This window comes from Micromonospora sp. NPDC048040, assembly GCF_055587185.1.
Genome location: NZ_JBVJGT010000013.1, coordinates 1 through 55375, shown reverse-complemented (window position 1 = coordinate 55375; position 55375 = coordinate 1). Strand labels below are relative to the sequence as shown.

Annotated in this window: 51 protein-coding genes, 2 tRNA genes, 1 other RNA gene and 1 pseudogene; 24 read left to right on the top strand and 31 right to left on the bottom strand. The window is 73.8% G+C overall.

The window, feature by feature from the left end; all coding sequences use genetic code 11:
• Positions 1-113 precede the first annotated feature (113 nt).
• Positions 114-1865: a 2-isopropylmalate synthase gene (gene leuA / locus ACZ6O2_RS15690; RefSeq protein WP_466023309.1), complete on the top strand. Its 1752-nt coding sequence runs from the start codon at positions 114-116 to the stop codon at positions 1863-1865.
• Between the two features lie 124 nt (positions 1866-1989).
• On the opposite strand, the gene ACZ6O2_RS15685 is transcribed toward leuA, so the two are convergent.
• On the bottom strand, positions 1990-2202 hold the full coding sequence (locus ACZ6O2_RS15685; protein ID WP_350709542.1) for a DUF1737 domain-containing protein: 213 nt from the start codon (positions 2200-2202) through the stop codon (positions 1990-1992).
• On the bottom strand, positions 2199-3662 hold the full coding sequence (locus tag ACZ6O2_RS15680; RefSeq protein ID WP_466023308.1) for an MFS transporter: 1464 nt from the start codon (positions 3660-3662) through the stop codon (positions 2199-2201). Before ACZ6O2_RS15680 ends, ACZ6O2_RS15685 begins: the two co-directional genes overlap by 4 nt.
• A gap of 108 nt (positions 3663-3770) precedes the next feature.
• Between ACZ6O2_RS15680 and ACZ6O2_RS15675 the strand changes: the two genes are divergently transcribed.
• The gene (locus ACZ6O2_RS15675; RefSeq protein WP_466023307.1) at positions 3771-4430 is read left to right on the top strand and encodes an HNH endonuclease family protein; all 660 of its coding nucleotides are present in this window, start codon (positions 3771-3773) and stop codon (positions 4428-4430) included.
• On the top strand, positions 4412-4867 hold the full coding sequence (locus ACZ6O2_RS15670; protein WP_466023306.1) for a hypothetical protein: 456 nt from the start codon (positions 4412-4414) through the stop codon (positions 4865-4867). The genes ACZ6O2_RS15675 and ACZ6O2_RS15670 overlap by 19 nt, the downstream gene beginning before the upstream one ends.
• Positions 4868-4914: 47 nt before the next feature.
• Here the strand turns inward: ACZ6O2_RS15670 and ACZ6O2_RS15665 are convergent, their stop codons facing one another.
• From ACZ6O2_RS15665 to ffs, 9 genes are all read right to left on the bottom strand, one after another.
• The gene (locus tag ACZ6O2_RS15665) at positions 4915-6018 is read right to left on the bottom strand and encodes an ABC transporter ATP-binding protein (RefSeq protein WP_466023305.1); all 1104 of its coding nucleotides are present in this window, start codon (positions 6016-6018) and stop codon (positions 4915-4917) included.
• Positions 6015-7097: an ABC transporter ATP-binding protein gene (locus ACZ6O2_RS15660; RefSeq protein WP_466023304.1), complete on the bottom strand. Its 1083-nt coding sequence runs from the start codon at positions 7095-7097 to the stop codon at positions 6015-6017. Before ACZ6O2_RS15660 ends, ACZ6O2_RS15665 begins: the two co-directional genes overlap by 4 nt.
• 110 nt (positions 7098-7207) lie before the next feature.
• Positions 7208-8176: an ABC transporter permease gene (locus ACZ6O2_RS15655; protein ID WP_350709554.1), complete on the bottom strand. Its 969-nt coding sequence runs from the start codon at positions 8174-8176 to the stop codon at positions 7208-7210.
• Positions 8173-9177 (bottom strand): ABC transporter permease, encoded by a 1005-nt coding sequence (locus ACZ6O2_RS15650; protein WP_350709556.1) that lies wholly within the window; start codon positions 9175-9177, stop codon positions 8173-8175. Before ACZ6O2_RS15650 ends, ACZ6O2_RS15655 begins: the two co-directional genes overlap by 4 nt.
• Positions 9178-9254: 77 nt before the next feature.
• Positions 9255-10919: an ABC transporter substrate-binding protein gene (locus ACZ6O2_RS15645; RefSeq protein WP_466023303.1), complete on the bottom strand. Its 1665-nt coding sequence runs from the start codon at positions 10917-10919 to the stop codon at positions 9255-9257.
• 310 nt (positions 10920-11229) lie between these two features.
• Positions 11230-11823 carry a recombination mediator RecR gene (gene recR, locus ACZ6O2_RS15640; protein WP_350683348.1) on the bottom strand — a complete coding sequence of 198 codons (594 nt, stop codon included), beginning with the start codon at positions 11821-11823 and terminating at the stop codon, positions 11230-11232.
• A gap of 7 nt (positions 11824-11830) precedes the next feature.
• Positions 11831-12139 carry a YbaB/EbfC family nucleoid-associated protein gene (locus tag ACZ6O2_RS15635; RefSeq protein ID WP_218106165.1) on the bottom strand — a complete coding sequence of 103 codons (309 nt, stop codon included), beginning with the start codon at positions 12137-12139 and terminating at the stop codon, positions 11831-11833.
• 246 nt (positions 12140-12385) lie between these two features.
• Positions 12386-15019, bottom strand: coding sequence for a DNA polymerase III subunit gamma and tau (locus ACZ6O2_RS15630; RefSeq protein ID WP_466023302.1), 2634 nt, complete (start codon positions 15017-15019; stop codon positions 12386-12388).
• Positions 15020-15127: 108 nt separating this feature from the next.
• Positions 15128-15218, bottom strand: an RNA gene (ffs, locus tag ACZ6O2_RS15625) — signal recognition particle sRNA small type.
• An 81-nt stretch (positions 15219-15299) separates the two neighbouring features.
• Here ffs and ACZ6O2_RS15620 point away from each other — a divergent pair.
• Positions 15300-15384, top strand: a tRNA-Ser gene (locus ACZ6O2_RS15620).
• A 61-nt stretch (positions 15385-15445) separates the two neighbouring features.
• On the opposite strand, the gene ACZ6O2_RS15615 is transcribed toward ACZ6O2_RS15620, so the two are convergent.
• Complete coding sequence (locus ACZ6O2_RS15615; RefSeq protein WP_350709562.1) at positions 15446-16618, bottom strand: glycosyl hydrolase family 28-related protein; 1173 nt, start codon at positions 16616-16618, stop codon at positions 15446-15448.
• 385 nt (positions 16619-17003) lie between these two features.
• Between ACZ6O2_RS15615 and ACZ6O2_RS15610 the strand changes: the two genes are divergently transcribed.
• Positions 17004-17798, top strand: coding sequence for a sulfite exporter TauE/SafE family protein (locus tag ACZ6O2_RS15610; protein WP_350709563.1), 795 nt, complete (start codon positions 17004-17006; stop codon positions 17796-17798).
• 29 nt (positions 17799-17827) lie between these two features.
• Here the strand turns inward: ACZ6O2_RS15610 and ACZ6O2_RS15605 are convergent, their stop codons facing one another.
• Together ACZ6O2_RS15605 and ACZ6O2_RS15600 are read right to left on the bottom strand one after the other, a co-directional pair.
• Entirely contained in the window at positions 17828-18076 is a 249-nt protein-coding gene (locus ACZ6O2_RS15605) for a flavin reductase (RefSeq protein WP_466023301.1), read from the bottom strand.
• Positions 18073-18429, bottom strand: coding sequence for a hypothetical protein (locus ACZ6O2_RS15600; protein WP_466023300.1), 357 nt, complete (start codon positions 18427-18429; stop codon positions 18073-18075). Before ACZ6O2_RS15600 ends, ACZ6O2_RS15605 begins: the two co-directional genes overlap by 4 nt.
• Before the next feature lie 404 nt (positions 18430-18833).
• Here ACZ6O2_RS15600 and ACZ6O2_RS15595 point away from each other — a divergent pair.
• Both ACZ6O2_RS15595 and ACZ6O2_RS15590 read left to right on the top strand, forming a co-directional pair.
• Positions 18834-19600 (top strand): annotated as a pseudogene (locus tag ACZ6O2_RS15595) (helix-turn-helix domain-containing protein).
• A complete protein-coding gene (locus ACZ6O2_RS15590) occupies positions 19591-19782 on the top strand; it encodes a DUF397 domain-containing protein (protein WP_357456327.1) in 192 nt (63 codons plus the stop codon). Before ACZ6O2_RS15595 ends, ACZ6O2_RS15590 begins: the two are co-directional and overlap by 10 nt.
• 93 nt (positions 19783-19875) lie before the next feature.
• On the opposite strand, the gene ACZ6O2_RS15585 is transcribed toward ACZ6O2_RS15590, so the two are convergent.
• Both ACZ6O2_RS15585 and ACZ6O2_RS15580 read right to left on the bottom strand, forming a co-directional pair.
• Entirely contained in the window at positions 19876-20124 is a 249-nt protein-coding gene (locus tag ACZ6O2_RS15585) for a YdeI/OmpD-associated family protein (protein WP_466023299.1), read from the bottom strand.
• A 5-nt stretch (positions 20125-20129) separates the two neighbouring features.
• Positions 20130-20540, bottom strand: a complete 411-nt coding sequence (locus ACZ6O2_RS15580; RefSeq protein ID WP_466023298.1) for a VOC family protein — start codon at positions 20538-20540, stop codon at positions 20130-20132.
• Positions 20541-20601: 61 nt separating this feature from the next.
• On the opposite strand from ACZ6O2_RS15580, the gene ACZ6O2_RS15575 reads away from it, so the two are divergent.
• From ACZ6O2_RS15575 to ACZ6O2_RS15560, 4 genes are all read left to right on the top strand, one after another.
• Positions 20602-21567: a helix-turn-helix transcriptional regulator gene (locus tag ACZ6O2_RS15575; RefSeq protein ID WP_466023297.1), complete on the top strand. Its 966-nt coding sequence runs from the start codon at positions 20602-20604 to the stop codon at positions 21565-21567.
• A 186-nt stretch (positions 21568-21753) separates the two neighbouring features.
• A complete protein-coding gene (locus tag ACZ6O2_RS15570; RefSeq protein ID WP_466023296.1) occupies positions 21754-22368 on the top strand; it encodes a hypothetical protein in 615 nt (204 codons plus the stop codon).
• A gap of 32 nt (positions 22369-22400) precedes the next feature.
• Entirely contained in the window at positions 22401-22895 is a 495-nt protein-coding gene (locus ACZ6O2_RS15565; RefSeq protein ID WP_466023358.1) for a hypothetical protein, read from the top strand.
• A 137-nt stretch (positions 22896-23032) separates the two neighbouring features.
• Positions 23033-23584, top strand: a complete 552-nt coding sequence (locus tag ACZ6O2_RS15560; protein ID WP_350709582.1) for a hypothetical protein — start codon at positions 23033-23035, stop codon at positions 23582-23584.
• Between the two features lie 109 nt (positions 23585-23693).
• Here ACZ6O2_RS15560 and ACZ6O2_RS15555 read toward each other — a convergent pair.
• Positions 23694-23780: transfer RNA gene (locus ACZ6O2_RS15555), tRNA-Ser, on the bottom strand.
• Between the two features lie 75 nt (positions 23781-23855).
• Between ACZ6O2_RS15555 and deoD the strand changes: the two genes are divergently transcribed.
• From deoD to ACZ6O2_RS15540, 3 genes are all read left to right on the top strand, one after another.
• The gene (gene deoD, locus ACZ6O2_RS15550; RefSeq protein ID WP_350709584.1) at positions 23856-24563 is read left to right on the top strand and encodes a purine-nucleoside phosphorylase; all 708 of its coding nucleotides are present in this window, start codon (positions 23856-23858) and stop codon (positions 24561-24563) included.
• A gap of 119 nt (positions 24564-24682) precedes the next feature.
• The gene (locus tag ACZ6O2_RS15545) at positions 24683-25321 is read left to right on the top strand and encodes a TetR/AcrR family transcriptional regulator (RefSeq protein WP_350709586.1); all 639 of its coding nucleotides are present in this window, start codon (positions 24683-24685) and stop codon (positions 25319-25321) included.
• Positions 25318-25785, top strand: coding sequence for an acyl-CoA thioesterase (locus ACZ6O2_RS15540; RefSeq protein ID WP_466023295.1), 468 nt, complete (start codon positions 25318-25320; stop codon positions 25783-25785). Before ACZ6O2_RS15545 ends, ACZ6O2_RS15540 begins: the two co-directional genes overlap by 4 nt.
• A 55-nt stretch (positions 25786-25840) precedes the next feature.
• On the opposite strand, the gene ACZ6O2_RS15535 is transcribed toward ACZ6O2_RS15540, so the two are convergent.
• From ACZ6O2_RS15535 to ACZ6O2_RS15520, 4 genes are read right to left on the bottom strand one after another with little or no spacing between them, the layout of a single operon-like run.
• Positions 25841-27085, bottom strand: a complete 1245-nt coding sequence (locus ACZ6O2_RS15535) for an ABC transporter permease (RefSeq protein ID WP_466023294.1) — start codon at positions 27083-27085, stop codon at positions 25841-25843.
• Positions 27085-27783: an ABC transporter ATP-binding protein gene (locus tag ACZ6O2_RS15530; RefSeq protein WP_357456299.1), complete on the bottom strand. Its 699-nt coding sequence runs from the start codon at positions 27781-27783 to the stop codon at positions 27085-27087. Before ACZ6O2_RS15530 ends, ACZ6O2_RS15535 begins: the two co-directional genes overlap by 1 nt.
• A complete protein-coding gene (locus tag ACZ6O2_RS15525; protein WP_466023293.1) occupies positions 27780-28862 on the bottom strand; it encodes an efflux RND transporter periplasmic adaptor subunit in 1083 nt (360 codons plus the stop codon). The genes ACZ6O2_RS15530 and ACZ6O2_RS15525 overlap by 4 nt, the downstream gene beginning before the upstream one ends.
• A complete protein-coding gene (locus ACZ6O2_RS15520) occupies positions 28859-29383 on the bottom strand; it encodes a hypothetical protein (protein WP_466023292.1) in 525 nt (174 codons plus the stop codon). The genes ACZ6O2_RS15525 and ACZ6O2_RS15520 overlap by 4 nt, the downstream gene beginning before the upstream one ends.
• Positions 29384-29542: 159 nt before the next feature.
• Here ACZ6O2_RS15520 and ACZ6O2_RS15515 point away from each other — a divergent pair, with 159 nt between their 5' ends.
• Together ACZ6O2_RS15515 and ACZ6O2_RS15510 are read left to right on the top strand one after the other, a co-directional pair.
• Positions 29543-30199 (top strand): response regulator transcription factor, encoded by a 657-nt coding sequence (locus tag ACZ6O2_RS15515; protein ID WP_350679041.1) that lies wholly within the window; start codon positions 29543-29545, stop codon positions 30197-30199.
• Entirely contained in the window at positions 30196-31359 is a 1164-nt protein-coding gene (locus ACZ6O2_RS15510) for a sensor histidine kinase (RefSeq protein ID WP_350709598.1), read from the top strand. The genes ACZ6O2_RS15515 and ACZ6O2_RS15510 overlap by 4 nt, the downstream gene beginning before the upstream one ends.
• Before the next feature lie 27 nt (positions 31360-31386).
• Here ACZ6O2_RS15510 and ACZ6O2_RS15505 read toward each other — a convergent pair whose 3' ends face one another.
• The 4 genes from ACZ6O2_RS15505 to ACZ6O2_RS15490 form a co-directional block, all read right to left on the bottom strand.
• On the bottom strand, positions 31387-31839 hold the full coding sequence (locus tag ACZ6O2_RS15505; RefSeq protein ID WP_350709639.1) for a nucleoside deaminase: 453 nt from the start codon (positions 31837-31839) through the stop codon (positions 31387-31389).
• A gap of 193 nt (positions 31840-32032) precedes the next feature.
• Positions 32033-32560: a tRNA adenosine deaminase-associated protein gene (locus tag ACZ6O2_RS15500; RefSeq protein ID WP_350709600.1), complete on the bottom strand. Its 528-nt coding sequence runs from the start codon at positions 32558-32560 to the stop codon at positions 32033-32035.
• 114 nt (positions 32561-32674) lie between these two features.
• Positions 32675-32842, bottom strand: a complete 168-nt coding sequence (locus tag ACZ6O2_RS15495; RefSeq protein ID WP_350709602.1) for a hypothetical protein — start codon at positions 32840-32842, stop codon at positions 32675-32677.
• A 112-nt stretch (positions 32843-32954) separates the two neighbouring features.
• Positions 32955-33341, bottom strand: coding sequence for a hypothetical protein (locus tag ACZ6O2_RS15490; RefSeq protein WP_393268567.1), 387 nt, complete (start codon positions 33339-33341; stop codon positions 32955-32957).
• A 61-nt stretch (positions 33342-33402) separates the two neighbouring features.
• Here ACZ6O2_RS15490 and ACZ6O2_RS15485 point away from each other — a divergent pair, with 61 nt between their 5' ends.
• Together ACZ6O2_RS15485 and ACZ6O2_RS15480 are read left to right on the top strand one after the other, a co-directional pair.
• Entirely contained in the window at positions 33403-34155 is a 753-nt protein-coding gene (locus tag ACZ6O2_RS15485) for a M23 family metallopeptidase (RefSeq protein WP_466023291.1), read from the top strand.
• A gap of 54 nt (positions 34156-34209) precedes the next feature.
• Positions 34210-35286 (top strand): PHP domain-containing protein, encoded by a 1077-nt coding sequence (locus ACZ6O2_RS15480; protein WP_466023290.1) that lies wholly within the window; start codon positions 34210-34212, stop codon positions 35284-35286.
• Positions 35287-35388: 102 nt separating this feature from the next.
• Here ACZ6O2_RS15480 and ACZ6O2_RS15475 read toward each other — a convergent pair whose 3' ends face one another.
• On the bottom strand, positions 35389-36357 hold the full coding sequence (locus ACZ6O2_RS15475; protein WP_350709608.1) for a DMT family transporter: 969 nt from the start codon (positions 36355-36357) through the stop codon (positions 35389-35391).
• A gap of 235 nt (positions 36358-36592) precedes the next feature.
• On the opposite strand from ACZ6O2_RS15475, the gene ACZ6O2_RS15470 reads away from it, so the two are divergent.
• On the top strand, positions 36593-38263 hold the full coding sequence (locus ACZ6O2_RS15470; RefSeq protein WP_350709610.1) for a DUF885 domain-containing protein: 1671 nt from the start codon (positions 36593-36595) through the stop codon (positions 38261-38263).
• Positions 38264-38356: 93 nt separating this feature from the next.
• On the opposite strand, the gene pgfA is transcribed toward ACZ6O2_RS15470, so the two are convergent.
• The gene (gene pgfA / locus ACZ6O2_RS15465) at positions 38357-39469 is read right to left on the bottom strand and encodes a cell envelope lipid trafficking protein PgfA (RefSeq protein ID WP_350709612.1); all 1113 of its coding nucleotides are present in this window, start codon (positions 39467-39469) and stop codon (positions 38357-38359) included.
• 111 nt (positions 39470-39580) lie between these two features.
• Between pgfA and ACZ6O2_RS15460 the strand changes: the two genes are divergently transcribed.
• Positions 39581-40780, top strand: a complete 1200-nt coding sequence (locus ACZ6O2_RS15460) for an acyltransferase family protein (RefSeq protein WP_466023289.1) — start codon at positions 39581-39583, stop codon at positions 40778-40780.
• On the opposite strand, the gene ACZ6O2_RS15455 is transcribed toward ACZ6O2_RS15460, so the two are convergent.
• Positions 40672-44964 (bottom strand): alpha-(1->3)-arabinofuranosyltransferase domain-containing protein, encoded by a 4293-nt coding sequence (locus ACZ6O2_RS15455; protein WP_466023288.1) that lies wholly within the window; start codon positions 44962-44964, stop codon positions 40672-40674. The genes ACZ6O2_RS15460 and ACZ6O2_RS15455 overlap by 109 nt on opposite strands.
• A gap of 85 nt (positions 44965-45049) precedes the next feature.
• Here ACZ6O2_RS15455 and ACZ6O2_RS15450 point away from each other — a divergent pair, with 85 nt between their 5' ends.
• On the top strand, positions 45050-46261 hold the full coding sequence (locus ACZ6O2_RS15450; protein ID WP_466023287.1) for a glycosyltransferase family 4 protein: 1212 nt from the start codon (positions 45050-45052) through the stop codon (positions 46259-46261).
• Here the strand turns inward: ACZ6O2_RS15450 and ACZ6O2_RS15445 are convergent.
• Both ACZ6O2_RS15445 and ACZ6O2_RS15440 read right to left on the bottom strand, forming a co-directional pair.
• Positions 46246-46440 carry a hypothetical protein gene (locus ACZ6O2_RS15445; protein WP_350709619.1) on the bottom strand — a complete coding sequence of 65 codons (195 nt, stop codon included), beginning with the start codon at positions 46438-46440 and terminating at the stop codon, positions 46246-46248. The genes ACZ6O2_RS15450 and ACZ6O2_RS15445 overlap by 16 nt on opposite strands.
• A gap of 113 nt (positions 46441-46553) precedes the next feature.
• Positions 46554-48101: an MmpA family trehalose lipid delivery protein gene (locus ACZ6O2_RS15440; RefSeq protein ID WP_466023286.1), complete on the bottom strand. Its 1548-nt coding sequence runs from the start codon at positions 48099-48101 to the stop codon at positions 46554-46556.
• A gap of 115 nt (positions 48102-48216) precedes the next feature.
• On the opposite strand from ACZ6O2_RS15440, the gene ACZ6O2_RS15435 reads away from it, so the two are divergent.
• Together ACZ6O2_RS15435 and ACZ6O2_RS15430 are read left to right on the top strand one after the other, a co-directional pair.
• Entirely contained in the window at positions 48217-49476 is a 1260-nt protein-coding gene (locus ACZ6O2_RS15435) for a polysaccharide biosynthesis protein (RefSeq protein WP_466023285.1), read from the top strand.
• The gene (locus ACZ6O2_RS15430) at positions 49473-52028 is read left to right on the top strand and encodes a fibronectin type III domain-containing protein (protein ID WP_466023284.1); all 2556 of its coding nucleotides are present in this window, start codon (positions 49473-49475) and stop codon (positions 52026-52028) included. Before ACZ6O2_RS15435 ends, ACZ6O2_RS15430 begins: the two co-directional genes overlap by 4 nt.
• Before the next feature lies 1 nt (position 52029).
• Here ACZ6O2_RS15430 and nudC read toward each other — a convergent pair whose 3' ends face one another.
• A complete protein-coding gene (nudC, locus tag ACZ6O2_RS15425; protein ID WP_466023283.1) occupies positions 52030-52953 on the bottom strand; it encodes an NAD(+) diphosphatase in 924 nt (307 codons plus the stop codon).
• Positions 52954-53135: 182 nt separating this feature from the next.
• On the opposite strand from nudC, the gene ACZ6O2_RS15420 reads away from it, so the two are divergent.
• Positions 53136-54953 (top strand): VanW family protein, encoded by a 1818-nt coding sequence (locus ACZ6O2_RS15420; protein WP_466023282.1) that lies wholly within the window; start codon positions 53136-53138, stop codon positions 54951-54953.
• The last annotated feature ends 422 nt before the right edge of the window (positions 54954-55375 follow it).

Below are 55375 nucleotides of genomic sequence, written 5' to 3'. Positions count from 1 at the left end.
CGCCGTCCAGCACATCCGAACTTCCCATCGGCACCGCCCGGGCACCGTCGCCCCGGCACCTCGCCGACACCTTCCGATTGCTGACGCCACATGTTCAAGGGGAGCACTTCGTCATGGCTCAACCCGTCACCGACGCGGAGACCGATCCGATCGCCCGGCAGCGCCCCAGCGGGATGCCGTACCACCGTTACCAGCCCTACCAGCAGCAGTTCCGCATCGACCTGCCGGACCGCACCTGGCCGACCCGGCACGTCGAGACCGCGCCGCGCTGGTGCGCGGTGGACCTGCGCGACGGCAACCAGGCGCTCATCGACCCGATGTCGCCGGATCGCAAGCGGCGGATGTTCCAGTTCCTGGTGCAGATGGGCTACAAGGAGATCGAGGTCGGCTTCCCCTCGGCCAGCCAGACCGACTACGACTTCGTCCGGCAGCTGATCGAGCAGGACCTGATCCCGGAGGACGTCACGATCCAGGTGCTCACCCAGTGCCGGGAGCACCTGATCGACCGCACCTTCGAGTCGCTGCGCGGCGCGCGGCGCGCGATCGTGCACTTCTACAACTCGACCTCCACGCTCCAGCGCCGGGTGGTCTTCGGGCTGGACCGCGACGGCATCGCGGACATCGCCACCCAGGGCGCGCGGCTCTGCCAGAAGTACGCGGAGATCCACACCCCGGACACCGACATCCACTACGAGTACTCGCCGGAGTCGTACACCGGCACGGAGCTGGAGTACGCGCTGGAGGTCTGCGCCAAGGTCATCGAGGTGGTCGACCCGACGCCGGACCGGAAGCTGATCGTCAACCTGCCCGCCACCGTCGAGATGGCGATGCCGAACGTCTACGCCGACTCGATCGAGTGGATGCACCGGCACCTGCCCCGGCGGGACAGCCTGGTGCTGAGCCTGCACCCGCACAACGACCGGGGCACCGGCGTGGCCGCCGCCGAGCTGGGCCTGCTGGCCGGCGCGGACCGGGTCGAGGGCTGCCTGTTCGGCAACGGCGAGCGCACCGGCAACGTCGACCTGGTGACGCTGGGCCTGAACCTGTTCTCCCAGGGCATCGACCCGATGATCGACTTCTCGCACATCGACGAGGTGAAGCGGGCCGTCGAGTACTGCAACCAGCTCCCGGTGCACGAGCGCCACCCGTACGCGGGCGACCTGGTCTACACCGCCTTCTCCGGCTCCCACCAGGACGCGATCAAGAAGGGCTTCGACGCCCTCACGGCGGACGCGGCGGCGGCCGGGGTGCCCGTCGACAACTTCACCTGGGCGGTGCCCTACCTGCCGATCGACCCGAAGGACCTGGGCCGCACCTACGAGGCGGTCATCCGGGTCAACTCGCAGTCCGGCAAGGGCGGCGTCGCGTACATCATGAAGAGCGAGCACCAGCTCGACCTGCCGCGCCGGCTCCAGATCGAATTCTCCGGCGTGGTCCAGCAGGTCACCGACCACGACGGCGGCGAGGTCGACCCGGGCACGATGTGGGAGATCTTCGCGGGGCACTACCTGCTCGACCACCAGGCCGACCCGGCGCTCACCCTGGACGGCTACGCCATCGGCACCCCCGAGGGCAAGGTCGAGATCGAGGCCCGCGTCGGCCTGGGCGGCGAGGCCCACTCGCTGACCGCGGTCGGCAACGGCCCGATCGACGCGTACGTCAACGCGCTCCAGTCGGTGGGCGTGGCGGTGCGGGTGCTCGACTACCACGAGCACGCGCTCTCCTCCGGCGGGGACGCGCAGGCCGCCGCGTACGTGGAGTGCGAGGTCGACGGTCGTACGGTCTGGGGCGTAGGCACCGACGCCAACATCGTCACCGCCTCGATCAAGGCCGTGACGAGCGCCGTCAACCGCGCCCGCGCCTGACGCGCGAGGAAGGGCTCCCTGCCGACGCCTGGCGATCGCAGGGGGCCCTTCCGCACGTCGCCACACGCCCGAGCCGCCGCAGGCGTCGTACGCCCGGCGGGTCGCGCCGTCGGCGCTGCCGTGATCAGACGGGGGTGACGTCGGCCGCCCAGCCGTCCGCGAGCACCACCGCCTGGGCGACCACGACCCGCTCACCGTCGAAGGTCATCGCGGGCGAGCCGTGCAGCCGGTACCCGTCGGCGAGCGCCTCGCTGACGCGCCGGCAGAAGTCGGCGTCGTCCGGCCCGGTGAGCAGGCGGTAGCGCAGGCGGGGCGACGCGTTGTCCTGATCCGTCACGCGGCGACCGTACCGCTTCCTCGGGGCTCTCGGCGGCGCGGGCGGTGGATGAGCAGGGCGGCCAACGCCGCGCCGGCCAGCAGCAGGCCGGCGCACCAGAGCATCGCGTCCTGGTAGGCGCCGGTCAGCTCGCCCGCCTGCTCGTAGCCGGTGCCGGAGAGCCCGACCAGCAGCGGGAGCGCCGCCACCGCGAGCAGGCCGCCGGCCCGGGACGCCGCGTTGTTGAAGCCGCTCGCCACGCCGGCGAACCGGTCGTCGACCGCCGCCAGCACCGACGCGGTCAGCGGCGCCACCACCAGGGTCAGCCCGACCCCGAAGAGCGCCACCCCGGGCAGCACGTCCCGCCAGTACGACGCGTCCGGGCCGACGCCCCGCAGCAGCACCAGCCCGGCGGCGGCGACCACCGGCCCGACGGTCAGCGGCAGCCGGGGACCGATCCGCGCCGACAGCGCGCCCGCCCGCGCCGAGCCGACCAGCAGCAGCACGGTCGTCGGCAGCATCGCGACCCCGGTGAGCAGCGCCGACCAGCCGACCACGTTCTGCAGGTAGACGGCGAGGAAGAAGGTGAAGCCGCCGAGCGCCGCGTAGACCAGCACGGTGAAGACGTTCAGCACGGAGAAGAGCTGGCTGCCGAACAGCCCGGTGGGCAACATCGCGGTGTCGCCCCGGCGCCGCTCGACGAGCACGAAGGCCACCGCGCCGGCCGCCCCGAGCAGCGCCGCGACCAGCACCGGCGCCGAGTCGAAGCCGCGCGCCGGGGCGTCGATCAGCGCGTACGTGACGCCGGCCAGGGCGAGCGCGCCGAGCAGCGCGCCGGCCACGTCGAAGCGCCGGCGCCGGCCGGCCGCCCGGGTGCGGGAGGTGGCCTCGTCCCGGCTCTCCGGCACCCAGCGCAGCGCGGCGAGCACCACCAGCACGGCCAGCGGCAGGTTGAGGAAGAAGATCCACCGCCAGGAAAGCGCGTCGATCAGCCAGCCGCCGATGAACGGGCCGAGCGCGGTGGAGACGCCGGACAGCCCCGACCAGGCGCCGATCGCCCGCCCCCGGTCGTCGGGGTGGAAGCTGGCCTGGAGCACCGACAGCGAGCCCGGGGTCAGCAGCGCGCCGCCGGCGCCCTGGAGGAAACGGGCCGCGATCAGCCACTCCGTGCCCTGGGCCAGGCCGCAGAGCAGCGAGGCGGCGGTGAACCAGACCACCCCGAGCAGGAAGACCCGCCGCCGCCCGAAGCGGTCGCCGAGCGCGCCGCCGAGCAGGACGAAGGCGGCGAGCATCAACAGGTATCCGTTGACCGTCCACTGGAGACCGGCGACGGTGGCCTCGAGTTCCGCGCCGAGCCGGGGCAGCGCCACATTGACCACCGTGCTGTCCAGGAAGACCATGCCGGAGGCGAGGACGGCGGCGAGCAGGGTGCCCCGACCGTGGGCGGTGCCCAGCCGGAGCGCGGGCGCGGAGTCGGTCATGGCGTCCAATCTTCCCCGCACCATATGAGAGACGCCACGAAACGCCGAAACCATGCCCGGGTACTGTGCGGGATCGCCGGGAGCCCCCAAGCTGGAGAGGTGTCGTCTGTGCGTACCAGATCAGGACCGCGCGTCGCGGTGACGGCCGCGCTGGCCGCGGCGCTGGCGCTCGGCGCGGCCGGCTGCGTCCCCGTCGACGAGCCGGAGGCCCCGCCGAGCAGCAGCGGCGGCAACGCCGCGCAGAAGCTGGCCCAGCTCAGCGTCGCCGGCGCGGGGTCGATGAAGGGCTACAGCCGGGAGCGTTTCCCGCACTGGCGGGACACCGGCAAGAACTGCGACGTGCGGGACAGCGTGCTGAAGCGCGACGGGGAGGACATCAGGCTCTCCGGCTGCAACGTGGTCGGCGGCCGGTGGGAGAGCGTGTACGACGACCGCGCCCTGACCGATCCGTCCGACGTGGACATCGACCACATGGTGCCGCTGGCGAACGCGTGGCGCTCCGGCGCCGACGAGTGGGACGACGCCAAGCGCGGCGACTTCGCCAACGACATGGACCGACCGCAGCTCATCGCGGTTTCCAAGAACTCCAACCGGGCAAAGGGTGATCAGGACCCGTCCCAGTGGAAACCGGCGAACCGGTCGTTCTGGTGCCAGTACGCCGAAAACTGGGTGACGGTCAAGCACCACTGGCGGCTCACGGTGACCACCGCCGAGAAGGCCGCCCTGACCGACATGTTGGAGGGCTGCACATGGGCGAACAAGCCGTGACCGGGGCCGGGGCGACCCCCGCTCCCGAGCAGATGCCGGATCCCGGCGGGGAGGACGCGGCGGCGGCCGCCGGCAGCGCGCCCACGGGGCCGACCACGGCCGGCATGACGGTGGACGGGAGGGCCGCCACGCAGACCGCGGTGCCGGGGGCGGGCATGGCCGCCGACGCCGGCGGCGCGTCGGCCGCCGCCCAGGAACGCACCGCCGACCTCGTGCCCGGCCCGGGCGGGGTGATGACCGACGAGGTCGGCGTGGTCACCGGCGAGCTGACCCTGCGCACCGGCTACGCCGACGGCCAGGTCACGCTGTCGGTGCAGTACAAGGACGCCGACGAGTGGTACACGGTCACCGGCGGCAGGGTCGCGCTGGCTGATCCGGCCGGGTTGGACGCGGTGCACGGCATCGCCGTCGCCCTGCTGCACCGCCCCGAGGGCTGACCACGGCCGGACGCGGCCCCTCGGCGGGACCGCGTCCGCGCCGCGGGTCAGACGTACGAGCCGGGCTCGCTGGGGGCGGAGACGGTGTGGGGCTCCTCGCCCTCGCCCATCGGGCGGGTGATCTGCACGCTGACCTTGTGCGGGCGCAGCTCGCCGCTCGCGATCCGCTCCGCGAAGTGGCAGGCGACCCGGCTCCCGCCGATCTCCCGCAGCACCGGCCGCTCGTCGGCGCAGCGGGTCGGCTGCGCCCACGGGCAGCGGGTGTGGAACCGGCAGCCCGCCGGCGGGTTGGCCGGCGAGGGCAGGTCGCCGGCGAGCAGGATGCGCTCCCGCCGGTCCTCCACGTCCGGGTCCGGCACCGGCACCGCCGACATCAGCGCCCGCGTGTAGGGGTGCAGCGGCTCCGTGTAGAGCCGGTCGCTCGGCGCCTCCTCGACCAGCGCGCCGAGGTACATCACGCCGACCGTGTCGGAGATGTGCCGCACCACGGCGAGGTCGTGCGCGATCACCAGGTAGGTCAGGCCGAGGCTGTCCTGGAGCTCGTCGAGCAGGTTCACCACCTGGGCCTGGATCGACACGTCGAGCGCGGAGACCGGCTCGTCGGCGACGATCAGGTCGGGCCCGAGCACCAGCGCCCGGGCGATGCCGATGCGCTGCCGCTGGCCGCCCGAGAACTCGTGCGGGTAGCGGGAGAGCGCCCAGCGGGGCAGGCCGACCTTGTCCAGCGTCTCGCTGATGATCCGCCGCCGCTCGTCGCGGTTGCCGCCGATGCCGTGGGTCTGCAACCCCTCGGTGAGGATCGACTCGACGTTCTGCCGGGGGTCCAGGCTCGACATCGGGTCCTGGAAGATCATCTGCATCCGGCGGCGCATCGACCGCAGCTTGCCCGCCGGCAGCTTCGTCAGCTCGACGCCGTCGAAGGCGACCTCGCCGCCGGTGGGCGGGGTGAGCTGAAGCAGCGCCCGGCCGAGCGTCGACTTGCCGCACCCGGACTCGCCCACCAGGCCGTACGTCCGGCCGCGCGGGATGCGCAGGTCGACCCCGTCGACCGCCTTCACGTGCCCGACCGTCCGGTCGAGGATCACCCCCCGCCGGATCGGGAAGTGCACCTTCAGGTCGCGGACCTCGACGAGGATGTCGCTCTCGGTCACGGCTTCTCCTCCTCGCGCGGGGCGGGCACCGGGCCCGCGGTCGCCTCCGCCGCCGGAGCGTCCGCCGCGCGGGCGGTGGCGGCGGCCCGCGGGGGCACGGTGCCGGGCAGCGGCGCCGGGTTGACGCAGCGGTAGCTGCGCCCGTCGTGGGCGTGCACCAGCGCGGGCGGCTCCCCCACGCACTCGTCGACCCGCCGGGCGCAGCGCGGCGCGAAGGCGCAGCCGTCCGGCCAGGGCAGCACGTCGCGGACCGAGCCGGGGATCGGGTTCAGTCGCTCCCCGCGCCCGGCGTCCAGGCGGGGCACCGAGCCGAGCAACCCCACGGTGTACGGGTGCCGGGGCTCGCGGAACAGCGGACGACGGCGGGCCGTCTCCACCACCCTGCCGGCGTAGAGCACGTTGATGGTGTCGCACATGCCCGCCACCACGCCGAGGTCGTGCGTGATCATGACGAGCGCGGTGCCGGAGTCGCGGACCAACTCCTTGAGCAGCTCCAGGATCTGCGCCTGGATGGTGACGTCCAGCGCCGTGGTCGGCTCGTCGGCGATCAGCAGCCGGGGCTTGCAGGCCACCGCCATCGCGATGAGGGCGCGCTGCCGCATGCCGCCGGAGAGCTGGTGCGGGTATTCCTTCAACCGCCGCTTCGGGTCGGGGATGCCGACCCGGTCCAGCAGCGTCGCCGCCTCCTTCTCGGCCGCCGCGCCCTTCATCCCCCGGTGCCGCGCGAGCACCTCGGTCACCTGCAACCCGATCGGGATGACCGGGTTCAGGGAGGACAGCGGGTCCTGGAAGATCATCGCGACGTCCCGGCCGCGGATGTCCCGCCGGGACCGGTCGTCGAGCTGGAGCAGGTCGGTGCCGTCGAAGACCGCCTTACCGCCGACGCGCAGGCCCGGCTGCTTGGGCAGCAGGCCCATGATCGCCAGCGAGGTCACGCTCTTGCCACAGCCGGACTCACCGACCAGGCCGACCACCTCGCCGGCGTCGACGGAGAACGAGACACCGTCCACGGCGTGCACGGTGCGCTGACCGCGCCGGGCGAAGGTGACGGAGAGGTCGTCCACTTCGAGCAGTGCCATTACCGACCCTCCGTCCAAGACTGCCGGGCTCGCAACTCTTCACACAGCCGACCTACCGTTCGCGGCTGCGGGGCTCGCAAGCTCACTCCTCGCGCTTCACACATGGAGACCTACTTCCGCAGCTTCGGGTCGAGGGCCTCGCGCATCGCCTCACCGAGCAGGGTGAAGCCGAGCGCGGTGATGATGATCGCGACCGCCGGGTAGATCGCCAGCCCCGGCCGGATGCCCAGGTACGGCTGCGCGTCGGCGAGCATCACGCCCCACTCCGGCACGGCCGTGTCGGGGTTGCCGAGGCCGAGGAAGGAGAGCGCGGCGGCCTCGATGATCGCGGTGGCCAGGGTGAGCGTGGCCTGCACGATCACCGGGGCGAGCGAGTTCGGCACCACGTGGGTGATCGCGATCTTCGACTTCTTCACGCCCAGCGAGGTGGCCGCCAGCACGTAGTCGCTGTTGGCCTGGGAGATCATCGAGCCGCGCAGCAGCCGGGCGAAGACCGGCACGGAGACCACGCCGACCGCGATCATCACGGTGGTCAGGCTCGCCCCGAGCAGGGCGGCGATGCTCACCGCCAGCAGGAGGCTGGGCAGCGCCAGCATCATGTCGATGACCCGCATGAGCGCGGTGTCGACGGCCCGGCCCCACCGGCCGCCCAGCCCGGCCGCCGCGCCGGCGACCCCACCGATCAGGGCGCCGACCGCCAGACCGATCAGCGTGGAGACCACGCCGACGAGCAGGGTCTGCCGGGCGCCCACGATCATCCGGCTGAACACGTCGCGGCCCTGGTGGTCGTAGCCGAGCCAGTGGTCGCCGGAGGAGCCGGGGATGAGGCCCTGGCCCGACTTGACCACGCCCTCGCGGATGCCGATCGCGTCGGTCGGCCCGTACGGGACGAAGAACGGCCCGACGACCGCGACCAGGACGAAGAGCACCAGGATGACCGCGCCGATGATCGCCGCGGGGTTGCGCCGCAACCGGCGGAACGCCTCCTGCCAGAGGCTGACGCCGCGCTCGTCGTCCCGGGCGGCCAGCTCGGAGAGCCGGTCGATCTTTTCCTTCTTCTTGCCGGTGGTGATCGTCATCGGACCCTCACCCTCGGGTCGATCAGGCTGTAGGAGAGGTCGACCAGGAGGTTCACCAGCACGTACACCACCGCGATGATCATGATGAAGCCCATCAGCACCGGGTAGTCCCGCTGGCCGATGGCGTCGTAGATGAACGCCCCGATGCCGCTGAAGGCGAAGACGGTCTCGGTCAGCACCGCGCCGGAGAGCAGGCCGCCGGTGAGCAGGCCGATCGAGGTGACCACCGGCAGCATCGCGTTGCGCAGCACGTGCCGGCGGCGGACGGTCGGCTCGGTGAGGCCCTTGGCCTCGGCGGTGCGGACGAAGTCCTCGTTGAGCACCTCCAGCACGCTGGCCCGGGTGATCCGGACGATGATCGCGAGCGGGATGCTGGCCAGCGCGACGCCCGGCAGCACGAGGTGCCAGATCGCGTCGGCGGCGGCGTCCCACTCCCGCGTCATCAGGCCGTCGAGGACGAAGAAGTTGGTGATCCGGGTGGCGCCGAGCGTCGGGTCCTGCCGGCCGCTGGACGGGAACCAGCCGAGGTTCTCCGAGAAGATCGCCTTGAGCACGTAGGCCAGGAAGAAGACGGGGATGCAGATGCCGATCAGCGAGCCGCCGACCGAGAGGTGGTCGAGCATCCGGCCGCGACGGCGGGCGGCCAGGTAGCCGAGCGGAATGCCGAGCCCGATCGCGATCACCAGCGCCATGACGGTCAGCTCGACGGTGCCGGGGAAGCGCTCCAGGAACTCCGTGGTGACCGCGCGCTTGGTGGAGGTCGAGGTGCCGAGGTCGAGGCGGAGCAGCCGCCGCACGAACCGGCCGTACTGCACCAGGATCGGCTCGTCGAGGCCCATGTTGCGCCGGATCGCGGCACGCATCTCGGGCGTGCCGCGCTCGCCGAGGATGGCGGTCTCGGGACCGCCGGGCAGTCGGCGGAGCCAGATGAAGAGCAGGAGGGAGAGCCCGAACAGCGTGGGTATCAGCTGGAGCAGGCGTCTGACGATGAACCGGAACACGGTGGCCTCGAAAGGGGTGCGGAGGGTCGCGGGCGGACGCTGTCGAAACAGCGCCCGCCCGCGTGCCTTGCGTCAGGTCAGGACTTGAACTCGGCCGTTTCAAGCCGCTCGTCGGTGAGCGGGCTGGCCTTGACCCCGGTCACGTCCTTGCCGAACACGATCGCCGGCGGCGAGTGCGACACCGGGACACCGGGCAGGAACTCCATGATGGCCTTGTTGAGGGCCTTGTACTTCTCCACCCGGGCCGCCTGGTCGGCGGTGGTGTCGGCGTCCTTGAACTGGTCGAACAGGGCCTTGTTGGTGAAGCCCCACTCGTCCTTCGGCCGGTCGAAGAAGGTTCCGATGAAGTTGTAGGCGTCGCCGTAGTCACCGGTCCAGCCGAGGAAGTGGATGTCGTGCTTGCTGCCGGACGTGGTGGCGTTGAGGTAGTCCGGGCTCCACTTCAGCGGGATGGCCTCGACCTTGATGCCGACCGCCTTGAGGTCCGCCGAGAGCAGCTCGAAGATGTCCTTCGGGTTCGGCATGTACGGCCGGGTGACCTCGGTCGGGTAGTGGAACTTCAGGGTCAGGTTCGTCGCGCCGGCCTCGGCCAGCAGCTGCTTGGCCTTCTCCGGGTTGTAGTCGTACTTGGCGACGTCGCCGTTCCAGCCCTCGACCGTGTCCGGCATGAAGTTCTCGGCGACCTTGGCGCCCGGGGGCAGCTTCGAGTCGACCAGCGCCTGCCGGTTCAGGGCGTGCGCGATGGCCTGCCGGACCTTGATGTCGGCGAGCTTCGGGTTGCCCTTCTGGTTGATGGCCAGGTAGAGCACGTTGAACGCCGGGCGGGTCAGGACGTTGAAGCCTTCACCCTTCAGCGACTCGACGTCGGCCGGGCCGACCAGGTCGTAGCCCTGGATGTCGCCGGAGCGCAGCGCCTGCTTGCGGGCGTTCTCGTCCGAGATGGTCTTGAAGATGATGGTCTTCAGCTTGGCCTTGGAGCCGGCGTAGTCGTCGTTGCGCTCGATGGTGAGCGTCTTGTTGGCGACGTCCCAGGACTTGAACTTGAACGGGCCGGTGCCGGTCGGGTGCTCCATCGCGTAGGACGGGTACTTGATGTCCTCGGCGGTGCCGCCCACGTTGCTGGCGTCGTACTTCTCCAGCGCGGTCGGGCTGTGGATGGAGAACGACGGCAGCATCAGCGCGGCCGGGATCTTGCTGGAGACCCGGGTGAAGGCCAGGTCCACGGTGGTGGCGTCCTTGGCGGTGCAGGACTTGAAGAGGCTCGGCGGCAGCTCCGCGTCCTCGTTCTTGGCGAAGCCGCCCATGACGTCCTGCCAGTACGCCGTCACGTCCGGGCTCTGCATGAGGCCCTTGGCGTTGTACCAGCGGTCGAAGTTCTTGCAGACCGCCTCGGCGTTGAAGTCGGTGCCGTCGTGGAACTTCACGCCGGAACGCAGCTTGAAGGTCCACGTCGTGCCGGCGGCGTCCGGAGTCCAGGACTCGGCCAGACCGGGGGTGATCTTCGTGCCCCCCTCCTCCGGCGTGACCAGCGTCTCGAAGATGCTGCGTGCGACGCGCAGCGACTCACCGTCGCTGGCGAAGCTCGGGTCGAGCACCTTCGGGTCTCCGGCTACGCCGAAGACGAGGGTGTCCTTCTTGCTACCGCCGGAACTGTCATCACGGTCGCTCTCGGCGCAGCCTGCTACCGCGAGGGCCGCGACCGCGACGGCCGCGATAGCGACCTTCGGCCTGGATGCACGCATGGTGCTTCTCCTTGGGGGTACGGACAACGTGGTGACAGGGGTCACCGATGGCCGTGACCTTAGCCCCCGTTCGGACCGCCGGGAAACCGTCGCCGAACTGGTTGGTACCGGATCGTGTCTTAACCGGGGCGCCCCGCCCAGGAGGCAGCGCCAGAGCGCCATCAATGGGGCGAAATGTCCAGGTTGACCGATGCAAATTTGTTACATGTATCGACACGCTCATCGTCCACATGTCAGAACCCACAGTGGATGTGCGAGCGCGTACGACAGTGGCCGGCACCGAGATCCGGTGCCGGCCACGATCGGCGGATCAGACGGCGCGGCGCCCCTCGAAGGCCCGGCCGAGGGTGATCTCGTCCGCGTACTCCAGGTCGCCGCCGACCGGCAGGCCGCTCGCCAGCCGGGTCACCGCGATGCCCATCGGCTTGACCATCAACGCCAGGTAGGTGGCGGTGGCCTCGCCCTCGGTGTTCGGGTCCGTGGCCAGGATCAGCTCCCGCACCGCGCCCCCGCCCAGGCGGGTCATCAGCTCGCGGATGCGCAGGTTGTCGGGCCCGATCCCCTCCAGCGGGTTGATCGCCCCGCCGAGCACGTGGTAGCGGCCCCGGAACTCACCGGTCCGCTCGATCGCGACCACGTCCTTCGGCTCCTCGACCACGCAGAGCACCTCGTCGGTGCGGCGCGGGTCGCGGCAGATCCGGCACTGGTCGGACTCGGCCACGTTGTAGCAACTGGTGCAGAACCGCACCAGCTCCTTGACCTTGCGCAGCGCGCCGGCCAGCCGGTTGACGTCGGCCGGGTCGGCCGACAGGACGTGGAAGGCGATCCGCTGCGCGCTCTTCGGGCCGACGCCCGGCAGCCGCCCCAGCTCGTCGATCAGGTCCTGGATGGCACCCTCGTACATCTGCCGCTCAGAAACCGGGCAGGCCGAGGCCGCCCATGCCGCCGGTGACCGGGCCCATCTTCTTCTCGGTCAGCTCCCGGGCCGCCTCGGCGGCGTTGTGCATCGCCGCGACGACCAGGTCCTCCAGGGTCTCCACATCCTCCGGGTCGACCGCCTTGGGGTCGATCTTGATCGCCTTGAGCTCCCCGGTGCCGGCGACGGTCGCGGTCACCAGGCCGCCCCCGGCGGTGCCGGTCAGCTCGGCCTCGGCGAGCTCGGCCTGGGCCTTGGCGATCTGCTGCTGCATCTTCTGCGCCTGCTTCAGCATCTGCTGCATGTTCGGCTGTCCACCTGGGCGCACGGATGGCTCCTTCTCGCACTCGTCTGCTCGGCCGCCGCTCAGCCTATCCGCTGTGAGCGGCCTCGCCCCGCCCGGTGCTTCCCCGCCCGGCGGACGATCACGGGATCGACCGCAGGCAGACGCGGATGTCCCGGGAACAGGCCGCGACGGCAGCGGAACAGCAGGCGCGGGCCTCTGCGGCGATGGACGCCGGCCGCTACGCCGACCTGCCGGGCCGTGGCCCTAGCGGGCGTCCACCTCGTCGATCTTCTCGGCGCCGAACGCCTCGCGCAGCAGCCGTACCGCCTGCTCCTCGCTGGACTCCCGCGCGGTCCGCTCGTCGAGCACCTCGTCCAGCGGCTCGTCGCCCGGGTCGAAGCCCTCGTAGGTCGGGTTCGCCGGCTGGGCGCCGCCGGGGCGTCCCCCGCCGCCGCGCACCGGCCCGTCGAAGTCCGGGTCGTACGGCGGCTCGCCGGCCCAGTCGGCGTCCGCGGTCTTCCGGGCCGCCTGGGCCGGCCGCGGACCGCGCCCCGCCGCAGCCGCCCGCGCCGCCGCGATCGCGCTGCTCACCGGGGGACCGGCGGGCGCGGCCTGCTGCGGCGCCGCCGAGGGGCCGGCCGGCTTCGGTACGGCCTGCGCGGCGGTCACCGACGCGCTGCCCGTCGGTGCGGTGGTCGTCGCCGCGCCCGCCGTCGAGGTGGCCGTCGACGTGCCGCCCGGCCGGGCCGGTTCCGGCCAGTCGTCGGCCCCCCCGGCCGCGCCACCCGGGCGGGCCGGTTCGGGCCAGTCCTCGCCCCCGCCGGCCGCGCCGCCGGGCCGGGCCGCCTCGGGCCAGTCCTCGGCGTCGTCGGCGGACGTGCCGCCCCGCGCCGCACCCGCGCCGGACGCCGGACGGGTCGCCCCGCCCTGGCCGCCCGCGCCAGCACGAGGCCCACCGGCCCCGCCATCGGGCCCGCCGGCCGCACCGCTCGGGCCGCCGGACATGCCGCCGCCCGCGCCGTTGCCGGACGGGCCAGCGCCGCCCGGGGCCTGGTGGACGGGGGCGGCCGGTGGCGGGGAGGCCGGGCGGGCCGGAGCGGCGGGACGGGACGGGCCACCGAGCGACGCGCCACCCCGCTCGCCGGCCACCTCGCAGCGGATCTGCCAGCGACCGCCGAACTCCTCGTACAGCGCCTCGGCCAGCACCGAGGTGTGGTTGCCCATCATCTGCGCGAGCACCGGCGACTTGACGGTCAGCACCAGGGTGTCGCCGTCCACGTCGCGGACCACCGCGTCGCGCATCAGCGCGGCGGCCGGCTTCTTGATCCGGTTGACCTTGGCGACGATGTCCGGCCAGACCCGGCGCACCGCGACGGCGTCCAGCGCGCCCGCCGGAGCCGCGCCGGGGCGGGGCGGTTCCGGGGTGGCCGGGTCGGGCATCACCGCCGAGGGCGGCACGTCACGGCGGGCGGGAGCATCGGCGGGCGGGCCACCGGCGGTGGCACCCACCGGGTCCGCGGCACCCGGGACCGCCTCCGGCGACCGGGAACCGGTGGCAGCCCCGGCCGCGGCGCGGGCGGCGGCGACACCGGACGGAGCGGCGGCAGCCGCCGGCGGGCCGGCGGGCCCCGGGTCGGGCACGGCGGCAGCCGCGGTCGCGGCGGAAGTGTCGGGGCGTACCGGAGGGGCGGAGGTGACCGGCGCGGGGCCGGCGGCGGCCGGCGGCGCGTCGGTGCCGGCGAGGGTGAGCCGGCGCTCCAGGCGCTCCAGGCGCTGGAGCAGGCCGCCGGTGCTGTCGGCACCGGGTAGCAGCATCCTGGCGCAGATCAGCTCCAGCAGCAGCCGGGGCGCGGTGGTGCCGCGCATCTCCACCAGGCCGTTGTGCACGATGTCGGCGCAGCGGGACAGGGTGCCCGGGCCGAGCCGCTCGGCCTGCGCGGCCATCCGCTCGATCTGGTCGGTCGGGCCGTCGATCAGGCCCTTGGCGGCGGCGTCCGGCACCTGCTGGAGCACGATCAGGTCGCGCAGCCGCTCCAGCAGGTCGGAGGCGAACCGGCGCGGGTCGTGCCCGGCCTCGGCCACCCGGTCGACGGTCGCGTACGCGGCCGCCCCGTCGCCGGCGGCCAGCGCGTCGCACATCTCGTCGATCAGGGCGGCGTCGGTGACACCGAGCAGCGCGGCGGCGCGGGAGTAGGTGACCCCCTCCGGCCCGGCCCCGGCGATGAGCTGGTCGAGCACCGAGAGGCTGTCCCGGGCGCTGCCGCCGCCCGCGCGCACCACCAGCGGGAATACCGCCGGCTCGACCGCCACGCCCTCCGCCTCGCAGAGCTGCTCCAGGTAGGGCCGGAGCACCTTCGGCGGCATCAGCCGGAACGGGTAGTGGTGGGTCCGCGACTTGATCGTGCCGAGGACCTTCTCCGGCTCGGTGGTCGCGAAGATGAACTTGACGTACTCCGGCGGCTCCTCGACCAGCTTGAGCAGCGCGTTGAAGCCGGCCGACGAGACCATGTGCGCCTCGTCGATGACATAGATCTTGAAGCGGCTGCGGGCCGGCGCGAAGAACGCCTTCTCACGCAGCTCGCGGGCGTCGTCGACGCCACCGTGGCTGGCCGCGTCGATCTCGATGACGTCGATCGAGCCGGCGCCGTCGGTGGCCAGCGAGCGGCAGGACTCGCACTGCCCGCACGGCTCCGGGGTGGGACCCTGCTCACAGTTGAGGGAACGGGCCAGGATGCGGGCGCTGGAGGTCTTGCCGCAGCCACGGGGGCCGGAGAAGAGGTACGCGTGGTTGAGCCGCCCGCTGCGCAGCGCCTGCGACAGCGGCTCGGTGACGTGCTCCTGCCCGATGACCTCGGCGAAGGTGCGTGGCCGGTACTTGCGGTAGAGCGCCAGTGCCACCCGTCCCGCCTCCTCTCGACCGAGCCATTCTGCGCCGGTCAGCCGCGGGTGACCACCCACCCCGCCGGTGACCTGACCCGCAGGGACGTTACCGGCGCCCGGAGACAGAAAGGCCCCCCGTGCACCCGTCAGAGCCCGCTTATCCTTGCTGCCTTCCGGCCCTGGGGAGGTTCACGAGATGCACGCCGCACGGGGGGTACGCCAAGCGTACCCGACCGGCGGTCGATCTTCAGGGGGTGGTGGGGTGGCCGAGCCGTCGGGGACCTGTATCCTCTTCTGCGGAGGATTCGCCTAGAGGCCTAGGGCGCACGCTTGGAAAGCGTGTTGGGTTCACACCCTCACGAGTTCGAATCTCGTATCCTCCGCCGTCGACGAAGGGCCGGCCCCACGAGGGGCCGGCCCTTCGTCGTGGTACGTCCCCTGGTGTCAGCCGATGACCGAGATCGACGAGTGGGAGCCCGCCGTCCCGGTGATCAGGCGCTGGAACGGCGTCTCCCGGGCCCCGCCGGTGACCAGCCGTACGGAGAGGTAGTCGGCCCCGTCGGCCAGGTAGAGCGCCGTCCGCATGCCCGCGCCGCCGACGATCCACTTTCCGCCGCCGCCGGCCCGCTGGAACGAGCCGCCCTCCACGCTGACGGCCGAGGCGGCGATGTGGAAGCCGGCCGAGTACTGGTCACTGCTGCCGGTCCCCGTCGAGTCGGCGGTGCAGCCGGAGAGCGTGCAGTTCGGGGCGGCGATCTCGAACCCGTTGCCCGCGCTGTCCTGGGCCTCGCAGCCCACCAGCGTGGCGCGGGCGGACTCGATGCGGAAGGCGGGACCCGGCGTCGTCGCGGTACCGGTGCCGTACGCCTTGCTGCCCCAGACCTTGAGGTTGCCGCCGCTGATCAGGTAGCCCCCGGCGGCACCGCCCTGGGCGGAGCAGCCGCTGACGAAACCGTCGGAGGACTGGATGTTGTAGGCCCAGCCGTCCGCGTGCTCGACCCGGCAGTCGGTCAGCTTGAACTCGCGCTGCCCGCCCGAGTAGGTGCCGCCGAGGTAGATGCCGTCGCCGGTGGTGCGGGTGACGAAGACCCGGGTGAACCACGGCGCCGGGTCCGGCCCGTACGTGGACGGGGTGGCGTTCATCTGGAAGTTGATCCCGTTCGCCACGATGTTCGCCGCGTCGAGCCCGATGTCGGTCACGCACTGGCGGGAGGAGCCGACGTACGTGCCGGACCACGGGTTGACGACCAGCGCCGCCCCGCTGAAGCCCGAGCCGGCGCGCAGGATCGTGACCAGCGGGCCGGCGCCGATCAGCGCGTGCTTGTCGTCGAGCACCACCGGGGCCTTGACCGTGTAGGTGCCGGGCGCGACGTAGACGGCCCGCTGGCTGCTGCTGCCCAGCGCGGTGTTGATGGCGGCCTGGGCGCCGACGGTCGGATCCACCTCGTAGGTGGCGCCGGAGCCGGCGGGACCGACCCACGGGATCGCCCCGGTGGACGCGAGCGCGGCGGCCTGTGCGGGGTTGATGCCGCCCAGCGCGGGCGCGGCGACGGCGGCGCCCGCGCCGACCATCGCGGCCCGGAGCAGATGACGACGGCCGGAACGGTTGTCCTGCATGCTTCCTCCTGAGCTGGTTGACCCTCGGCCGCCGGGGCGGAACGAGGTGCGGCGTCGGTGGCCCGTCGCACGGAGGAAGCGGACAGGTCGACGGGGCAGCCCGGCCTGCGCCGAGCCGCCAAGTCTCTCCGTCTGTGTCGATCCCCCGTGGCGGCGACGGAGCCCGCGCCGCATCGGCGGTCATCATCGCAACTGGTGGCCGATCCGTCTGCCCCCTACGGGCGATCTTCGGGACGTCAGCGTCCGGGGTCGAGTGGTGATCTCCGACGCAGGTCGATCAACCGGCAGGGCCGGAACCATACGCTGGCAGCCGCACTCGACAGCGAGATATCCGGGCGGCGGCGACCTGAGGGCGACGACCGGCCCGGGGAAGGCGCGGACACAGATGAACACGATGTTGAACGCCGCCGAGATGCTGGCGGTGCTGGCCGCCGGGGTCGCGGCCGGCGCCATCAACGCGGTGGTGGGCTCGGGCACGCTGGTGACCTTCCCGGTCCTGCTGTCCCTGGGCTTTCCACCGGTGGTGGCGAACGTGTCGAACACGGTCGGGCTGGTGCCGGGGTCGTTCTCCGGGGCGTACGCCTATCGGCGTGATCTGGCCGGGCACGGCCGGCTGCTGGCGCGGTTGGGCGTCGCGAGCGTGCTCGGGGGGATCACCGGGGGCGTGCTGCTGCTGCGGCTGCCGCCGGGGGCGTTCCGGGCCATCGTGCCGGCGCTGATCGGGCTGGCGCTGGTGCTGGTGCTGGTGCAGCCGCAACTGGCCCGGGCGCTGGCCCGCCGGCGGCAGGGCCCGGCGGACGTGCCGCCGCCCGCCGACGGGGAGGTCCGGCGGGTCGGGCCGCTCCTGCTCCTCGGTGTGTTCGCCACCGGGGTGTACGGCGGCTACTTCGGCGCCGCCCAGGGTGTGCTGCTGCTGGGGCTGCTCGGGGTGCTGCTCTCCACCGACCTGCGCTGGGTCAACGGGGTCAAGAACGTGCTCGCCGGCCTGGTGAACGGGGTCGCGGCGGTCATGTTCATCGCCCTGGGCACGGTGGCCTGGCAGCCGGCACTGCTCATCGCCGTGGGTTCCGTGGTGGGTGGCCTGGTCGGCGGCCGGTGGGGGCGTCGGCTGCCGCCGGCGGCGCTGCGCGCCGCGATCGTGGTCGTCGGGCTCGCCGCCCTGGTCAACCTGCTGGCCTGAGCCGGCGCCACCCGACGTGAGCTGGCCGGTCATCCGCGCGCACGGGCCCACGAGACGAAGCGGTCGGCCAGGTCGGCGGGGTTCACGTCGTGGTCCAGCCCGGCGAGTTGCTCGGCGGCCTCGGCCTGGAGGGTCGCCAGGTAGCCGGTGAGCGCGACGCGGTCGTGACGGTACTCGCCGAGCAGCCGCAGCTTCGCCGCCGAGCAGGGCCAGGCGATGCCGCACGCCCGGCAGCGCCAGGTGGGCCGGGTCGGGACGTGCTCGCGGCGTCGACTCACGGCCGGGCCGCCCCCGCCGCCTCCGCGGACCCTGGGCCGCCGGTGCCCGACCCGGACGGATCGGCGACGACCGAGACCGGGTAATTCGGTGAGGGCGCGGGTCGCGTCGTCGATCCGGCCGGCCCGGGGCCGGCGGGGATCAGCATGACCCGGTCGACGCGGACGAAGGCGAAGCGCGCGCGGGCGCGGAGGGTGCCGTCCGGGGTGAGCTCGTGGCCGCGTACCTCGGCCCACACCCGTCCCTCGAACGGGCCGATGCTCAGCACCTCGGTGATCCGCAGGGTCAGCGGTCCCTCGCCGAAGCGGTACGCGTCGTCCGGCACGCGGATCGTCGCGCCGACGATCAGGGGCATCCGTGGCTCCCGGCGAGGCGCGTTCTCCTGGCGGGGCGCGGGCTCCCGGCGATGCACGGGCTCCCGGCGAGGCGCGGACTCCCGGCGAGGCGCGGGCGGGGTCGGCTGGCATCGACCGGCGACGGCGTCGGGCCGGACGGGCAACTGTGCCGGGCCGGGCGGCTGGCGGGTGGGCACGGGCGGGGCCTCCTCCGGGAGTGCGACGAGGAACGCGACGAGCGGGCTGGAGGGGGCCGCCCCGCCCTCCCCGCCGGGGCGGCCCCGCGACTGGCGCGACCGCCGGGCTCCCTCGCCTCCACCGGCCGCGCCGCCTTCGTCACCCCAACTTGCCGTTAGTGAGCAGACAGATACACCGCGTAAATGTATGGTCGCCAGATATTTGGGACATCCGATGGGAGGAGCCCGTGAACGACGCGCTGCGGGTCGCGCTCAGCGACACCGGGCACACGACCGAATCCCTCGCCGAAAAGGTCGGGGTCGACCCGAAGACGGTCGGCCGCTGGCTGACCGAGGACCGCATCCCGCATCCCCGACATCGGTTGGCGGCGGCGGAGGCCCTCCACCGGGACGTGTCGGACATCTGGCCGGACACTTCGAGACGTCGTGACCCGATCTGGTTCCGTCCGTGGCAGGAGATCGAGCGCGAGGCGGTGTCGCTGCGGTCGTACGAGTCGGTGGTGCTGCCCGGGCTGCTCCAGACCGAGGCGTACGCCCGTGCCGTGCTGACCGGCGGCGGCCTGTTCCCCGGGGCGACGTCGAGCGGCACCTGGCCGCCCGGCTCGCCCGGCAGGGCATCCTCCGGCAGGACGAGCCGCCGCTGTTCACGGCCGTCGTCGACGAGGCGGTGCTGCGCCGGCCGGTCGGCGGCCGGGCCACCATGCGCGAGCAGCTCCGGGCCCTGGTGACCGCCTGCGCCGAGCCGCACGTCCGGGTGCACGTCGTGCCGTCGTCAGTCGGCGCCTACGCGGGGCTGAACGGGCCGTTCGTCATCGCCAACAGCCACGACCACCGGATCGCCGGCTATCTCGACAACCAACTCCAGGGCCAAGTGGTTAGCGACCCCGCGGACATCGCCGCCATGATGGCTGCATGGGAGAACGTGCGCGGCGAGGCGCTGACCCACTGGCAGTCTGTCGATCTCATCTCGGAAGTGGCGGAGACATGGAGCTGAATGGCGCGCGGTGGCGCAAGAGCAGCCGCAGCAGCGGCAACGGCGGCAACTGCGTCGAGGTCGCCGACAACCTGCCCGGCGTCGTCGCCGTGCGCGACTCGAAGGACCCGGCCGGCCCGGCGCTCGCCTTCCCGCCGGCGGCGTGGCGCGCGTTCGTCAGCCGGATCGCCGAGCGCCCCTGACCGAGCGGCGGTGACCCGGGTCGGCGTCCGGGGCAGCGGGAAACTCCGCCGCCCCGGACGACCTGGGGTCACTCCGCCGCCCCGGACGTGGCGTCACTCCGCCGGCACCGTGGCGGCCTCCAGGGTCGCCAGCGCCCGCCGCAGCGCGCCGGCCCGCCCGGCCGGCGTGCGCGCCTTGAGCAGCGGCAGGAAGATCCCGTACCGGTCGCTGCGGCTCAGGGCCTCGAACGCCGCGCGGGCACGGTCGCTGCCCGCGAGCGCCGCGACGAGATCCTCGGGTACGGCGGCGCTGCGCTGCGGGGCGTCGGCGTCCGCGCACCGGATGATCTCGACCTCGTCCACCGTTGTCAGCCCTGCCCGGCGAGGATCTCGACGTAATGCGGGTTGTACATGACGCCCAGCAGGTTGCCGAACGGGTCGACCACCGTGGCGGTCACGAAGCCGCTGCCGCGGTCCTGCGGCGGCTCGTGCGCGGTGGCGCCCAGGGCGAGCAGCCGCGCGAACATGCCGTGCACGTCGTCGACGTGCCAGTACAGGACGACGCCGCCCGGCCCGGACGCCGCGCCTGGCGGGCGGTAGCGGCTGTCGATGAGGCCCAACTCGTCCTGGTGGTCGCCGAGGCGCCATTCCGCGTAGCCGTCGCGCAGGAAGTACGGCTCGAAGCCGATCAGTTCCGTGTACCAGCCCTTGGCCGCCTGCCAGCCGGCCGCCCAGTAGCTGACGTTGGCCATGCCGCGCAGTCTCGGTGTCTCCGTCATGACCTAACGCTAGGACCGGTTGAGGAACACCAGGTTCCTCAATCTCGGGCAGAATCGGGAAATGCTGGAAACCTCGGTACGGCTCCTGCGGCTCCTCTCGCTCCTCCAGCAACGGCGCGACTGGTCCGGCGCCGACCTGGCGGCCCGGCTGGCGGTCACCACCCGGACCGTCCGCAACGACGTCGACCGGCTCCGGCAGCTCGGCTACCAGGTGGACTCGACCACCGGGCCGGCCGGCGGCTACCGCCTCGGCGCCGGCACCGCGCTGCCGCCGCTGCTGCTCGACGACGACGAGGCGGTGGCGGTCGCGGTCGGCCTGCGGGCGGCTGCGGCGGGCTCGGTCACCGGCATCGAGGACGTGTCACTGCGGGCGCTGACCAAGCTCGAACGGACCCTGCCGGCGCGGCTGCGCCCGCGCGTCGACGCCCTGCGCACCACCACGGTCTCGGCGGCCGGCGGCGGGCCGACCGTCGACGCCGGCACGCTGACCACCGTCGCGGCAGCGGCACACCGGCACGAACGGCTGCGGTTCGAATACGCCGGCCACGACGGGAGCGCCAGCGTGCGCGACGTCGAGCCGCACACCCTCGTCTACACGGGCCGCCGCTGGTACCTGCTGGCCTGGGACACGGAGCGGCGGGACTGGCGCACGTTCCGGGCCGACCGGATGCGTCCGCTGCCGCCGGCCGGGCCACGGTTCGTGCCGCGCGAGCCGCCGGGCGGCGACGCGGCGGCGCACGTGCTGCGCGGGGTCCGCTCGCTGGTCTGGGCGTACCAGGCGCGCATCCGGTTCCACGCGCCCGCCTCGGTGGTGGCCGAGCGGAGCACCCCCACCTCCGGCGAGATCATCCCGATCGACGACGCGACGTGCGAGCTGGTCACCGGCACCGACTCGCTGCACGACCTGGCCACCTACCTGAGCAAGTTCGACGTCCCGTTCACGGTCCTGGCTCCCCCCGAACTCCACGACCTCCTCCACACCCTCGCCACCCGCTACCTCGCCGCCCTCCCCCACACGCCCCAGTGATCTTGCATTTCGCGCCCAGGCGAAGACCCGCATTCCGCCTGAAACGGGGCCGAAATCGCAAGATCGCGGGGGTCGTCGCGTCCCCACGGCGGCGGGGGTGGGCGGTAGCGTGCGGGTGGTTGGTGACGGAGGCGGATCCGTCGTACACATGTTCCATCCACAGGCTGTGGACGGCGGAGGGCTCCGATGGGTTACCAGCTCAGTGCGGTCGTCGCGGACGCCGAGCTGCTCCGCGAGCAGACCGCCGACCTCGACCACGCGGTCCTCGGCGAGCTGCGCCAGGACTTCGCGCTGCTGCCGGCCACCTCACAACTGGTCGAGGAGCTGACCGGGGCGCTGCCCGACTTCTCCGTGGCGGAACGGTCGCCCGCGGAGCCGTTCCACCTGGTGCTCTCGGCCGCCCTCGCCGGGGTCCTCGCGGGCTGGTCGCGGTCGGGCCCGGTGGCGTACCTGGAAGCGGAGTTCGCCGGCGGCGCGGGCTACCAGTCGGCGGTGGTGTGGCTCGGCGGCGGGGTGAGCTGGGGGCCGCACGTCGACCACCTCTTCGACGGACCCCGGTCGGAGTGGCCGCTCAACGCCGCGCTCACCCGGCTCGGCGCGGAGCCCGGCGCGTGGATCGACCCGTTCGCCGAGCTGGGCCTGCACGTCGAGCGGAGCACCGCCGGGTGGCTCACGCACGGCCGCCGGCGGTTGAGCGCCGACTACTGGGACGAGCTGGCCGACGAGTGGGAAAGCCGGCAATCTGGGGACGAACAGCAACCTGAGCGCCCCGGCCCCGTTGGGGACTGGGGGATTCTATGAAATTGCGACAATTCGCGTTCATCGCGACGCTGCTGACGGCTGCCTCGATCGCGGGCAGTGGCGTGCGCCCGCAACTGCCCGAAGTGGACGGTCGGCCCGCCGGAGCCGTCGACGTGGTCGGTCTGAACGGGCTCCACGACATCGAGTTCGGCGACACCGAGGACGAGCTGACCCGGCGGGGCATCCTGCGTACCGACGTCGACGCCTGCGGCCCGTCACTCGCCGGGCACGACACGACCAGCCCGATCTTCGTCGACGACCGGCTCGTGCTGCTCTGGCTCGGCGACGCGACGCGCACCCCGGAGGGCGTCACCGCCGGCAGCCCCGTCGACGAGGTCTGGGGCCGCTACCCGTCGGCGCGCGAGCTGGAGGCTCCACAGGGGACGCACCGGTTCGACGGGCTGCTCGCCCGGCGGGGCGACCGCGCGTACCTGTTCCTGCACGACGGGCGCACGGTCCGCAAGATCATCGTCGGGTACGCCGAGTGGGCCGAGCGCCTCTTCGAGGAGGGCCACAGCCCCTGCTGAACTCCGCCTGTCGGTCTTCGACGCCAGCGGCGTGCGGCACTGCGGCCCCGACCGGCTACGCCTTGCGGATGGATCGGACGTCGACGGGTCGGGGGCGCGGCAGGCATGCGCGGCGGAGTGCCGGGTATCCGCCCGACATGGCGCGGTACACGAAGCCCGAGCTGAGAGAACAGCTCAAGGAAGAAATCATGGCTTCCGACAAGGGCGGCAGGCAGGGGCAGTGGTCGGCGCGCAAGTCGCAACGGCTCACCAAGGAGTACCAGAAGCGCGGCGGAGGCTACGAGGGCCCGAAGGACGAGCGGCAGAAGTCCCTGCAGCGTTGGGGCGGCGAGCACTGGCAGACCAGGGAAGGCGACACCCGGGCGCGGCACGGCGACGAGACGAGTCGATACCTGCCCAAACAGGCCTGGGAGCAGCTCTCCGACGAGGAGCAGCGCAAGACCGACACCAAGAAGCGGAAGGAGTCGAGGTCCGGCAAGCAGTACGTCGCCAACACCGAGCGGGCCAGCCGCGCACGCCGGAACGCCACGTCGGTCGGGCGGCTGTCGGAGCTGCCGGTTGCCGAGGCCGCCAAGCTCGTCCGGGGCCTCGACACGGGCCAACTCAAGGCGGCACTGCGGAACGAACGCGACAACAAGGGTCGCAAGACGCTCATCCAGCGGCTGGAGTCGGAACTCGACCGGCGCTGACGGGCGTCCGGGTTACCGCGCCCGCTCGCGTACCGCCGAAACCGGGACCAGAAACGAGAACGCCCGGCCGATCCTCGCGGATCGACCGGGCGTCCTCGCTTGTCACGAGCGGTGGCGGAGGGATTTGAACCCTCGGAGGGCGTAAACCCTCACACGCTTTCGAGGCGTGCTCCTTAGGCCGCTCGGACACGCCACCGCCGACGAGGGTACAGGACCGCGGGTCTGGATGCCGAACCGGTATCCCCGCCTCCGGCCTGGCAGGATCTTTGCCATGAGTACGCACATCGGCGCGAAGCCGGGAGAGATCGCCGAGCGGGTCCTGATGCCGGGCGACCCGCTGCGGGCCAAGTGGATCGCGGAGACCTACCTCGAGGGCGCCAGCTGCTACTCGACGGTCCGGGGCATGCTGGGCTTCACCGGCCGCTGGAACGGCGTCGAGGTCTCCGTCCAGGGCTCCGGCATGGGCATGCCCTCCGCCTCGATCTACGCCCACGAGCTGGTCAACGAGTACGGCGTGAAGAGCCTGATCCGGGTCGGCTCCTGCGGCGCCCTGACCGAGGACCTGCGGCTGCGCGACGTGATCGCGGCGATCGGCTCGTCCACCGACTCGAACATGAACCGGATGCGCTTCGACGGGCTGATCGACTACGCCCCGGTCGCGGACTTCGGGCTGCTGCGCACGTCGGTCGAGGTGGCCGAGCGGCGCGGCATCGCCATGCGGGTGGGCCCGATCCTGGCGGCGGACGCCTTCTACACCGACCGCCCGGACCTCTACGACAACCTCGCCGACTACGGCGTGCTGGCGGTGGAGATGGAGTCGGCGGCGCTCTACACCATCGCCGCCCGGTTCAAGGCCCGCGCGCTGACCCTGCTGACGGTCAGCGACCACATCAAGACGGGCGAGAAGACCACCTCCGAGGAGCGCGAGCAGACCTTCAGCCAGATGGTCGAGATCGCCCTGGACACGATCATCGCCTGATCCCCCTCCCCCCTTCGGCTCCACCGCCCCGTCGTCCGCCGGACGGCGGGGCGGTGTCGTGACGATCGTCACCCGAAAAAACTATACGACCGGTCGTGCTTATTTATTAGCCTCTCCCCATGACACTCGACGGACGCGTCGCGCGGGGCGACCGGACCCGCACGGCCGCGCTGGACGCCGCCGTGGTGCTGGCCACCGAGGTCGGCCTGCACGGGCTCTCCCTCGCCCAGCTCGCCGACACGCTCGGGGTCAGCAAGTCCGGGCTGTTCGCGCACTGGCGCTCCAAGGAGGCGCTCCAGCTCGCCACCATCGACCGGGCCGTGGAGCAGTGGCAGGAGCGGATCGTCGCCCCAGCCCTGCGCGCCCCCGGCGGCGTACGGCGGCTCTGGGCGTTGCACCAGGCCCGGATCGACTTCTACGCCGCCCGGGTGCTCCCCGGCGGCTGCTTCTTCGCCAGCACCGACTTCGAGTACAACGCCCGCCCCGGCCCGGTCCGGGACCGGCTCGCCGAGGTGTTCGGCCGCTGGGCCGCGTTCCTCGAACGGCTCGTCCGGGAGGCCGTCGACGCCGGCGAGCTACCCGCCGACACCGACGTCCCGCAGCTGGCGTACGAGATCGACGCGCTCGGGATCACCGCCGCGCTGCGCTCCCGGCTGCTGGACCCCGACACCGCCTACCGGCACGCCCGCCAGGGCCTGCTGAACCGCCTGCGGGCGCTGTGCCCCGACCCCACCCTGCTACCGGAAGGCCGCTCATGAGCCACGCCATCGCCGACCAGCCCGCCGTCGAGTTCGGTCACGTCGAGCACGTCACGGTGCACTTCGACGACCTCGACGCCCTCGGCCTCCTGCACAACGCCCGGTACGCCGTGCTGCTGGAACGGGCCCTGACGCCGTACTGGGCCGCCCGCGGCGTCTCGTTCCAGGGCGGGCAGCACAGCGCCCCCGACGTGTTCCACGCGGTACGCGAGTTCACCATCACCTACCGCGCCCCGATCACCGGCACCGGGCCCGTGGCGGTGCACTTCTGGCTCGAACACTTCGGCACCAGCAGCGCCGAGTACGCCTACCAGTTCCGCTCCGTCGACGGCCGGGTGGTGCACGCCGAGGGCCGGCGCGCCATCGTCCGGCTCGACCCGGCCACTCTGCGCCCGGCGCCGTGGACCGAGACCGCGCAGGCGGTGGCCGCCACCCTGCTCCGCCCCGCCCCGACCCCAGCCTGACGCGGTTCGGGTGCGTCCGCCGGTCGCGCAGGCGACCACGGACGCACCCGAACCGTCAGGCCAGCGCCTCCGTGGGGGCGAGGCGGGCGGCGCGGACGGCCGGATACAGGCCGGCGCCACCACCGATCGCCAGGGTCGCCCCCACGCCGCCGACCACCGCCCAGGCCGGCACCACGGTCGGCCACCCCTGGGAGAGCGCGTAGCCGGCGGTGACCAGGATGCCGAGCAGCACCCCGCCCGCCCCGCCCAACGCGGAGAGCAGCAGCGACTCGGCCAGGAACTGGGTGCGAACCTGCCCCCGGGTGGCACCCAGCGAGCGCCGCAGCCCGATCTCGGCGCGCCGCTCCAGCACCGAGATGACCATGATGTTCGCCACCCCGACACCGCCGACCAGCAACGCCACCGCGCCGAGGCCCAGCAGCAGGCCGGTGAACGCCTCGTCGGTGGCCTCCGCGGCCGCCAGCGCGTCCGACGGCCGGGACACCGCCACCTCGTTCGGCGCCTCCGGGTTCGCGGTCGCGCCGAGCACCGACCGGACCGCCTCCACCGACGCCTCCCGCGACCGGGTGTAGACGGTCGTCGGGTGCCCGTCGAAGCCCAGGTACGTCTCCGCGGCCGGCCAGCCGACCAGCGCCGAGCCGTCCAACTCCGGGGCGAGCGGGGCCGGCGCCAGGATGCCGACCACGGTGAACCAGCGCCCGCCGAGGTGCACCTGCACGTCCGGGCCGGCCGCGCCGAGCCCGAGCCGCCGGGCGGCGGCGTCGCCGAGCACCACGGCCGGGTACCGCTCGGTGGCCGCGTTCAGCCAGGTGCCGCTGCGTACCGTCGCGCCGACGGTGTCGACCAGCCCGAGCTGGGCGGCCCGGGTGGCGATGCCGCCCGTCTGGCCCGGCGGGATGCGGTCGGAGCGGTAGACCGGGCTCTCCGGCACCTGCCCGGTGGCGGCCACCGCGGTCACCGGCCCGATCCGGCCGATCATGGCGACCGACTCCACCGGGAGCCGCGCCTGCTCGCCGAAGAGCGTGCTGCCCGGGGCCACGGTGAGCAGGTTGGTGCCGAGCCGGTCCAGGGTGCGGTCCAGGTCGGCGCGGGACGACGACGAGATGCCGACCACCGCCACCATCGCCGCGATGCCGATCGCTATGCCCAGGGCGGAGAGAAACGCGCGCAGCGGCCGGGTACGCAGCCCCACCCCGCCGACCCGGAGCACGTCGGCCGGCACCAGCCGGGCCGGCACCAGCCGCGGCCGGTTCTCCACCACCGTCAGCCCACGCCGGTCGCGCCGGGTGTCCACCGCCATCAGCGCACCCCCTCGGAGACCAGCGCCGCCGAGTCGGCCACCACCCGGCCGTCCCGCATCCGCACCTGCCGCGGCAGCCCGTCGGCGATCTCCCGGTCGTGCGTGATCACCACGACCGTGGTGCCCGCCACGTGCAACTCGCGCAGCAGCGTCAGCACCCCGGCACCGGCCACCGAGTCGAGGTTGCCGGTCGGCTCGTCGGCGAGCAGCACCGCCGGCTCCCCGACCACCGCCCGGGCCACCGCGACCCGCTGCCGCTCGCCGCCGGAGAGCTCGTGCGGCCGGTGCGTCAGCCGGTGCCCGAGCCCCACCCGGTCGAGCGCGGCCTCCGCGCGCCGCCGCCGCTCCCGCCGGGGTACGCCGGCATAGAGCAGCCCGTCCGCGACGTTGTCCAGCACAGGCGTGCCGGCGGCGAGGTGGAACTGCTGGAAGACGAAGCCGATCCGGCGGGCCCGCAGCGCGGCCAGCTGGCGGTCCGGCAGGATCGCCACGTCGTACCCGTCGATCCGGACCCGGCCGGCGGACGGGCGGTCCAACGTGCCGATCAGGTGCAGCATGGTGGACTTGCCCGACCCGGACGGGCCGACGATCGCCAGGAGCTCGCCGTATCGGATCCGCAGCGACACCTCACGCAGCGCCACGACCCCGCCCGGGTACGTCCGGCTCACCCCGTCCAGCACGACGGCGTCAGCGGTCATGCCGGCATCCCCACGGTCATGCCCTCGGCCACGTCCGGGCCGCTGATCTCGACCCGGCCGGCGGCGAAGAGCCCGGTCGTGACCGCGACGATCCGGCTCCGCCCCGCGTCGACCACCTCCACCCCGTAGCCGCCCTCGGCGAGGGCGAGCAGCGCCGCCACCGGCACGGTGAGCACGTCGGGCCGCTCGGCCGCGGTGAAGGTGACCTCCACGGACGCCTGGTCGTAGCCGGCGAGCTTTGCCGGGTCGGCCACCGACACGGTGACCTCGATCTTCGTCTCGGCCTCGCTGTCCTGCCCCGCCGCGCCGCCGGTGCCGGCGTCGATCACCGTCTGCACGGTCTCGACCTTTCCGTTGACCGGCCCACCGTCGGGCAGGCTGACGGAGACCGCGCTGCCCTTCTTCGCCAGCCGTTGGTCGTCGACCTCCAGCTCGACGGTGACCAACCGGCTGGTGCCCGTGTACGTCAACACCGCCTGGCCCGGCTGGGCCGCGTCCCCGGGGGCCGCCTGCTGGCTCTCCACCCGTACCGCGCCGGCCGCGTAGACGATCCGGCCCGGCTCGACCCGGCCGGTCTCGGGCAGCCCCAGCTTCTCCTGCCACTGCCGGACCGCGTCGGCGGTGCTGCCCGTGTACTCGTCGTCGACCGTGAAGCCGTCGTGGCCGAGCGCGCGCAGGTTCCGCTCGAACTGCTCGACGTCCGCCCCCTCCACCCCGGGTTGGAGCACCCGGTACGCGGGCAGCGACCCGTAGAGCAGCACCACCGGGTCGTTGTCCACGGCGTAGAGCCGCCCGCCCCGCTTCACCGTCGCACCGGTGTCCGGCACCGCGGTGATCGTCCCGCTCAGCCGGGCGGAGGCGGTGCGGGTGGTGCCGTACCCCAACTCGCCGTCGACGGTCTGGGCGTCGGTCAGCGTCTGCCGGGTGACCGTGGCGGTGGCCGGCGGGGCGGTGTCGGCGGCGGCGGTGCTGCGGTCGGTCCCGTCGAAGCCCACCGCGGCGGCGACACCGACGGTGGCCGCGACCACGACGGCGGCGGCCAACGCGACCGTCCGGAGCCGGACCCGTCGAGCGCTCACCGCGCGGCTCCGGCGTTCTCCGGTGCGTACTGCCGGCACTTCTCCATCGCGGCCTTCACCTGCTGGTCGTCGACCTTCATCGCGTCGAGCCGCAGTTGGATGCCGCCGTCCGCGGAGGGGTCCGGGAACTCGGGCACGCCGTTCTCGCGCATGCAGGCGGCGAGCTTGCGCAGCCGCTCCACCTGCTCCGGATCGAGCTTCGGCTTCTCCCCGCCGTTCGGCAGGTGCTGCCGGCACTTCTCCATGGCCGCCTGCACCTTCTCCGGGTCGGTCTTCTCGTCGAACCGGAACAGCCGCGCGCCGCCCGGCTCCGGGTCCGGCACCTCCACCCCGTTCTCCCGCATGCACTCGGCGAACTTCAACTGCCGTTCCCCGTCGCCGAGCTGGGCGGCGGAGGAGGCCGACACCGGTTCGGCACCGCCGCCGCCCGCCGTCGCCACATCCGGTCCGTCGCCCGACCCGCCGCAGCCGGCGACGGCCAGGGCGACCAGCAGCGGCACCGCGAGTAGTCCTCGTCGCATGACACGCTTCCTCTCCGGGCCCGGCGGACGTCGCCGGGCACCCCCCGTTCGGCCCGGCACTCCACCGGGCGTCCCGACCAGTCGACGACAGGGGGCGTATCCGGGGCGTAACCGGCGGCGTTAACGGCGGCGTTATCCGGGGCGCGGCACGATTGGCGGGTGAGAGTGCTGGTGGTGGAGGACGAGAGCCTGCTCGCGGAGAGCATCGCCGAGTGGCTGCGCCGGGAGGCGTTCGCGGTCGACGTCGCGTACGACGGCGACGCGGCGCTGGAGCGGCTCGGCGTCAACGACTACGACGTGGTCGTCCTCGACCGGGACCTGCCGCTCGTGCACGGCGACGAGGTGTGCCGGGCGATCGTGGACGGCGGCGGGGAGACGCGGGTGCTGATGCTCACCGCGGCGGCGGCCGTCCGGGAGCGGGTGGCCGGCCTGGCGCTCGGCGCCGACGACTACCTGACCAAGCCGTTCGCCCTGGTCGAACTCTCCGCCCGGGTGCACGCGCTGAGCCGGCGGGCCCGCCCCGCCGCGCCGCCCACGCTGGCCCGGGCCGGCATCGTGGTCGACCCCGGCCGCCGCGAGGTGCACCGGGACGGCCGGTACGTGCCGCTGTCCCGCAAGGAGTTCGCGGTGCTGGTCGAGCTGCTGCGCGCCGACGGCTCGGTGGTCTCCGCCGAGGAGCTGCTGGAGCGGGCCTGGGACGAGCACATCGACCCGTTCACCAACGTCGTCCGGGTCACCGTGATGAAGCTGCGCCGCAAGCTGGGCGACCCGCCGGTGGTCGAAACCGTGCCCGGTGTGGGATACCGGATCTCGTGAAGCGCCTCTCCCTCCGGGCCCGGCTGACCCTGATCTACGGCGGCCTCTTCCTGGTCGCCGGGTTGGTCCTGCTCGCGGTCACCTACGTACTGGTCGAACAGCGCACGACGCAGCCGGTCGGGATGGCGCTACGCGACGCCAAGCCGTTCGTCCAGGGGACGGGGCCGGACATCAACGGCGTCCCGGCCGAACAGCTGCGGGTGCTGGTCAACAGGGCCCAGGACGACGCCCGGGACCAGACCCTGTACTCGCTGCTCACCCAGGGCGGTATCGCGCTGCTCCTGGTCTCCGTGGTGGCCATCGCGTTCGGCTGGCTGGTCGCCGGCCGGGCGCTGCAACCGCTGCACCAGATCACCGGGACCGCCCGGCGGATCGCCGGCGCCGACGTGGCCGGACGCGGGCTGCACGAACGCATCTCGCTCTCCGGGCCACGGGACGAGGTCCGGGAGCTGGCGGACACCTTCGACGAGATGGTGGAGCGGCTCGACCGCTCGTTCGACGGGCAGCGCCGGTTCGTCGCGAACGCCTCGCACGAACTGCGCACCCCGCTGGCGCTCAACCGTTCGCTGATCGAGGTGGCCGTCACCCGGCCGGGCGCGTCCGAGGACGTCCGCCGGCTGGGCGAGTTGCTGCTCTCGGTGAACGAGCGGCACGAGCGGCTGATCGACGGTCTGCTCACCCTGGCCGACTCGGAGAACGAACTCAGCGCCCGGTCCCGGGTGGACCTGGCCGAGGTGGCCGCGCACGTCGTCGACCAGGCGGTCCGGCCGGATACCGGGCCGGTGGTGGACCGGGAGCTGGCGGCGGCGCCGGTCAGCGGCGACCCGGTGCTGCTGGAACGGATCACCACGAACCTGGTGGAGAACGCGCTGCGGCACAACCTGCCGACCGGCGGGTGGGTCGGAATCCGCACCGGCGTGGTGGCGGGGCGGTCGACGCTGACGGTGAGCAACACCGGCCCGGTGGTGCCCGGCTACGAGATGGCGGCCATCTTCGAGCCGTTCCGCCGGCTCGCCGGCGAGCGGGTCGGCGGTGGCCGCGGGTTCGGCCTCGGGTTGTCCATCGTCCGGGCGGCGACCCGGGCGCACGGCGGCACGGTGACGGCCCGCCCCCGCGACGGCGGCGGGCTGGACGTCACGGTCGAGCTACCGCCCGCCTGACTCCCACCGGGGAAAGCGGCCCCTGCCTCAGCGGAAGAAGGCGCGCAGCAGCGCGGCGCTCTCCGACTCCAGGACGCCGCCGTAGACCTCCGGCCGGTGGTTGAGCCGGCGGTCGCGCAGCACGTCCCAGAGCGAACCGGCGGCCCCGGTCTTCGGCTCCCAGGCGCCGAACACCACAGTGGACACCCGGGCCAGCACGAGCGCGCCCGCGCACATCGTGCAGGGTTCCAGGGTGACCACCAGCGTGCAGCCGTCGAGCCGCCAGCGGCCCAGCCGCTCCGCCGCCCGGCGCAGCGCCAGCACCTCGGCGTGCGCGGTCGGGTCGCCGGTCAGCTCCCGCTCGTTGCGCCCCGTCGCCAGCTCGGCGCCGTCCGGCCCGTAGAGCACGGCGCCGACGGGGATGTCGTCGGAGCTGTCCTCGCCCGCGCCGCCGGGGGGCTCCGCCGGCCCGGTGACCGCGACCTCCAGCGCCCGGCGCATCCACACCTCGTGCCGCTGCCGCCGGCCGGCGCCGTCCGGGTCGGCCAGCTCCTCGTGCGCGCCGGGCCCGACCCGGCCGACCGAGCCCGGGGTCGGCTGCCCCGGCCGTACGGTCTCCAGCGCCGGATCGGTGGCGTCGGCCGGCTCCCCGCCACCGGCCCCCGACCGGCCCGGCCCGGCGACACCGGACGGGTCAGACCTCACGCAGCTCCTCGACCTCGTCGGCGCAGCCGAGCATCAGGCACACCTCGGCGGTCACGTCGGCGGGCATCATGCCCTCCTGCGCGCACAGGTTTAGCAGCTTCTGCGCGGGGATGCCCAGGTCGGCCAGGAGGTCGGCGTCGCCGACCGGGTCGGCCTCGGGGTCGACGGCGGGCTGCTGGCCCTCCTCGTCGCCGGAAGGGGCCGGGCGCGGCTCGTCGGTGTCGTCCATCCCCGTCACCGAGGTCTTGAGGTCCCCCACCAGCAACGCGCCCAGCCGGGACTCCTCCGCGTACGCCGAGTCGGAGCCGAAGACCCGCAGGTCCTCCCCCTCGTCCAGGCGCAGGATCACCAGGTACGCGTCGTCCGCCTCGACGAAGAGCAGCGACAGGTCGGCGTCCTGGTCGACGTCGCGCAGCCGGTCGGCGACGTCGTCGACGTCGGTGACGCCCCGCAGATTCACCTCGGCCGCGGTCCAGCCGCCGCCGTCACGCACGACCGCCGCAGCGAAGTACGACACGGTCCCCCCAAAAGCCTCGGCACGCCGACCCGTTACGCGTGCACGTTAGCCGGTCGGGTCGGCAGGCGACCGGTCAACGCCCCGAAGGGCCGGTCAATCCTGAGGAAACTCTCGTCAGCCGGCGACGCGACGGCGGGTGGCGATGAGCTCCCGCAGCCGCTCGCTCCGCACCCGCTGCGGCCGCTCGCGCTGGCGGACCGCCCGGGCACCCGCCAACTCGGCGAGGAGCTGCTGGCGACGACGGCTGCGCTCGGGATCGAGCCGCGGAGTGGTCCAGGCCATACCGCCGAGAGTGCCGAGTCCGCGCGGCCACGTCAAGACAGGATTCGCTGCGCAGCCGACCCGCGACGCAGCGCAGCCGCGCCCGCCGCCCGGACCTCCCCTCGACCGGGGGCTACCAGAGCGGCCAGTCCCCGCTCGACGCCCAGCGCACCGCCACGACGGCGGCGGCGATGCTCCACCCGCCGGCGGTGACGATCGCGACGCCGGTGGCCACCCCCCGGTCGCCGGCGCGGACCAGCAGCAGCGCGGCCAGCCAGGCCAGGCCGCCGGCCGCCACCGTCCACCAGGCGTACTCGGACACGCTGCGGCCGAGCAGGCCGAACAGGAGCAGCCAGACGGTCGCCGCGCCGCCGCCCACGGCGACGCCCACGCCGGTGACCGGGTGCGGCTCACGGTAGGTGGGCCGCGACGGCGGCCCGGCGGGGAAGAGCCCCGAGGGGGCACGCGGCGCCGGGCGCAGGTCCGGGTCGGGCGGGAAGGCGTACGGTCCGGTCGTCACCCTGCGCCTCCCCTCTGCCGTGCGGCTCGTCCCACCGTACCGACTCTGTCAGGATGTCCGGATGCCCTCGCCGACGATCCGACGCCGCCGCGCGCGTCCGGCGTACCCGGTCCTGCTGTTGCTCGTGCCGGTGCTGGCCGCCGGCTGCGCGACGAGCCGGCCCGGGACGGCACCCGGCACTCCCCGCCCGAGCCTGCCGGCCACGGCCGCGCAGTCGGCGCCGTCGTCCGCCGTCCCGACCGACGGCGCCGCCCCGACCGGCCCGTCGGCGGCGCCGACCCGCGCCGGGCTGCCGCACGTCTTCCCGGTACGCGCGGCGAACGTCGCCTACCACCCGACCCACTCGGCCTACCCGGGGACGGACATCTTCGCCGACTGCGGCGAGCCCGTGGTGGCCGTGACCGACGGCGTCGTCCTAGAGGTCAGCCGGGTGGACCGGTTCGACAAGCGGGGGCCGCGAGGGCCCTACAACGGCGGGTTGTCGGTCTCGCTGCTCGGCGACGACGGGGTGCGCTACTACGGCTCGCACCTGCGCCGGATCGCCGACGGGATCGACGCCGGCGTGCGGGTGCGGGCGGGGCGGCTGCTCGGCGAGGTCGGCCGGACGGGCAACGCGAACAACGTCTGCCACCTGCACTTCGGCATCTCTCCGCCGTGTACGGGCCGGGACGGCTGGTGGATCCGGCGGGGCGTCGTCTGGCCGGCGCCCTACCTGAACTCGTGGCGGCGCAAGGGCAACCGCGAGCCGGCCGCCGAGGTGGCCGCGTGGCACCGCCGGCACGGCTGCCCGAAGGCCCCGGCGACGACCGGCTGACCGCGCCGCAGGTCGTTCCTGCGACCGGCGGCGCGGAGGCGTATTTTCCTTGGAATGAGCGCCCGGGACCCGATCGCCGATCTCCGCCGGATCGCCTTCCTCCTGGAGCGGGCGAACGAAGCGACCTACCGGGTCCGGGCGTTCCGGTCGGCGGCCACGGCCCTCGCCGCGCTGCCGGCGCGGGAGGTGGCCGAGCGGGTCCGCACCGGCAAGCTCACCGAGCTGTCCGGGGTCGGCGACGTCACCGCCCGCTGCGTCGCCGAGTCGCTCGCCGGCGAGGAGCCGGTCTACCTGCGCCGGCTGGTCGCCACCGAGGGCACCGACCTCGACGCGGCGGCGACCGCGCTGCGCACCGCGCTGCGCGGCGACTGCCACACCCACTCCGACTGGTCCGACGGCGGCTCCCCCATCGAGGAGATGGCGCTCGCCGCGGTCGAGCTGGGTCACGAGTACGTGGTGCTGACCGACCACTCGCCCCGGCTGAAGGTGGCCCGGGGCCTGACCGCGGACCGGCTGCGCCGCCAACTCGACCACGTGGCGAAGGTCAACGAGGCGCTGCCGGAGGGCTTCCGGATCCTGACCGGCATCGAGGTCGACATCCTCGCCGACGGTTCGCTGGACCAGGACGAGAAGCTGCTGGCCCGCCTCGACGTGGTGGTCGGCTCGGTGCACAGCGGCCTGAACGACGACCGGGCGAAGATGACCCGGCGGATGCTGGCCGCGATCGCGAACCCGCACCTGGACATCCTCGGCCACTGCACCGGGCGGATGGTGTCGTCCCGGCCCGCCGGCGTGAAGGGGCCGGGCGACCGGGCGCACCGGCCGCGTACCCGATCGGAGAGCGACTTCGACGCGGACGCCGTCTTCGCCGCGTGCGCCGAACGCGGGGTGGCCGTGGAGATCAACTCTCGGCCGGAGCGGCAGGATCCCCCGAAGCGGTTGATCCGCCGGGCCCTGGAGGCCGGCTGCGACTTCGCCATCAACACCGATGCGCACGCCCCGGGGCAGCTCGACTGGCAGCGGTTCGGCTGCGAGCGCGCCGCCCTCTGCGGGGTGCCCGCCGACCGGGTGGTCAACACGTGGGACGCCGACCGGCTGGTCGACTGGGCGCGCGAGCACGCCGCACGCTGAGCCGTCGCCGCGCCGGCCGCCCCGGGCCCGGGGCGCGCCCCGGGCCGAGACCGCGGCACCGCAGCGGTAGGTGGCCGGCGCGGCGACGTCGGCCGGGGCCGTTCAGCGCGGGGTGGCCGGCACGACGGCCGGCGCGGCGACGTCGGCCGCCGGCCGTCGCCGGCCGATCAGGCCCTGCGAGACGGCGACGCCGAGCAGCACGACCAGCGCGCCGACCGGCTGGTGCCAGGTGAGCCGCTCGTCGAGGGCGAGGGCGCCGATCAGCACCGCGAAGACCGGGATCAGGTAGGTCACGGTGGAGGCGGTGCTCGCCCCGGCGACCCGGATGTTGCGCATGTTGATGACGAAGGCGAGGCCGGTGCCGAGCGCGCCGAGCGCCAGCACGCTGGCGACCACCTCGACCGAGAGGCCGGTCGGCACCGGCGGCGCCCCCGCGACGAACGGCGCGACGACCGCGAGCTGGGCCGCCGCCATCAGCAACTGCGCCGCCGAGAGCGAGAGCCCGGAGTGCGTGCTGCCGGCGACGAACTTCTTCTGGTACGGGATGGCGACCCCGTAGCAGGCGGCCGCACCGAAGCACATCAGCTGCCCGACGAAGTGCGCCCCGCCCACGCCCCGCCAGACGCCGAGCACCACCAGCACGCCCACGAAGCCCAGCGCCAACCCGACCGCGCGGCGGACGGTCAGCCGCTCGGTGCGGAACACCAGCACCGCCAGCGGCAGCACGATCAGCGGGGTGGTCGCGTTCCAGATGCCCGCGAGCATCGACTCGACCCGCTGCTCGCCGTAGCCGAAGAGGGTGAACGGCACGGCGACGCCGAACGCGGCGACCACGGCCAGGTGCGCCCAGACCCGGGGCTCGGTGGGCAGCCGGTCACGGAGCACGGCGAGCACCACCAGCAGCGTCACCGCGCCGGCGCCGACCCGGTAGAGGGTGAGGTGCAGCGGATGCAGCTCCTCGACGCCGACCTTGATGAACAGGAAGCTGGAGCCCCAGATCGCCGCCAGCGCGACGAACCCGGGCAGCCAGCTCCGCAGCGCCGCCCGGTCAGGGGTGATATCCGCTGTCACTCCTGACACTCTGCCGCAGCCCCGCGACAATGTCCCGCGACTTTCGGACGCCGTGTCGACCACCACAGGGACCGTCCCACCGGTCGGGATCGCGCCGTCGCGACGCTGCCACCGGGTGTCTTCGCCGACGACGGACCGGCTCGCCGCCACCGGTCCGGACCGACCGCGCGACCGCTGCCCTGAACACCGCAAACACGCTCGACAACTCGGCGGTCGCGTCGCGTAGGGTCGCAGCGTGGGACGAATCGATGACCTCGCGAACCGGTACGTGGCCGACTGGGCGCCGCTGAGCCCGACCGGTGCCACCTACGTCGGCATTGCCGGCTACGACGGCCAGCTCGACGACCTGTCACCGGACGGGTACGCCGCCCGGGCCGGGCTGATCCGACAGACCCTGGCCGACCTGGACGTGACCGAGCCGGAATCAGAGCCGGAACGGACCGCCAAGGAGGCCATGCAGGAGCGGCTCGGCCTCGACCTCGCCCGCTACGAGGCGGGCGAGACGACCAGCGAGGTGAACGTGATCGCCAGCGGCCTGCACGAGGTCCGCATGGTGTTCGACCTGATGCCCACCGAGGGCGACGACGCCAGGGCCAACATCGCCGCCCGGCTGAACGGCTTCGCGGGCGCGCTGGAGGGCTACAAGGCGACGCTGCGCGAGGCGGCCGCCGCCGGCCACGTCAGCTCCCGGGTGCAGCTGGTCGAGGTCGCCAAGCAGTGCGACATCTGGACCGACCCGGACGGCGACAACTTCTTCCACGGGCTGGTCGAGCGGCTGGGCGCCGACGGCAGCCTCGGCGCCGAGCTGCGCCGGGGCGCGGCGGCGGCGACCGCGGCGACCGCCGAGTTCGGGCAGTTCCTCCGCACCGAGCTGGCCCCGCTCGGCCGGGAGAAGCAGGCCGCCGGCCGCGAGCGCTACGAGCTGGCCTCGCAGTACTTCCTGGGCGCCAAGGTCGACCTCGACGAGACGTACGCCTGGGGGTTCGAGGAGCTGGCCCGGCTGGAGGCCGAGATGCGGGCGGTGGCCGCCCGGATCGTCGGCCCCGGCGCGACCATCGACGAGGCGGTCGCGGCGCTGGACGCCGACCCGGCCCGGACGATCCAGGGCAAGGAGGCGTTCCGGGACTGGATGCAGGCGCTCGCCGACAAGGCGATCAGCGACCTGAACGGCACCCACTTCGACATCCCGGAGCAGGTCCGCCGGATCGAGTGCTGCCTCGCCCCGACCAGCGACGGCGCGATCTACTACACCGGCCCGAGCGAGGACTTCTCCCGCCCCGGTCGCATGTGGTGGGCGGTGCCGCAGGGCGTCACGGACTTCTCCACCTGGCGCGAGGTGACCACCGTCTACCACGAGGGCGTGCCGGGTCACCACCTCCAGGTCGCCCAGACCGCCGTCCGCGCCGAGCTGCTCAACCGCTGGCAGCGGCTGCTCTGCTGGGTCTCCGGGCACGGCGAGGGCTGGGCGCTCTACTCGGAGCGGCTGATGGACGATCTGGGCTACCTGGACGACCCGGGTGACAAGCTCGGCATGCTCGACGGGCAGGCGTTCCGGGCCGCCCGGGTGATCGTCGACATCGGCATGCACCTGGAGCTGGAGATCCCGAAGGACAACCCGTTCGGCTTCCACCCGGGCGAGCGCTGGACGCCGGAGCTGGGCTGGGAGTTCATGCGGGCGCACTGCCGGGTGCCGGACGAGAACCTGCGCTTCGAGCTGAACCGCTACCTCGGCTGGCCGGGGCAGGCCCCCTCGTACAAGGTGGGCGAGCGGATCTGGCTCCAGGCCCGCGACGAGGCGAAGGCCCGCAAGGGCGCCGACTTCGACCTGAAGGAGTTCCACCGCCAGGCGCTCGACCTGGGCTCGCTCGGGCTCGACCCGCTGCGCAGGGCGCTCGCCCGCCTCTGAGGTGGTGTGCGGGGCCGGAGGGACACCGGCCCCGCACCGCGATGTCGGAAAACCGTCGTCCACCTGCCACGGTGGGCGACGCCCGACGACCTGCTACCGGCCCCCGGCCTCGCCGTCGCCGCCCCGCACGGGCGCCCCGGACGTGACCTCCTGCTGCTCTCCCGACGCGGCGGCGTCGCTGTCGTCGGCACGGTGCCGCGCGGCGGCGGTGGCCCGCCGGCCCGAGAGCACCAGCCAGAGGCCGACGAGCAGCGCCAGCGCACCGATGACCGCCAGCCCGAGCGGGATGGTCCGACCGATCAACTGCAGCTTGTCCCGGTTGCTCCCGGCGGACTCCACGCTGTTGGCGATGGTCTGGTCGGTGTAGACGAAGTCGGCGTCCAGCAGCGTGGTGGCCGTGCCCTGGTCCGGCACCAGCGTCTTCTTCTGCTGCTCCCGCACCTTGACGAAGTTGCCGCTGACCGGCTCGACCCAAATGGTGCGGGTGTTGCTGTACATCACCTTGCCGCTGGTCGCGCCCGGCGCGAACGCCCCGAGCAGGCCGCTGACCCGGTCGGCCGGCAGGCCCAGGTCGGTCTCCTCGATGACCTGCTGGAACCGGTACGCCTCGATGCCGTCGACCTTCTCGGTGCCGTCGAACCGGATCGGCAGCGCCTTGCGCACGTCACGGTCGAAGTACTCGTAGTCCTTGCGCTCGGTGTGGAACGGGAACTTGTAGACCTGCCCGCCGAAGGTGACCTCGCTCGGCCCCTCCGGCCCGTCGGCCTGGAGGAACTGCTTGTCCCACTCGACCGCGGCAGCGGTCCGCCGGTCCAGCGCCAGTTCCGCGGAGTACTGGCTGATCACCTCACCGGTCTGGGTCCACTTGACCGTGCCGTACGCGCCCCAGACGACCGCCTCGCCCTCCAGGTCCCCGGTCATCTCCGCCTCGGTGACGCCGGCCTGCGGCGCCACCTCGGTGGTGGCCTCCAGCGTGCCGGTCTGGACCGTCGGCGGGGCGTCCTTCTTCAGCTGCAGGAACTTCGCGTTCTCCGCCACCGCTACGCTCGGCTTCAGGCAGCCCTCGGGCTTGCCCTCCGCGTTGCAGAGCGTGAGGTCGTACGGCAGTTTCGTCACCGTAGGTGCCACGAAGAACGCCGCTCCCGCGGCGAGCACGAGACACAAGACGCCTATCCCGAACAGCACGGCGCCTAGGCGAGCCTTCACTGATCCTCCCAACAAAGACAGTCAGCCGGTGTCCGGCGAGGGGGTCCTGTCCCTAAACTTGGCCGCAGGTTACTCCCGGGTTACATATTCACGCGACCCTCTGGACGGTTGATGTCTGCCCCAACCACCGATCAGGGCCTACACCGGCTGCCCGCGCTCGACGCCGTACGGGTGATCGGCGCGCTGGCCGTCGTCGGGCACCACGTCGGGTTCGCCACGGGCGCGAACACCAACGACTCGGGGCTGGGCAGCTGGCTGTCCCGGCTCGACGTGGGCGTCGCCGTCTTCTTCGTACTCTCCGGGTTCCTGCTCTTCCGCCCGTACGCGCACACGCTGGCGACCCGGCAGCGACCCCCGTCCGCCCGGCGCTACCTGTGGCGACGCGCGACCCGGATCCTGCCCGCGTACTGGGTGACCGTGGTGGTCTGCCTGCTGGTGCTGCCGCAGAACCGGCCGGCGTCCGCCGGCGACTGGTGGCGGCACCTGGCGCTGGTCCAGATCTACGAGCCCCGGCAGTTGCGGCACGGCCTCAGCCAGACGTGGAGCCTCGCCACCGAGGCGGCCTTCTACCTGCTGCTCCCGCTGCTGGCCGCGCTCCTGCTCGGCCGGCGTTGGCGTCCCGGCCGGGCGACCGCCGTCATCGTCGTGGCGGGGCTGGCGGTCACCGCCGGCTGGGTGGCCATGATGGGGCTCGGCCTGCTCGACCTGGGCCTGCACACCATGTGGCTCCCGTCCTACGCCGGCTGGTTCGGTGCCGGCATGGCGCTGGCCACCGTCCACGTGTCGCTGCGCACCGGGACCGGGCACCGGTGGCGGTGGCTGGACGACCTCGGCGCGGCGCCGCTGGCGTGCTGGTCGGTCGCGCTGGCCGCGCTGGCCGTCGCCACCACGCCGATCGTCGGGCCCAGGGACCTGGCCGAACCCACCGCCGCCCAGTTCGGGCTGAAGATGGCGTTGTACGCCGTGGTGGCGGTGATGCTGGTGCTGCCGGTGGCGTTCGGGCCGGACACCCGGACCAAGGCCGTCCTCGGCGGCGTCGTCGGCCGGTGGCTCGGTCGGGTCTCCTACGGGCTGTTCCTCTGGCACCCCTTCGTGCTGGAGGGGGTCTACGTCCTCACCGACCGGCCGAACTTCACCGGCGACACGGGCCAGATCTTCCTGCTCACCGTCGCCGGCGGGCTGGTCCTCGCCGCGCTCAGCTACTACGTCGTCGAGCGCCCCTTCCAACGCTGGAACGGGCCGTGGCCGCGCCGCGGCGGGAGCACGACCGAGAACCAGAGCACCGTCACGGCCGCGACCGCCGCCAGCTGAGGCACCGCGGCGGTGTGCCCGCCGCGGGTCACCGCGTACCAGCCGGCCAGCGCGAAGCAGCCCACCGGCAGCCAGCGTCCGGCCACCCGGTACAACCGGTGCAGCCGGCGCCGGTCCGGCGGGTGCAGCTGCGGCTCCAGCACGTGACCGGCCAGCACACCGGCCGCCGCCAGCATCGCGACCGCGACCGCCGCCAGGCCACCGAACAGCAGCAGCGCCGCCCCACCGAAGACCAGGGCGAGCAGTCGGTGCCGGCGGCGGCGCACCGGAGCCGCCAGCGGTGGCGGGACACGCCGGCTCGGCAACGCGGCGGCCACCCCGACCCCGCCCAGCAGGATCGCGCCGACGCCCAGCGCCGCGACGTAGCCGTCGTCCGGTGCGAACCGGAGCAGCACCTCGCCGGAGAAGCCGGCCGGCACCAGCCAGCCCTGCTGCCAGCCGTCCACCACGAACGGGGTGAGCCGCCTGCCGCCCGCGGTGGCCTCCCACCCCGCGTTGGCGTTCTCCCGCAGGGCCAGCACCCGCTGGCCCGGATACGCATCCAGGTGCAGCGACCGCCGGGTGGCCGCCCAGCCGTCCACCCGGACCGGGGTCTGGGTGGCCTCCGGAGCGCCCGCCGTGCCGGCCGCTCCGCCGTCGGTGGGCCCCGGGACGACGGCGTCGGGGGTGAGGACGAGCCGGGTCGGCGTTGCCAGGCGGCTCGCCGCCGCCACCACCCGCACCTCCCCGCCGGCCAGCGGCAGCGGGTCCTCCGCACGGGCCCCGCAGAGCACCGCGTCCACCTCGCGCAGTTCCACCAACTCCCGCCGGCTGGCCACCAGCGCCGTCCGGCGCCGGTGGGTCCCGACCTCGACGGTGGGCCCGGTGCCGCAGGGAAGCGTGACCTGCTCCTCCGGGTCGTTGCGCAGCACCGGGCCCTCGGGCAGCACGATCAGCTCGCCCACGCCGACGGGCAGGCTCCGCGACAACCGCCGGTACGGATCGAAGGTGTTGGCCGGCACGACGTCGGAGATCAGCACGGTGATCTGGTCGGTCTTCAGTGGCCGGTCGAAGACCAGGCTGCCGCCCTCGTCGAAGACGCCGCCGCGCATGCCGCCGTCCCCGATCACGGTCGCCTGCCACGGGCGGGCGGCCGCTGCCGTGGGTGGCAGGGTCACCTTCAGCCCGGCGATCTGGCGTGCCTTGGGCCAGGTCAGGCGCAGCCACGGTTGCCGGTCCGACGCGGCGGCGTACCACGTCGTCGCCGGGTCGCCGTCGACGACCGCGCCCGGCCGGGCCGCGGGGTGGGGAACGCCGATGCTGGAGGCGGCGACCGACGGGCTGATGCCGCGCGCGGCGGCCGCCTCGCCACCGCCGTCGAGCAACGCGTTCAGGTCGCTCCCCGCCCGGGGACGTACCCGCAGCGCCACGTCGTAGTCGGCGGCGATCGGCAGGCTCAGCGTCCGGTCGATCCGGTCGCCGTCCTCGGACTCCCGGGCGAGCCCGCCGTCGCAGATCGGCCGGCCCTCGTCGAAGACGCAGGGCGAGGCGCCGGCGGCGGCCGTGAGCACCACGGCGGCCGGGGCGGCGCTGGCCGGCGGCGCGGGCACGGCCAGGGTCCGCTCGACCCGCAGGCCGGGGATGGACAGCTCGGCGATGCCGACGCCGCCGAAGCCGGCCCGGATGTCGAAGACCTGGTCGACGGAGACCCGGACCCGGCGGGTCGGGTGGCCGGCGGGCACCGTGACCTGCACGCTCTGGCCCGGGTTCTCCACCACCGCCTGCTGGTTGCCCGCGGCGACGGTGATCCGGGTGGGCAGGGAGTCGGCGCCGGTGTCGAAGGTGATCCGCACGTCGCGGACCACCTGCGGCTCGGTCAACTCCACCTCCAGCCACTGCTCGGTGGCCAGGGTGCCCGGCGCCGAGCGCCAGGAGGTGGCGAGGCTGCCGTCGAGCGCCGCGTACGGCTGGTGCGCCGGCCGGCCGCCGACCAACGGCTGGGCGTCCGACCAGGAGCTCGACGCGGTCACCGACTCGATGCCGAGGTAGCGCACGGTGGTCGCCTGGTCCTCGCCCCAAGGCGGCAGGTAGTCCCGGGCGGGCGCGCCGAGCCGCGACTCGTCGGCGGGCGTCATGGTCGCCGAGGCGTTGTCGTGGGGTTGGCCGAACGCGACCTCACGCCGACGCAACCCGTCGGTGAGCAACACCCGGCTGCCGACCAGCCCCGCCGGCCGGTCCCCCGCCAGCACCGTCGGGGCGTCCGAGAGCCGGCCGGCCGCCGCGATCTGGAGCAGCGACTCCGGCCCGCCCACCACCGTGGTGAGCCCCTCCGTGTCGTACGCGACGACCGGGCTGACCGGCTTCTCGACCTTGTACACCTCCAGGGCCCGGACCCTCACGTCCAGCCCGTGGTCGACGAAGTTGCCGGGCAACTGGCCGCCGCCGACCTCCGGCCCGAAGGCGCGCACCGCACGGATGCCGGGCGAGCGTTGCAGCGCCTGCCGGACCACCACCGGCTGGGTGGCCCCGGAGCGCCCGTAGTCGAGATCGGAGCGGAGCAGCAGGTACCGCACGCCCGAGCGGGCGAGCAGGTCGGCCAGCCCGGCGGAGCCCTCGCCGTTGGCCAGCGCGGCCTCGACGGTGTCGAGCAGGCGGATCGTGCCCGGCGGGGTGAGCGGCACGGAGCTGCGCACCGCCCAACTGCTCTCCAGCAGGGGCTGGGTGACCTCGTCGCTCGGGCTGCCCCAGAGGTAGCGGGGGAAACGGGCGGCGGGCACCACCAGCACCCGGTCCGTGCCGAGGTTGCGGTCCAACCAGGATGTCGCCTGGTGCCAGTAGCCGGGCACCTCGCGGAAGCTGCCCTGGGCGGGCAGCCCGGCGGCCAGCGCCGGCGCGGCCACCCCGGCTACCGCGACGAGGGCGGTGCCGGTGACCAGGTTGGCGCGCAGCCGCACCGGCTGGAGCAGGCGGGGCAGGCCCGGGTTCAGGTCGGGCCGGTCGGCCGCCCGGGCCGCCCGCGCCACCAGCCCGAGCAGGTGGGCCAGGCCGAGAATGAGCGGCAGCCGGAGCACCACGTCGAACTTGTGCACGTTGCGCAGCGGTGCGCCGGCCGCGTCGAGGAAGTCCCGCTGCGTCTGCGCGCCCAGCCCGTCGACCGCGCCGACGTGACCGAGCCCGACCAGGGCCAGCCCGACCAGCAGGCCGGTGACCAGGAGAGGCCGGTGCGGCATGCCCCGCCGGGCCAGGCCGACCAGTCCGAGTCCGGCGACCACCAGGGTCGCGACGACCAGCGGTTGCTCGGTGGCCAGCCGCCAGCCGGCAGACCAGGGCGGCCCGTACGCGCCGTTGAGGTACGCGTGCCAGTGCGAGGCGCCGCGCAGCACGGTGGTCGTGTCGGTGGGTGCGGTGGTGACCGGCGCCGTCTCGATGTAGTCGAGGAACGGCGGGCTGTACCGGCCCAGCAGGAGAAGGGGCACCAGCCACCAGGCGGTCGCCGCGCCCACCGCCAGGCCCCAGGCGACCAACGCCCTGATCCGCAGCCGAAACGGGTGCAGGCCGACCAGCAGGAGGCCGGCCAGCGGCACGACGGCAAGTACCGCCGTCGCGTTGACGCCCCCGGCACACGCCACCACCAGCGCGGACCGGGTGACCGCGCGGCGCACCGACCCGCCCCGGGCCAGCCCCACCAGGGGCACCAGCACCCAGGGGGCGAGGGCGCTCGGCCACGCCTCCACCGATATCGGGCCAAGCTCGGTGACCAACCGGGGTGAGAGCGCGAAGGCCACCCCGGCGACCAGCCGGGCCCCCGGCGTGCCGATGTGCAGCCGCTCGGCCAGCCGGACCACGCCGGTGCAGGCCACCGTCATGAGCAGCGCCCACCAGAGCCGCTGCACCACCCAGGCCGGGATGGCGAGCAGCTTGCCGAGGAGGAAGAACGGGCCCATCGGCCAGAGGTAGCCGTACGCCTGATTCTGGAGCTGGCCGAAGGTCCCGTCCGGGTCCCAGACGTGCAGGGCGCGACTCAACCATCCGGCCGGATCGACCGCCAGGTCCACCTTGGTGTCGATGACGATCATGCCCGGATCCTGGAGGAACGCCAGGGCCGACAAACCGAGACAGACCGCGACCAAGCGAAGACGCCACACCCTCCTCGATGTGTCGTCCGGCCGATCGGTCAGCTCCGGACGGGCCGGCGCCTGCTGCATGTCGCCTCCGGTGGGGCATTGCGGGGGGCGTGACGAAGCCCATAGTGTGACGCGACGCGAAGACTACTCGGCAGTAGGAGTAAGTGTGGAAGCACCGCCTGCCGCCAACCGGCACGTACTTTTCCTCAACTGGCGTGACACCCGGAACCCGGAGGGCGGCGGCTCGGAGGTGTACGTCGAGCGGATCGCCGGGGAACTCGTACGCCGGGGCCACCGCGCCACGCTGCTCTGCGCCACACACTCCGCCGGTCCCCCCGAGGAGGTCACCGCCGACGGGGTGCGGGTGCTGCGTCGCGGCGGCCGGCACACCGTCTATCTGCGTGCCGCGTTGGTCTACCTGGCCGGAGCGCTGGGCCTCGGCCCGCTGGCCCGGCGCCGGGGTGGCCGACCGGACGTGATCGTGGACGTGGGCAACGGCCTGCCCTTCCTCTCCGCCCTGTACGCCCTCTGCCCGGTGATCGCGCTGGTGCACCACGTGCACCGGGAGCAGTGGCCCGTGGTGCTGGGCCGCTGGCTGGCCCGCTTCGGCTGGTGGGTGGAGTCCTGGCTGGCCCCGCGCGTCTACCGCCGGTGCCGGTACGTGACGGTCTCCGAGGCCACCCGCCGGGAGCTGGCCACCCTCGGCATCGACCTCGCCCGCATCGCCGTCGTGCACAACGGCACGCCGGACATGCCCGTCGGGCCGGTGCCGCGCACCCCGCACCCGTCCCTGGTGGTGCTCGGCCGGCTGGTGCCGCACAAGCAGGTCGAACTGGCCCTGCACGCGGTCGCCGGGCTCGCCGACGAGCTGCCCGGCCTCACCCTCGTGGTCGCCGGCCAGGGCTGGTGGGAGCCGCACCTGCGCCGGCTCGCCGGCGAGCTGGGCATCACCGACCGAGTCCGGTTCACCGGCTTCGTCAGCGACGCGGAGAAGGGGGAACTGCTGGCCAGCGCGTGGGTCGCGCTCACTCCCTCGCTGAAGGAGGGCTGGGGGCTGACCATCGTGGAGGCCGGGGCGGTGGGCACGCCGACGATCGCGTTCCGCGGCGCCGGCGGGGTCGAGGAAGCACTCGTCGACGGCGAGACCGGCCTGCTCGCGGCGGACGTCGACGACTTCGTCGCCAAGGTGCGGGTGCTGCTCACCGACGACGCCCTGCGTACCGCGATGGGCGCGGCGGCGCGGGCGCACGCGGCCCGCTTCACCTGGCCGGTCTCGGGCGAAAAATTCGCGGCCCTCGTGGCGAGGGCCGCGAACGTTCGGGCGGTGGTGCCGGCGGAGCAGATGGAGCCGGTGGAGCCGTCCTACCTCGCGCCGTAGACCAGCGGCTTGTTGGCGCCGCCGCTGCCGCCGTCCGAGCTGGTCCGCGCGGACTGCTCGGCCTTGGCGGCCTCGGACGACGAGGTGCCGGTGAGGGTGGTGGCCAGCGCCACCGACCCGAAGACGCCGAGAGCGACCGCGATCACTCCGGCGAGAACCAACGAGAGAGCACTGCGCATGGTGCTGACTTCCTCCTCGTGAGCTGCGTGCGCGGGACGTTACCACCAAGTAGCGACGGTGGGGAGGGCCGCGAGGACGATCGATACGGGCCGGTGGGCGCGCTCGCGGCCGGTCAGCCGCCCGCCATCGGGTTCTCGTACAGGGTCAGGTCCGTGCCGGCGTACACCTCGCGGAGCCCGACCAGCGTCGCCGGGTCCACCCGGTGGCCGCCGACCACCCGTTGCACCACCACCCAGCGCACCCCGGTGGCCGTCACCGGAGCACCGGTGGCGAGCACCCGCCGCACCTGCGCCGCCCGCGGATTCTCCCCGCTCACCTCGCTCGGGCCGACCCAGAGCGTGTCGTCGACGAGGACGTCGGCGTCGACGTAGCGGGGCAGCGGGTCGAGCGCCGTCCGACCACCGTTCCACGGGTACGCCCGGTAGGCCCCGAACGGCAGCGAGAGCACCTCGCCCGGCCGGCCGTCGAGGCGGGCGGCGACGGCGTTCCAGTCCGCCGGATAGGCCACCGGTCGCAGTCGGCCGGCCACACCGAACGCCAGGTCCGGCAGCACCACCACGGGCAGGACCAGCGCCCCGGCGAGCAACGCGCCCGCGCCCACCCGACCGGCCCGGCCCGCCACCCCGGCCAGCCGCTCCACGCCGAGCGCGAACCCGACGGCGACCAGCAGGGCGTACGGGACGAGGAACTTCTGCCCGTCGCGCAGCACCCCGGCCCCGGGCACGGTGGCCACCGACCACTCCAGCAGCCCGCTCAAGCCGGGCAGCACACCCAGCGCGGCGAGCAGGAAACCGCCGGCCGCCAGCCCGGCGAGCCGGTGCGCGAGCCCGCCCGACCACCGGCGGCTCAACGCCCGGTAGCCGAGTACCGCCACAGCCAGCACGACGGCGGTGGCCACCGGCGCCAGCGGGGACGAGCGACTCACCGGCGTCGTCTGCGCGTTCCAGATCCCGCCGGTGCCGGCCAGCGCGCCGAACGCGCCGCTCCAGTTCTCCGCCCGCGCCGCGAACGCCGCCACCCCGTCGGGGTCGGTCCGGGCATCCGCCCGGGTCAGGGCAGCCGCCACCAACCAGGGCGCGTTCAGCAGCAGCACGAGTCCCACCGCGGCCGCCCCGACCCGACCCCCGGCCCGCCTCGGCACCAGCACGACGGTGCTGGCCAGGGCGATGAGGCCGCCGGTCGGGGTCACCGCCGCAGACACGGCGGCCAGCACCAGCAGCGGCAGCGCCCGCCGCCCACCGGCCCGCAACCGGATCACCGCCGACACCAGCCAGGGCAGCGACGCGTACGCCAGCAGCAGACCCCAGTGCCCGATCAGCAGCCGTTCCGCCAGGTATGGCGTCCACGCGTACCCCACGGCGGCCACCAGCCGGGTGACCGGGTGCCGCGCCGGCACCAGCAGCCCGGCGCCGACGGTGGCGAGCAGCAGCACCGCGACCAGCACCAGCCGCTGCACCAGCCAACCGGGCACCACCTGACTGGCCAGCGACACCAGGGCGTCCAACGGCACCGCCCGGGGCAGCGAGTCGGACGGGACGACGAGTTCCGCGCGCCACGGCTGGTGCGGCACGAAGACCATGTCGTAACTGAGCACGTAACCGGGCGCCGCCAGCGGAGCCAGCACCAGCAGGGTGACGGCCAACCCGAGCCCGGCGAGCATCGACCTCTCCCGCAGGGTTGACCTCCTCACTACGCTGACCGGGCGTGGCACCGGCGTGGCGCCACTGTACGCGCGCCCGCCGCACAGCCGGGGGTGCCGGCGACCCGGGGCGGTGATGGGAACGGATTCGGACAGGCGCGGCCGGGCGACGGGTCTCGGCGCCGCAGGGGTGGCGGTGACGCTGGCCGGCGTCTTCGTCAACGGGCTGGCCTACGTGGTGCCCGTCCTCGGCGCCCGACACCTCGACCCGGCGGAGCTGAGCGCGCTGGCCACCCTCCTCGCGCTGGGCGCGATAGGCGGTGTGGCCAGCACCGGGCTGCAGATCGCGGTCGCCGTGCACCGGGCCCGCCACGGCCACGCCGCCACCACCCGACCGACCGTGCTCACGCTCGTCGTCACCGCCACGCTCCTCGCCGTGACACTGCCGGTGGCCGCCGTGCAGCTCCGGCTGGCCGCCCCGGCGGTGCTGCTGCTCGGCGTGCTCACCGTGGCGGTCGTCGCGGCCGGCCGCTGGCTCGGCGAGTTGCAGGGCGACCAGCGCTTCCTGCGGCTCGCCGGCGGCATGGCGCTGCTCGGCGCCGGCCGCTACGGGGGCATGGTGGCGGGGCTCTCGCTCGGCGGCGGGCTCACCGGGTCGCTGCTGGCCGGGGCGGTCACCGCGGTCCTGGTACTCGCCCTGCTGGTACGCCTCAACCGGGGCTCCGGCATCGACCCGACGGCACCCTCGCTCGCCACCCGGACCGTGCTCACCGCCAGCGGCGCCACGCTGGCGATGCTGGTCGTCTCGTACGTGGACCTGCTGCTCGCCCGCCGCTTCCTGCCGCCGGACGTCTCCGGCACCTACGCCGTCGGCACCGTGCTGACCAAGGGCGCCCTCTGGGCACCGCAGGTGGTGACCGTGATCGCGCTGCCCCGCCTGGCGAAGGGTGACCGCCGTGCCCTGGTCACCGCGCTGGCCCTGGTCGCCGGCGCCGGGGCGGTGCTGGTGCTGGGCTCGGCGCTGGCCGGCGGGCTCGCCTTCCGCCTGGCCGGTGGCCCGGCGTACGCCGGGTCCGGGCGCTACGCCCCGCTCTTCGCCGCCACCGGCGCCCTGTACGCGGTGGTCTTCATCCTGGTGAACGCCCGGGTCGCGGCATCGGCCCGGTGGCCCGCCGCTCCACTGTGGCTGTCGACGGTGGCGTACGTGGCGGCGGTCGCGACCGTCGTGCCACGGACCATCGCCGGGATCGCCGGGGCGGCCCTGGTGACGGCGGCGGTCACCGCCGTGGCGACCGGGCTGCTGACGATGACTCACGAACGCGGCGACAGGTCGAAACCCACCCGGACGGCTACTACCCACCCACCGGGAGCACGTGTCACAGTGCGGGACGGATGACCAGTAGACGGGGGTTTCTGGTGAGCGTCCGCACGACCACGACCGGATCCCGCCGACGCGAAGACCGGCCGCACACCCGCTGGCTGCTCGTGCTGTACGCCGCCGCGCTGGTGGTCACCCTGACCGCCGGCGTTCCGGGCCCTGCACGGGCCGAGGGCGGCATGTCGGCCGAGCGGCTCACCGCCCTCTTCGACCGCTACGGCGACACCTCGGGCAGGTGGAACGGCGCCGACCGGACAGCCTCCGTCCGACTCCCCGACGGCCGGCTGCTCTGGCTCTTCTCCGACACCTTCCTCGGCCCGGTCGATCCGGACGGCTCCCGGCCCGACACCGCGTCGTTCATCAACAACTCGGTGGTCGTGCAGCAGGGCGACGAGCTGCGCGAGACCGTGCACGGCGGCACCGCCGAGGAGCCCGCCTCGCTGGTGCCACCACCGGCTGCCGACCAGTTCTACTGGGTCGGCGACGCCCAGGTCGTCGGCCAGAGCCTTCAGATGCTGGTCAACCGCTACCGCCGGACCGGCGCCGGCCCGCTGGACCACGTCCTGCTGGGCACGTCGCTGGCCACCTTCGCGTTACCCGGCCTGGCTCCCACCACCGTCCGGCCGCTGCCGCTGGGGCAGCGGATCTCCTGGGGCTCCGCGCTGCTCCGCGACGGCGGGCACACGTGGATCTACGGGACCGAGGCGAGCGGCGAGACCAAGTTCGCGCACGTGGCCCGGGTCGCCGGGGACGACCTCACGGGCCCGTGGGAGTTCTGGACGGGCAGCGGCTGGGCGCCCGAGGTGGACCGGTCCGTCCGCGTCCTCAGCGGCGTCGGCACGTCGTACGGCGTGCAGCGGGTCGGGGACCGGTACCTGCTCGTGACCCACGAGAACAACCTCGTCTTCAGCGGCGACCTGGTGGCCTACTCCGCCGCCGGGCCGACGGGGCCGTTCGACGGGCCGGACTACCTGCACAGCGCCGCGGAGACCGACGCCGGGCACCTCATCTACGACGCCGACCTGCACCCCGACCTGGCCCGTCCGGGAAAGCTGCTGATCTCGTACAACGTCAACAACGTCGACGACGCGGTGACGTACGCCGACGCCGGCGTCTACCGGCCGCGTTTCGTCGAGGTCGACTGGCCCCGCCCCCGGCCGGACCGGGCCGACGTGCCGCCAGCCCCGGCCGCGCTCACCGCCGACGCCCGGGGTGCGGGCAACGCCGAGCTGCGCTGGCACCCCGTCAGGGCCGACGACGAGCCGCGTTACCTGGTCCACCGCCGAGACGTGACCGCCGGCCAGACCCATTTCGTCCGCATCGGCGAGCCGACCGCCGAGGCCCGCTTCTCCGCCGACTTCCTCGTCAACGGGCACGAGTACGAGTTCCGGGTGACCACGCTCGGGCGCCGGGGCGAAGGCCCGCCGTCGCCGGTGGCGCGGATGACCGCCACCGTGCCGCCACCTGCGCCGCCCGGCGGGCTGCGGGCGACGGCTGGGCGGACCGGGGACGTCGCGGTGCGCTGGGACCCGCTGCCGTTCGTCCAACTGTTCCGGCTGTACCAGCGCGACGTCACATCGGGTCAGCGGGCACCGGCCCTGGTCGGCACGTTCACCGGCACCAGCGCGACCGTCGACTCGCTGTGGCACGCGCGGACGTACGAATTCACCGTCGTCGCGGTCGGCGGCGGCGGGGACAGCCAACCCTCCGCGCCGGTCCGGGCCACCGCGTTCGTCACCCCGCCGGCCGCGCCGGCCCGGCCGACCGCCAGCCCCCAGCCGGACGGCGACATCCGGCTCAACTGGGCCGGCCTCGGACCGGGCGTCTCCTACCGCGTCTACCGACGGGACGTGACGGCGGGCGAGACCCGCCTCGGCTCGCCGTCGCTGGACACCAGGGCGAACCACCTCGCCCGGCATCTCCGACACGACCACGAGTACGAGTTCGCCGTCAGCGCCGTGAACAGCGGCGGCGAGGGGCCCCTCTCCCCGCCGGTCCGGGCCCGGGCGCGGTTCACCGCGCCGGAGGTGGTGCCGGCCGGCCTGCGGGTGACGAAGATCGGGCCGGGTCAGGTGGAGCTGGCCTGGCGCTCGACCAACCCCGGCGGATGGCACCGCGTCTACCGGCGGGACCTCACCGCCGGGGAGCGGGACTTCACCGAGGAGAAGGTGGCCGTGCAGGGCACCGAGGCCACGATCCACCAGCTGCGCAACGGCCACGAGTACGAGTTCGCGGTCGCCGCCGCCAACCAGGCCGGTCCGGGTCGGCTGAGCAGGCCGGTCCGGGCCACGCCACGGCTGCCCACGCCGGGCGGTCTGGCGGTGACGGCGAGCGGCAACGGTGAGGCGCGGCTGAGCTGGCGTCAGGCCGGCCCTGGCCTCGCCTACCGCGTCCAGCTCCGGGATGTCACGTCCGGCACGAGCTGGCGGACGGATCCGTACCCCGTGGCCGGAACCGACTTCACCGCCGTACTGCTGACCCGGGGCCACCGCTACGAGTTCCGGGTCGCTGCCACCGACGGCGTCGACACGGGCCCGCCGTCCGCGCCCGTCGCCGTGCTCGTGGAGTGAGTCAGGCTCCGGCGGCGAGCCAGGACTGGAGCAGGTGGTGGTCGATCGAGTCGACCCGACCGAGCGGCCGCCCGGCGGCCACCCGCTCGCGCAGCTCGTCCCGGGTGAACCAGCGCGCCTCCAGCAGCTCCTCGCCGTCCACCCGCACCTCCTCGGACGCGGCGGTGGCCCGGAAGCCCACCATCAGTCCCGCCGGGAACGGCCACGCCTGCGACCCCACGTACGTCAGGTCGGTCACCGTCACCCCGGCCTCCTCGGCCATCTCCCGCCGGACCGCGTCCTCCAGGCTCTCGCCCACCTCCACGAAACCGGCGAGCGTCGAGTACGCCCCCTCCCGCGCGCCCGCGTGCCGGGCCAGCAGGCAGCGGTCCGGGGCGCCGGGCACCTCGACCAGCACGATGACCGCCGGTTCGATCCGGGGAAAGAGGAGCCGGCCGCAGTCCGCTCCGGTGCAGGACCGGACGTGTCCCCCGCCCCGGGCCACGGTCGACGCCCCGCAGGCGCCGCAGAAGCGCTGCTGCCGGTGCCAGTGCAGCAGCCCCCGCGCGTACGCCTGGACGGCCGCCTCGGCCGGACCGAGCCGGCCGACCAACGCCCGGACGTCCACGGCGGCGCCCGCCCCGGCCGCCTCGACGGCGGCGGCCTCGGACAGGCCGGAAAGGTCCACCGCGAAGACGGCCGACCTGTCGTCGCCCATGCCCAGGAAGGCGGTCTCGTCGGCGACGGCGAGCACCCCGGCCGCCAGGTCCCCGGTCAACCGCACCGGCACGTCATCCGCGACCAGGCAGCGGTCCCGCCAGAACGGCAGAACGACGCTGCCCGGGTCGGCCAGCAGCGCCGCGATCCGCTCCGGGTCGGCGCGCAACTCCCCCGCCCGGTCCAGCCAACCGCCGCCGTACGCCAGGACCGCCTCGTCCGCTCGCATGCCCCTACCGTGCCATGGCCGCCGCCGCGCCCCGCGCCCGGGCTGACCCCGCCGACCCGCCGCGCGACACGCGTTGCCGCAACGGGAGGGGCGCAGACTGCCGCCGCGCCGGGCCGCCGGTTACCGTAGGTGTCTTCCGGGCGGGGCGAGCGCTCCCCCCTTTGTGGTATGCCCCGATCGAGGTGACCGTGACGCTGTACGGCGAGAAGAGCCCACCCGCCGACGACCGGCCCACCGTGCAGGTCACCGCGGTGACCTGGCCGGGTGACGAGCCGGCACCCGTCGTGCCCGCCGGCCGGCCGGGCGGGGCGTCCCGGTCCCGCCGGGTCCGCCTGCTGCTCGCCGCCGGTGTCGCCACGGCGGTGCTGGCCTCCGTGGCGGGAGTGGGCGCCTACGCGTACGCCGGTGACGTGCCCCGCGGGACGACGGTGCTCGGGGCGGAGCTCGGCGGCCGGAGCCGCGCGGACGCCGCCCGGGAACTGCGGGCGGCGCTGGACCGCCGCGCCGCCGAACTCGCGGCCCCCCTGTCGGTACGCGTCGGCGAGCGGACCGCCGAGATCGTCCCGGCCGAGGTCGGCCTGGCGGTCGACGTCGACGCCACCGTGGCGGCGGCGGCCGAGGCGGACGCGCACGCGGTCGACCGGCTCGTCGGGTCCCGCGCGGTGCAGCCGGTGGTGACCGTGGACGTCGCCCGGCTCGACACCGCCCTGAAGAAGGTGGTCGGCGACCAGGGCCGGAAGATGACGATGCCGGCGATCACCTGGAAGGGCACCACGCCGAAGGCGGTGCACCCGAAGCCGAGCCTCGCGCTGGATCCGGAGCGCTCCGCGCAGGTGGTGCGGGAGGGCTGGCTGAGCCGCCAGCCGGTGACCGTGCCGCTGGTCGAGACGCACCCGGTGACCACCGCCGAGGAGGTGGACCGGCTGGTCACCGAGCTGGCGGAGCCGGCCGTCGCCGCGCCCGTCACGCTCACCACCGACAAGGGCTCCGTGCAGATCCCGCCGAAGGCGATCGCAAGGAGCCTCCGGTTCACCGCCGACAAGGCCGGCAAACTGACCCCGCAGGTCGACGTGAAGCGGCTGCGCGCCGCGCTCGGCGACGACCTGGCGACGATCGAGATTCCGCCGAAGGACGCCCGGATGACCATCTCCGGGGGCAAGCCGAAGGTCGTCGACGGCAAGCCGGGGAAGCAGCTCGACAGCGGCGCCCTCGGCCGCGACCTGCTGGCCGTCCTGCCGAAGGCGGAGGACCGGAAGGTCACCGGCGAGCTGAAGCCGGCCGAGCCGGAGCTGACCGCGGAGAAGCTGGCCGGGCTCGGCATCAAGGAGCGGGTGTCCACGTTCACCACCCGGTTCACCGGTGGGCTCTCCTCGCCGCGCAGCCAGAACATCATCACGATCGCCAAGGACGTGGACGGCACGGTCGTCCTGCCCGGCGAGACGTTCTCGCTCAACGGGCACACCGGCGAGCGCGGCTACGCCCAGGGCTACCGGGACGCCCCGGTCATCCTGAACGGCAAGCTGGTGCCGGGCGTGGGCGGCGGCACCTCGCAGTTCACCACCACGCTGTTCAACGCGACCTACTACGCGGGCCTGGAGGACGTCGAGCACAAGCCGCACTCGTACTGGTTCAGCCGGTACCCGGCGGTCATCGAGTCGACCATCTTCTGGCCGGACCTGGACTTCAAGTTCCGCAACAACACCGAGTACGGCGTCCTGATCGACACCTCGTACACGTCCAGTTCCATCACGGTGTCCATCTGGAGCACCAAGATCTGGGACAGCGTGAAGACGGAGTACAGCCCGCGGCGCAACATCACCCAGCCGAAGACCGTCTACCTGGAGCCGGGCCCCACCTGCATCCCCGCCAGCGGCAGCCAGGGCTTCACCCAGGACGCCTTCCGGGTCATCAAGAAGGACGGGAAGGTCGTGAAGCGGGAGAAGTTCACCTGGCGCTACGACGCCGAGCCGCGCTTCATCTGCGCCCCCGAACCGTCCTGACGTCCGTCCCACTCCCGCACGTCGCTGCCCCGCCGGCCCCGCCGGCGGGGCAGCTCCTTTCCGGCGTACGCACACCCGCGCGGGCTCTGTTCTCACCAGGCGGCAGATCTCGGCCGGCTGCGTGACTCCTTCGCCGTGATCGATTGGGCGTGGTGTGGGGCTGCCTCAGTGCTGTTGGTGTGCTGCCCAGGTGGGCTGGGGGGGTGCTGCCTGGGCGTTTGTTGCGGGTGTCGAGTGGGGCCCTCTGCCTGAGTTCGTTCCCGTTGGTGTGGCGCCTCGGTGGTGGGGTGGGTGCTGCCTGAGCGTTTCTTGCGGTGTCGGGTGGGTGGGGTGGGGGGGGGGGGGGGGGGGGGGGGGGGGGGGGGGGGGGGGGGGGGGGGGGGGGGGGGGGGGGGGGGGGGGGGGGGGGGGGGGGGGGGGGG

What these genes read in the sequence shown, in the direction of transcription:
- leuA (WP_466023309.1), top strand. Translation starts at nt 114, where the DNA reads ATGGCTCAACCCGTCACCGACGCGGAGACCGATCCGATCGCCCGGCAG.
- ACZ6O2_RS15680 (WP_466023308.1), bottom strand. Translation starts at nt 3,662, where the DNA reads ATGACCGACTCCGCGCCCGCGCTCCGGCTGGGCACCGCCCACGGTCGG.
- ACZ6O2_RS15670 (WP_466023306.1), top strand. Translation starts at nt 4,412, where the DNA reads ATGGGCGAACAAGCCGTGACCGGGGCCGGGGCGACCCCCGCTCCCGAG.
- ACZ6O2_RS15660 (WP_466023304.1), bottom strand. Translation starts at nt 7,097, where the DNA reads ATGGCACTGCTCGAAGTGGACGACCTCTCCGTCACCTTCGCCCGGCGC.
- ACZ6O2_RS15655 (WP_350709554.1), bottom strand. Translation starts at nt 8,176, where the DNA reads ATGACGATCACCACCGGCAAGAAGAAGGAAAAGATCGACCGGCTCTCC.
- ACZ6O2_RS15645 (WP_466023303.1), bottom strand. Translation starts at nt 10,919, where the DNA reads ATGCGTGCATCCAGGCCGAAGGTCGCTATCGCGGCCGTCGCGGTCGCG.
- recR (WP_350683348.1), bottom strand. Translation starts at nt 11,823, where the DNA reads ATGTACGAGGGTGCCATCCAGGACCTGATCGACGAGCTGGGGCGGCTG.
- ACZ6O2_RS15635 (WP_218106165.1), bottom strand. Translation starts at nt 12,139, where the DNA reads ATGCAGCAGATGCTGAAGCAGGCGCAGAAGATGCAGCAGCAGATCGCC.
- ACZ6O2_RS15615 (WP_350709562.1), bottom strand. Translation starts at nt 16,618, where the DNA reads ATGCAGGACAACCGTTCCGGCCGTCGTCATCTGCTCCGGGCCGCGATG.
- ACZ6O2_RS15610 (WP_350709563.1), top strand. Translation starts at nt 17,004, where the DNA reads ATGAACACGATGTTGAACGCCGCCGAGATGCTGGCGGTGCTGGCCGCC.
- ACZ6O2_RS15600 (WP_466023300.1), bottom strand. Translation starts at nt 18,429, where the DNA reads ATGCCCCTGATCGTCGGCGCGACGATCCGCGTGCCGGACGACGCGTAC.
- ACZ6O2_RS15590 (WP_357456327.1), top strand. Translation starts at nt 19,591, where the DNA reads ATGGAGCTGAATGGCGCGCGGTGGCGCAAGAGCAGCCGCAGCAGCGGC.
- ACZ6O2_RS15580 (WP_466023298.1), bottom strand. Translation starts at nt 20,540, where the DNA reads ATGACGGAGACACCGAGACTGCGCGGCATGGCCAACGTCAGCTACTGG.
- ACZ6O2_RS15575 (WP_466023297.1), top strand. Translation starts at nt 20,602, where the DNA reads ATGCTGGAAACCTCGGTACGGCTCCTGCGGCTCCTCTCGCTCCTCCAG.
- ACZ6O2_RS15570 (WP_466023296.1), top strand. Translation starts at nt 21,754, where the DNA reads ATGGGTTACCAGCTCAGTGCGGTCGTCGCGGACGCCGAGCTGCTCCGC.
- ACZ6O2_RS15560 (WP_350709582.1), top strand. Translation starts at nt 23,033, where the DNA reads ATGGCGCGGTACACGAAGCCCGAGCTGAGAGAACAGCTCAAGGAAGAA.
- deoD (WP_350709584.1), top strand. Translation starts at nt 23,856, where the DNA reads ATGAGTACGCACATCGGCGCGAAGCCGGGAGAGATCGCCGAGCGGGTC.
- ACZ6O2_RS15545 (WP_350709586.1), top strand. Translation starts at nt 24,683, where the DNA reads ATGACACTCGACGGACGCGTCGCGCGGGGCGACCGGACCCGCACGGCC.
- ACZ6O2_RS15540 (WP_466023295.1), top strand. Translation starts at nt 25,318, where the DNA reads ATGAGCCACGCCATCGCCGACCAGCCCGCCGTCGAGTTCGGTCACGTC.
- ACZ6O2_RS15535 (WP_466023294.1), bottom strand. Translation starts at nt 27,085, where the DNA reads ATGGCGGTGGACACCCGGCGCGACCGGCGTGGGCTGACGGTGGTGGAG.
- ACZ6O2_RS15530 (WP_357456299.1), bottom strand. Translation starts at nt 27,783, where the DNA reads ATGACCGCTGACGCCGTCGTGCTGGACGGGGTGAGCCGGACGTACCCG.
- ACZ6O2_RS15520 (WP_466023292.1), bottom strand. Translation starts at nt 29,383, where the DNA reads ATGCGACGAGGACTACTCGCGGTGCCGCTGCTGGTCGCCCTGGCCGTC.
- ACZ6O2_RS15505 (WP_350709639.1), bottom strand. Translation starts at nt 31,839, where the DNA reads ATGCGCCGGGCGCTGGAGGTCGCGGTCACCGGGCCGGCGGAGCCCCCC.
- ACZ6O2_RS15495 (WP_350709602.1), bottom strand. Translation starts at nt 32,842, where the DNA reads ATGGCCTGGACCACTCCGCGGCTCGATCCCGAGCGCAGCCGTCGTCGC.
- ACZ6O2_RS15485 (WP_466023291.1), top strand. Translation starts at nt 33,403, where the DNA reads ATGCCCTCGCCGACGATCCGACGCCGCCGCGCGCGTCCGGCGTACCCG.
- ACZ6O2_RS15480 (WP_466023290.1), top strand. Translation starts at nt 34,210, where the DNA reads ATGAGCGCCCGGGACCCGATCGCCGATCTCCGCCGGATCGCCTTCCTC.
- ACZ6O2_RS15460 (WP_466023289.1), top strand. Translation starts at nt 39,581, where the DNA reads ATGTCTGCCCCAACCACCGATCAGGGCCTACACCGGCTGCCCGCGCTC.
- ACZ6O2_RS15455 (WP_466023288.1), bottom strand. Translation starts at nt 44,964, where the DNA reads ATGCAGCAGGCGCCGGCCCGTCCGGAGCTGACCGATCGGCCGGACGAC.
- ACZ6O2_RS15445 (WP_350709619.1), bottom strand. Translation starts at nt 46,440, where the DNA reads ATGCGCAGTGCTCTCTCGTTGGTTCTCGCCGGAGTGATCGCGGTCGCT.
- ACZ6O2_RS15440 (WP_466023286.1), bottom strand. Translation starts at nt 48,101, where the DNA reads ATGCTCGCCGGGCTCGGGTTGGCCGTCACCCTGCTGGTGCTGGCTCCG.
- ACZ6O2_RS15435 (WP_466023285.1), top strand. Translation starts at nt 48,217, where the DNA reads ATGGGAACGGATTCGGACAGGCGCGGCCGGGCGACGGGTCTCGGCGCC.
- ACZ6O2_RS15430 (WP_466023284.1), top strand. Translation starts at nt 49,473, where the DNA reads ATGACCAGTAGACGGGGGTTTCTGGTGAGCGTCCGCACGACCACGACC.
- nudC (WP_466023283.1), bottom strand. Translation starts at nt 52,953, where the DNA reads ATGCGAGCGGACGAGGCGGTCCTGGCGTACGGCGGCGGTTGGCTGGAC.